Genomic DNA, 57,671 nt, shown 5'->3' with positions numbered 1-57,671 from the left:
TTTTCTTTAGAGAAACCCGAGATGCAACTAGGTAGAATAACACAAATGCAGGCAATACCATAAACGCTTGCATCATCTTCATATTAAAGGCGAGCCCAATTAGGGCAAATGCCATCAGCAGCCAAACCAGCTTGCCTTGTTTTACTGCCCTAAGCAGACAAGCTGAACCGAGCAATAAGGTAAAAACAAGCATGCTGTCGATATTGTTTGTCCGGCTGACAGCTACTGCGATAGGGGTCAGTGCCATGACAAGTGCGGCAATGCGGGCCGCTCCAATTCCAAAAGTCGGCTTAATCATTCTGTAGAGAAGGAATACAGACCCAACTCCGGCAAGAGCCTGGGGAATGATGACACTCCACGTGTGAACACCGAAAATCAGTGCGAAAATCGTTTGAATCCATAACACGACAGGAGGCTTATCTACTGTCACAAATCCAGAAGGGTCAAATGACGCATAAAAGAAATTATGGAAGCTTTGCGTCATGCTTTTTACAGCCGCCAAATAGTACTGGTTCGCTGTGTCCTCCTGCCAAATGTGATACGTATTCAAAAAAGCTGCTCCCAGCAAAATAAAAATAAGGGCTGCGTCGAATCGTTTGGTTTTCATCGTTTTTCACCTCTTTATGGTGTCTAATTGTAAAAAACAAATATGAAAAACTTATGAATAAACCATAAATATTCAAAGAAAAAAGCGGAGATATTTTCCCCGCTTTTATGCTGAATTTCTTTGTTTTTCTGACTGAAAAATGTATCGATCTCGTCCGGCTCCCTGTCCAGCTGCTCCCATTACGATCAGGGCAGCAATGAGAAGCACAATCGGCATCGTCCAAGAATGCGTCTGGTCAAAGAGATAGCCGACAAAGATTGGCCCGACTGCTGCCAGCAGGTAGCCGAATGACTGAGACATGCCTGACAGCGCAGCGGCCTGTTGGGCATTTTCACTGCGGAGACCAATCAAAGTAAGGGCCAGACTAATGCTGGAGCCTTGCCCGATACCGATAATGATCATCCAGATGGCAAGCAATGTATGGCTTCCGCCCGCTAATAATCCGCAGAGGCCGATCAGATAAACTGAGGCCAGCGCCGCAACGATACCGCGCTGCTGTTTCACACGGTCAGCTAAAACTGGCGTCAGAAAAGTGGAAGGCAGACTCGCAAATTGCATGAGTGATACCATCCATCCGGCTGTTGCCGTATCAATCCCGTGTGAACGGAGAATTTCAGGAAACCAAGCGATGCTGCTGTAAAATAAAAACGATTGCAGGCCCATAAAGATGGTGACATACCATGCCATTTTGGAAGCCCAAATGGAACTGGATTGCAGCTTCATTGTCTGGTTTGCCGTATCTCGATGGCGCAGCTGAGGTATCCAGATCAGCAATGCAAGCAAAGCCAGCCCGCCCCATAAGAGAAAGGCTTGTTTCCATCCGCCATTCATCTGGGTCGCTAAAGGAACGCTGACACCCGATGCTAAAGCTGCGAATATATTCATTGATGTCGTATACAGGCTGATCATGATCCCTGGCTTTTCAGGGTATTTATGTTTGATTAAGCTTGGCAAAAGTACGTTACCAATCGCAATCCCGACGCCGATAAGTGCCGTTCCGAAAAACAAAGCGGCAGTATAGCCGGTAGAACGAGTCAGAACACCGATCAGCAGTATCACGAGACCTAGCCATAAAGTTCGCTCATTACCGAGGCGCTGTCCAAGCTTAGGTGCAAGTGGAGAAAGAACTGCAAACGAAAGCAGCGGCAGTGCGGTCAAAAAACCGGCTGCCCCATTGGACATGTGCAGCTCTGCCCGGATAGAGCTAATGACCGGACCGACTGAAGTGATCGCGGGCCGTAAGTTAAAGGCGATAAAGATAATGCCGGTGATCAGCCAAAATGATTGGATTTTTTTATTATGTGGATGTGGCAAAGCAGTTACTCCTCTTTTCTAACATATACATGATATTATCCCGAAACAGGTAAGCAAGTATGTGAATGAAGGCTATGATTTGTCCTCTTTTTGCAGTTCAGCCATTTTGGCAAGCAGAATATGCTGAGGCATATGCATGATCTGTTCAAGCGGCAGATTCAAGGACTCTGCAAGCTTTTGTGCAGTTTCGGCAGAAATTTGCAAAGGTCTCATAAAAGATCCCTCCTCTCTTCTGTCCATTGTACAAGAATCAGATGTGAAATGTAAGAAGATGTCACAAAGGAATAGAGCAATCGGAAAATGACCGTTATAAAAGAGGTAAGGAGGGTTCTTATGCACGCACCGTTATCCTTATTAAAACAAATGCTGAAGGAACACCAAATAGACACTGAAAAAGCTGTCACTTTCGAAGAATATATAGCAATGAGGTTAAAGCTTCAGGAGCTGATGGGGAAATTTGCTTCGATCGGGGAGTGGGATCTGTATCAAAAAGCGGCAGATTTGATGATGCACATAGGCATCCAATGGATGAAATAAACCGATAACCGCTAAAAAACCCTCGCTGCAGCGAAGGCTTTCATTCATTAAAATGAGTGTTCTTCTTCCACATTTTTAAACTGGTCATAAATTACAAGCTTAGACGGACTGTTTTCCTTAGCCACCTGTTTGGCCTTTTCAATAGCGGCGTCTTTAGACGTATACAAAGCTGTCGGCGCTACATTCTCCACCTCAATAAACCAGCCGTCCGCATCAACATTAGGCGTAATCGCATATTTCTTTATCATCTTTCATTCCTCCCTCATGTTTTATTGCATTTTTCCCGCCTTGTTACTGTCCGAAACGATCCAATCTGCTAACTGAAAAAAACAGGAAACAGACAATTTTTCTATTTTTTTTCTGTAGAAATGGTAGAATGGAGGTTGGAGATTTTTTAATGAGAGGACGGTGCTTAGCATGACAGACCTTCTGAATGACCGGCTTCCTCCGCAAAATATAGAAGCCGAACAAGCCGTGTTAGGCGCTATTTTTTTACAGCCGTCTGCTTTAACACTGGCTTCAGAAGTATTGATTCCAGATGATTTCTATAGAATGTCCCACCAAAAAATCTATAATGCGATGCTGGTGCTCGGTGACCGAGGTGAACCGGTTGATCTGGTGACAGTAACATCAGAGCTTGCGAACACAGACCTGCTGGAAGAAGTAGGCGGCATTTCATATTTGACAGATATCGCAAACTCGGTGCCGACAGCGGCTAACATAGAATATTACGCGAAAATCGTTGAGGAAAAATCGATTCTTCGCCGATTAATCAGAACTGCGACAACGATTGCTCAAGACGGGTATACCCGTGAGGATGAGGTCGAGGATTTACTCAGTGAAGCGGAAAAAACGATTATGGAAGTGGCACAGCGCAAAAACACGAGTGCCTTCCAAAATATTAAGGACGTCCTTGTCCAGACCTATGATAATATCGAACAGCTTCACAATCGAAAAGGTGATATCACGGGAATTCCAACAGGGTTTACGGAGCTTGACCGGATGACTGCGGGTTTCCAGCGCAACGACTTGATCATTGTGGCTGCCCGTCCTTCAGTAGGGAAAACAGCCTTTGCCCTGAACATCGCACAAAACGTGGCGACAAAGACCGATGAGAGCGTAGCGATTTTCAGTCTTGAGATGGGTGCAGAGCAGCTCGTTATGCGTATGCTCTGTGCCGAGGGAAATATCAATGCCCAGAATCTCCGTACAGGTAACCTGACCGAAGAGGATTGGGGTAAGCTGACGATGGCAATGGGAAGCCTGTCGAACAGCGGGATTTACATCGACGATACACCGGGTATTCGAGTGAGTGAAATCCGTGCCAAGTGCCGCCGCTTGAAGCAGGAAAGCGGGCTGGGCATGATTTTGATCGATTACCTGCAATTGATTCAGGGAAGCGGTCGTTCAAAGGACAACCGTCAGCAGGAAGTATCTGAAATTTCCCGTGAACTGAAGTCGATTGCCAGGGAGCTGCAAGTCCCTGTTATCGCGCTTTCTCAGCTTTCCAGGGGTGTTGAGCAGCGTCAGGATAAACGTCCGATGATGTCTGATATCCGGGAATCAGGAAGTATCGAGCAGGACGCGGATATTGTCGCGTTCCTTTATCGTGATGACTACTATGACAAAGAAACCGAGAATAAAAATATTATCGAAATTATTATCGCCAAACAGCGTAACGGCCCGGTAGGAACCGTGTCTCTTGCGTTCGTAAAAGAATACAACAAATTCGTCAACCTGGAACGGCGTTTTGACGACGCAGGCGTTCCGCCCGGCGCATAAGCCCCAAGAGCTGCTCTTGGGGTTTTTTTCATTCGAAAGATGGAAGAAATACCGTTCGCTCAGCGGATGAAAAATTGAAAGCGTTTTAATAAAATGGTGCAAAAAGGAGATGGTAACAATATGGGAAAACGTTTTTCGTCTTTTCAAGCAGCACAAATCCGAATTGCGCGTCCTACGGGCCAGCTTGATGAGATTATTCGTTTTTACGAAGAGGGACTGTGTTTGAAACGAATAGGAGAATTTTCAAAGCATAACGGGTATGACGGTGTCATGTTCGGCCTTCCTCATGCCGATTATCATTTAGAATTCACCCAGTATGAAGGGGGAAGCGCTGCCCCCGTTCCCCATCCCGACAGCCTTCTTGTTTTTTATGTGCCGAATGCAGATGAACTGGCAGCGATCACTTCAAAGCTAAAACACATGGGCTATCAAGAGGTCGAATCAGAGAACCCGTACTGGAGCAATGGCGGCGTGACGATAGAGGACCCGGACGGCTGGCGGGTCGTTTTTAAGAATTCAAAAGGGATATCAGACAAATGATTCTTTCTTGTGCTAAAGGATGAAAGTTTCACAAGCTTTTTATGACAAAGCAGTGAGAAAACGCTTATAAAACGAATGGAAGCGAACGAATATAGATTTACAATAATTTAATGTTCGGATTTACAATTGACTTTCTGTTTCTTCACTGATAAACTTGATTTGTTTGAATAGAATCGTTTTGAAAGGTTAACGGAGGTGCACGGACATGTCTTCAGTAGTTGTAGTAGGTACGCAATGGGGCGATGAAGGAAAAGGTAAAATTACAGATTTCCTATCAGAAAATGCAGAAGTGATCGCCCGTTATCAAGGCGGAAATAACGCAGGGCATACAATCAAGTTTGACGGAATTACATATAAGCTTCACTTAATCCCGTCTGGAATTTTCTATAAGGATAAAACGTGTGTAATCGGAAACGGAATGGTTGTAGATCCGAAAGCATTAGTCACAGAGCTTGCGTATCTTCATGAGCGCAACGTGAGTACAGATAACCTGAGAATCAGCAACAGAGCTCACGTCATTCTGCCGTATCATTTGAAATTGGATGAAGTGGAAGAAGAGCGTAAAGGGGCTAACAAGATCGGCACAACGAAAAAAGGAATCGGTCCTGCTTACATGGATAAAGCAGCCCGCATCGGAATTCGCATCGCGGATCTGTTAGACCGTGACGCGTTTGCGGAAAAGCTTGAGCGCAATCTTGAAGAAAAAAACCGTCTTCTCGAGAAAATGTACGAGACAGAAGGGTTTAAACTTGAGGATATCTTAGACGAATATTATGAGTACGGCCAGCAGATTAAAAAATATGTTTGCGATACATCTGTTGTCTTGAACGATGCTCTTGATGAAGGGCGCCGTGTATTATTTGAAGGCGCACAAGGGGTTATGCTCGATATCGACCAAGGAACATACCCGTTTGTTACGTCATCTAACCCGGTTGCCGGCGGTGTCACGATCGGTTCTGGTGTCGGCCCGACCAAAATCAAGCACGTTGTCGGTGTATCAAAAGCATATACGACTCGTGTCGGCGACGGTCCTTTCCCGACTGAGCTGAAAGATGAAATCGGCGATCAAATCCGTGAAGTCGGACGCGAATATGGAACAACAACAGGCCGCCCGCGCCGTGTCGGCTGGTTTGACAGCGTTGTTGTCCGCCACGCCCGCCGTGTGAGCGGAATTACAGATCTTTCTCTGAACTCAATTGACGTCCTAACAGGAATTGAAACGTTGAAAATCTGTGTGGCATACCGCTACAAAGGCGAAATCATTGAAGAATTCCCAGCAAGTCTTAAGGCACTTGCTGAATGTGAGCCGGTATATGAAGAAATGCCAGGCTGGACTGAGGATATTACAGGTGCGAAGAGCTTGAGCGAGCTTCCGGAGAATGCGCGCCATTATCTTGAGCGTGTGTCTCAGCTGACAGGCATTCCGCTTTCTATTTTCTCTGTCGGTCCAGACCGCTCACAAACAAATGTCCTTCGCAGTGTGTACCGTGCGAACTAAATAGAATATGTCTGCAAGCCCCTATTTAAGGGGCTTGTTTTTTGTTTGAAAGCCGCATATAAGTTGGTCTGAGAAAAAAATATGAAAAAAAACCAAAAAAGTTATTGCCACTTCTATTTGTTCGTGATATTATAAATCTCGTTGTTACGGAAACTGCTTCAATAGAGTACAAGATGAGAACTAGATTTAAGTCGTTTGCTCTATAGAAATTCCGACATCTTTAAGAGCCATTAGCTCAGTTGGTAGAGCATCTGACTTTTAATCAGAGGGTCGAAGGTTCGAGTCCTTCATGGCTCACCATTTCGTGAAGGCCCGTTGGTCAAGCGGTTAAGACACCGCCCTTTCACGGCGGTAACACGGGTTCGAATCCCGTACGGGTCATTGATTTACTTTAGCGTTATTGCTAAATTCCTTATTTGTCTGTGAGAGCTGACACGACAGCTCTCCGGGCAATTACTGTAAGGTCCGGTAGTTCAGTTGGTTAGAATGCCTGCCTGTCACGCAGGAGGTCGCGGGTTCGAGTCCCGTCCGGACCGCCATTTTACTTTACTTAGTAGAGAAAAATAAAACATTTGGCTCGGTAGCTCAGTTGGTAGAGCAACGGACTGAAAATCCGTGTGTCGGCGGTTCGATTCCGTCCCGAGCCACTTACCAAACGCATCTGCAATCGTAGGTGCGTTTTTTCTTTTAGGAAAAAGGCAAACATGAGGAGTGTTATAATAGAAGAAAAAGGGAGAACCGGCCCTGCGGCCGGTTCAAAGAAGAAGACGTCATTGATAAAGACGCACTCCGGTGAGGGGAGGTTTCAATAAAGTTATCTTTTTTAAAAAAAGTTGACCAGCATGACAATAGATAAACAACTGGCGATAAAGGTGAAACATGTGTTTTTTTTCTAAACCTTTATTTTTTTTATCTTTTGACCTTAAACCGTTATAATAGACAAGGACCCATTCTTTACATGGGCCATAAGTGATGAAACGAATGTTATATAGATGAAATGAAGTCATTCGGCAGGAGGAAAATCAAAATGATGGATAAAAAGATCCTTGTAGTAGATGATGAAAAACCGATTGCAGATATATTGGAATTTAACTTAAGAAAAGAAGGCTATGAAGTGCACTGTGCCCACGACGGAAACGAAGCCGTTGAAATGGTAGAAGAGCTTCAGCCTGATTTAATTCTTTTAGATATTATGCTTCCGAATAAAGACGGCGTTGAAGTATGCCGTGAAGTCAGAAAGAAATACGATATGCCAATCATTATGCTGACGGCTAAGGATTCAGAAATTGACAAGGTTATCGGGCTTGAAATCGGTGCTGATGACTATGTCACAAAACCATTCAGCACACGCGAGCTCTTGGCACGTGTAAAAGCGAACCTGCGCCGCCAGCTGACAACAGCGCCTGCGGAGGAAGAGCCTTCCTCTAACGAGATTCATATCGGCTCTCTCGTCATCTTCCCTGACGCGTACGTTGTATCAAAACGAGACGAAACAATCGAATTGACTCATCGTGAGTTCGAATTGCTTCATTATTTAGCAAAACATATCGGACAAGTGATGACCCGTGAACATTTGCTTCAAACCGTTTGGGGCTATGATTACTTCGGCGATGTCAGAACGGTTGACGTAACAGTCCGCCGGCTTCGTGAAAAAATCGAGGACAACCCGAGCCATCCAAATTGGATCGTCACACGCCGTGGTGTAGGTTATTACTTGAGAAACCCAGAACAGGACTAATGCCCATATGAATAAGGTTGGTTTTTTTCGGTCGATCCAATTTAAGATTACCTTGATATATGTGCTTTTGATTATCATTGCCATGCAAATCATTGGTGTGTATTTTGTCAATCAGGTAGAGAAGTCGCTGATCAGCTCTTATGAACAATCGCTGAATCAGCGAATCGACAACCTTTCTTATTATATCGAACAAGAATATAAGAGCGATAACGACAGTACCGTCATAAAGGATGACGTCAGCCGTATTTTGAATGACTTCACGAAAAGTGATGAGGTTCGGGAAATTAGCTTTGTAGATAAAAGCTATGAAGTGGTCGGTTCTTCAAAGCCGTACGGTGAGGAAGTGGCTGGGAAACAAACGACCGATCTGATTTTCAAAAGAATTTTTTCTACCAAACAGTCGTATTTAAGAAAATATTATGACCCGAAAAGCAAAATCAGAGTTCTTATTTCCGCGAAGCCCGTCATGACTGAAAACCAAGAGGTTGTGGGCGCGATCTATGTTGTCGCGAGTATGGAAGATGTCTTTAATCAAATGAAGACGATCAACACGATACTGGCGTCCGGCACAGGTTTGGCACTTGTTTTGACGGCTCTTCTCGGTATTTTTCTGGCAAGAACCATTACCCACCCGCTTTCAGATATGCGAAAGCAGGCGATGGAGCTTGCGAAAGGGAATTTCTCGAGGAAGGTTAAAAAGTATGGACATGATGAAATTGGGCAGCTGGCCACAACGTTTAACCACTTAACGAGAGAGCTTGAAGATGCCCAGGCGATGACTGAAGGAGAACGCAGAAAGCTAGCCTCTGTCATTGCCTATATGACAGACGGCGTAATCGCCACAAACCGAAACGGAGCGATTATTCTCTTAAACAGCCCGGCGCTGGAGCTGTTGAACGTTTCACGTGAAACAGCCTTAGAAATGCCGATTACGAGTTTGCTGGGGCTTCAAGAGAATTATACTTTTGAAGATTTAGTGGAGCAGCAGGATTCTATGCTGCTTGAAATTGAGCGCGATGATGAATTAACGGTGCTTCGCGTGAATTTCTCTGTGATTCAAAGGGAACACGGCAAAATTGATGGTTTAATCGCTGTCATTTACGATGTAACCGAACAAGAGAAAATGGATCAGGAACGCAGAGAATTCGTTGCGAATGTATCACATGAGCTGCGGACGCCGCTTACGACAATGCGCAGCTATTTAGAAGCGTTAGCTGAAGGCGCGTGGGAAAATAAAGACATTGCTCCGCGCTTCTTAATGGTGACGCAAAATGAAACAGAGCGTATGATCCGGCTTGTCAATGATCTGCTTCAGCTGTCGAAATTTGACAGTAAAGATTATCAATTTAACCGGGAATGGATTCAGATTGTCCGGTTTATGTCACTTATTATTGACCGTTTTGAAATGACAAAAGAGCAGCATGTGGAGTTTATCCGCAATCTGCCGGACAGAGATCTGTATGTCGAGATTGACCAGGATAAAATAACGCAGGTGCTCGATAATATTATTTCTAACGCTTTAAAATATTCACCGGAAGGCGGACATGTCACGTTCTCGATTGATGTCAATGAAGAGGAAGAACTTCTCTATATCAGCGTGAAGGATGAAGGGATCGGCATTCCGAAAAAAGATGTCGAAAAAGTCTTTGACCGCTTCTACAGGGTGGATAAAGCGAGAACGAGAAAGCTTGGCGGCACCGGTCTGGGATTGGCGATTGCCAAGGAAATGGTACAGGCGCACGGTGGAGATATTTGGGCGGACAGCATAGAAGGAAAAGGCACGACGATTACATTTACTCTTCCATATAAAGAGGAACAAGAGGATGATTGGGATGAAGCGTGAAAATATAAAAACGATATTACTTACGGTACTCGTCGTCATCAGTCTTGTTTTTACATGGGGGATATGGACGTTCCAGCCAAACTTTTCTGAAGGCTCATCCTCAACAGAGTCTACTGTTCGTGTGAAACATAAAATCGAAAAAACCACCCAAAAGCTGTCTGAAACGGTAAGGCCAAGGGACATGTTTATCCATGATGACGGCGCTCATTACAAAGTGGATGACAATGCCCTCTATGAAGAAATTTGGTCTGACTTGCCGCATTGGGATGTGAAAGGAATTAAAGATATTTCGGATCAGTATGACAAGGCTGGATTCAAGAGCTGGTTTTATGGAATAGGCGGTTCTGAAGCCAAGCTTGACTTGCAATTCAGCGATACGATTCCGATTGATATTTTCCAAACGCTGTTTAAATGGTCTAATCAGTCGTTTGAATACAGTTCGTTTGACCATATTCTGATCCCGTTCAATGAAACAAAAGCAAACAAGAAAATCTATTTGGTGTCTTACAGCAAACAGCTCATTCTTGAAGTGACGGTTGAATCGGCAAACTACCGGAACATTATGAACGACTTGAAAAACAGGCAATCAAATATGCCGGCGTTCAGTTTGTTCTCCATTGGCTCAAAGAAAGAGTTCTTGCTGCCGAACAAACCGCTTACGATGGACAAAAAAGAATTTGTCACAGAATCGATTAAAACAAATACCTTTAAGCAGGCTTTGTTTAGTGATCCGAGCATTGTAAGAGAAGATTCGAATTACAACAACAGAAATGTGCTGACAGATGGGATCAGCCGTTTAGATGTGAATCTAAGCCAGCGACAGGTGCAATTCCAGCAGCGCAATTTGGTGCAGAGCACATCCTATCAAACAGGTGAGTTAATCAAAAAGAGCCAAAAATACCTTGAGGATACCGGAAGCTGGACGGATCACTATCAATTTTTCAGTATCAATGACAGCCAGCAGCTGAGCTTCTATATCTTTATGGATCAGATCCCGGTCATTAACAGCACCGCCAAACCTTTCGGAGCGACATCGGCGATTACGGTGCAATGGGCGAATGATGATATTCTCAGCTATAAGCGGCCGAATTACAGTCTCGGAACGAATCCGATTAAAACAAGTGAAACAGAGCTCATGAGCGGTAGCGAAGTGAAGATGCTGCTTTCGAAACAAACCGCTTATGATACGGACAAAATTGATCAGATCTTCCTTGCTTATCAATTGGTATCAACATCAACCAACGATGATCCTCTCGTTGAACTGGAACCGGTTTGGGCGATGAAAGTAAATGGAAAAATTGTGCCGATTACAAAGGACTTATTGAGGAAGGAGGGGGCTAACAGTGGAGTGGAATAAGACAAAATCAATCTTCATCGTTGCCTTCCTCATTTTAGATATTTTCTTAGGCTATCAGTTTTTTCAAAAATGGCAGGCTACCGGCAAAGAATATGAAGTCATTAAAAATGATGTCGAGCATGACATGAAGGCCGATCATATCACGTATGAAGGTTTGAATAAGGAAGCGACAGAAGGTTATCGGATCACGGCAAATCAAAAGTCTTTCTCCAAGGAGGAAATTGAGGCGCTGAAGGATCAAAAGCCTTTGATGGACATGCCTAGTGATGATCATAAAGTAACGAGCCTGAAAATGAAGTTTGCAAATCCCATCGCCCTATCTAAGAAGGATATCGAGGACGATGCCCAGGCACTTGTTTCTTCAAAGATTCAAGATGGCGAAAAATATAAGCTTTGGAAGGTTAATAAATCGAAGAAAGAAATTATTTTCTTCCAAACGTACGAAGGCCATTATATTTACCAAAAGACTGATAATCCCGCTAATATGATCGGGCAAGTGGTATTGCACTTAAACGGTAAAAACGAGGTTGTGTCATACGACCAGACTACGCTTGAGACCTTCAAGCAAATCCAGAAAGAAAGCTTAATTACTGAAATGGATGCGGTTGAGCTATTGTACTATCAAAATCAATTAAAAGAATACAGCACTGTGAAGAGCTGTAAATTCGGCTATGTAGCACAATATCCGCTGACAAGTACGCAGGTGCTGGCGCCGGTATGGAGAATTACGGTCGAGTACGAGAAAAAAGTGAACGGTGAGAAAAAGACAGTACAAGAGTATTTTACTGTGAATGCTTTGGAGAGTACGATTTTAGATACAGATCAATGAAAATAATGGAGTGAGACAAACATGAGCTTGCAATTTAGCGTACTTGCGAGCGGGAGTACGGGAAATGCGTTTTACCTCGAAACAGAGGATCACGCATTTTTAGTGGACGCCGGTTTGAGCGGAAAAGCCATGGATGGGCTGATGGCGCAGATCGGGCGTAAGCTGGATGATGTAGACGGCATTTTTGTGACGCATGAGCATAGTGACCATATTAAGGGCCTTGGTGTCGTCGCCAGAAAGTACAAGCTTCCGATCTATGCGAATGAGAAGACTTGGAAAGCGATGGAGAATCAAATCGGCAAAATTGACACCGATCAAAAGTTTGTATTTCCAATGGAGACGGTGAAGTCGTTCGGCGGACTTGATGTTGAATCGTTTGGCGTTTCCCACGATGCGGCGGAACCGATGTTTTATGTATTCCATTATAGCGGCCGAAAGCTCGCGTTAATGACAGATACGGGATATGTCAGCGACCGGATGAAAGGCATTATCCGTTCAGCGAATGTATTTGTGTTTGAAAGCAATCACGATGTCGGTATGCTGCAAATGGGAAGATACCCATGGAGCATTAAGCGGCGGATTTTAAGTGACGTCGGGCACGTGTCAAATGAAGATGCTGCCTTGGCGATGACGGATGTCATTGGCGATGAGACGTCTCGTATTTACCTGGCGCATTTGAGCCAGGACAACAACATGAAGGAGCTGGCAAGAATGTCTGTGCAGCAGACATTGGCTTCTAAAGGATTTGTGACGGGTGAGACATTTGACTTATACGACACCGATCCGAAGAAGGCCACTCCGCTTTGCGCTGTATAATTTTTCTATGTAAATCATGACTATTCTAGGAGTTTCTAACCCACAATATAACCATATTAACGTTCTTGGAAAGGATGGAATATGGTGGATTACGAACGTGAGGAAGAACATACTACTCCTGAACAGCCAAAGAGAAGCAAAAAAGGATATTTTCTTTCGAGTCTGATTGGCGTGATTGTCGGTGCCGTATTAATGGCGTTTATCATGCCGTACCTTTCAAATGAAGGGCTGGATACAGGCGCCTTAGATCAGCAGCAAAACAACAATGGCCGGGAATCAATCAGGACGGTGAATGTCAGTGTCAACAATGCCGTCACCAAGATTGTCAGCAATGTGTCGCCCGCCGTTGTCGGTGTTGTGAACATCCAAAAATCAGATATTTGGGGAGAGAGCGGCGAGGCTGGGAGCGGCTCTGGCGTCATCTATAAGAAAAATGACCATTCCGCTTATGTCGTGACCAACCATCATGTCATCGAAGGCGCTTCCCAAATTGAAATCAGCTTGAAAGACGGTTCACGCATATCAGCTGAACTTGTCGGCAGCGACCAGCTGATGGACCTTGCCGTTTTACGGGTGAAAAGCAATAAAATTAAAGCAGTCGCAGATTTCGGAAATTCAGATAAAGTGAAGTCTGGCGAGCCGGTTATTGCGATCGGGAATCCGTTAGGCCTTGAGTTTGCAGGCTCTGTCACACAAGGCGTCATCTCAGGTACGGAGAGGGCGATCCCAGTGGATTCAAACGGTGATGGACAGCCTGACTGGAACGCAGAAGTCCTGCAAACAGATGCGGCCATTAACCCTGGGAACAGCGGCGGTGCTTTGTTAAATATGGATGGGAAGGTCATTGGCATCAATTCAATGAAAATTGCCGAGTCGGCGGTTGAAGGGATTGGCCTGTCGATTCCATCTAAGCTCGTGATCCCTGTGATAGAGGATTTAGAGAGATACGGAAAGGTCAAACGCCCGTTCCTTGGCATTGAGATGAAATCGCTAAGTGACATCGCAAGCTATCATTGGGATGAAACATTAAAGCTTCCTAAGAACGTCACCAATGGAGCGGTTGTGATGGGTGTAGACGCCTTTTCACCTGCCGGAAAAGCGGGGCTGAAGGAACTGGATGTCATCACGGAATTTGACGGATACAAAGTAAATGATATTGTTGACCTGCGAAAACGGCTTTATCAGAAAAAAGTCGGTGACCGGGTGAAGGTGAAGTTTTACCGCGGCGGAAAAGAAAAATCTGTTGACATCAAGCTGTCGTCCGCAGACCAATTAGGCAGTTAATAAAAGCAGTCTGGCATCGTTGCCAGGCTGTTTTGATATGCAAAAAAAAAACTGAACAGGGGTCACGCCCGTTCAGTTGAAAAGGATATATCGAATATGAAGAAAAATACAAGATGGTTGTTACACGTGAAACAGCAAATAGCAAATACCTTCATTTTCAGCATTCTCCCGAAAATATGGAGGGTCGGGATTAGGCCTTGCCATAACGAAATCGATTATCGACAGCCACAATGGGTCGATTGACGTGAAAAGTAAAATAGGCAAAGGAACTGTTTTTCTGATCAGGCTTCCTGCCCCGGATTATTCGTTAGACGAGTGAGAAAATTTCTTCAGCCGATATTGGAGGCTTTGTCTGCTGATGCCAAGCTCCTGAGCAGCTTTCGAGATGTTATGGCCGTGTTTTCTTAACACGTTCTCTATCACATATTTTTCGAAGCTTTCCATTTTTTCTTTTAAGTCCGCGGCCGGCTGGTGTCTTGGTGTTTCAGGCTCTGGGATGTCAGCCGGCTTGATTTTCATGCGATATTGATAGGGCAGATGGGAAGCCGTAATCGTGTGCTCGTCCGTCATGAAATTCATTGCGCCTTCGATCATATGCTCAAGCTCGCGAATATTTCCCGGCCAGTCATAAGAAAGGAAAAATTGCTTCACGTCATCGCTGATGTGTTCAACATTCATTTGGAACAGATGGTTGTTTTTCTGGATGAACTCCGACGCGAGAAGCAAAATGTCTTCTTTTCGTTCCCGAAGCGGCGGGATGATCAGTGTGACGACACTCAGCCTGTAATACAAGTCCTTCCGCATTCGTTCGCCTGCAATTGCATCAATTGGGTCTTCATTCATCGTGGCAATAATACGTACGTCTATCGGTGTATCCTTTGTCGAACCGATGCGCCTGATTTTCCGTTCTTGAAGGGCGCGCAGCAGCTTCGCCTGAAGGCTGAGATTCAGCGAGTTGATTTCATCTAACAGCAGTGTGCCGCCATGGGCTTGTTCAAACAGGCCGGGCTGGTCGACAGCGCCGGTAAACGCGCCTTTTTTCGTCCCAAACAAAATGCTTTCCACAAGGCTGTCTGGCAGTGCCGCACAGTTTTGCGAAATAAACGGGCCGCCAGAACGATCGCTTCCATTATGGATACTTTGCGCGAACAGTTCTTTTCCTGTGCCGGTTTCGCCTGCGAGAAGGACAGATGATGACGTACGGGTTGCCCGCTTGGCGTTTTCGATGACGTCTTGAATGGCCGGACTGGTGCCGAGAATACTGTCAAACGTATAGGTTGTGCTGCCTTTTTTGTTCATATTCTCCCTGATCAGCCGTTCCAGCTTTGTCACATCCTTGGCAATTTCAACGGCGCCCCTGATTTTGCCGTCTTGGACAATGGGATATGTATGATTGATCGTCGTAATTTCCTGGCCTTTATTATTGAAATAGCTCTGTTTGACGTTTTTAATCGTCTTGCCTTCCTGAAGAGCCTGTACCAGTGTGCTGTCCTGCTGCTTTGAAAACATAAACACATCCATCAGGTTTTTATTCAAGACGTCATGCTTCTCCATATCTTCAATCTGCATCATTTTATTGTTATAAACGATTGTGTTTCCATGCTCGTCTACCACGTGCAGGCCAACATCGATTTCATCTAAAATACTCTGAAAAACCAATGTGAGGAATTCGCTGTCTTTGACCACTGTATGAACCTCCCTCAATTATTTTCTTAATATTGCTTCTATTTTATAAAAAAATGGAGAGGATATGCAAAAGAATTTTGCACTTGCTGGAATTTTTGCTCGAAATATCAGAATGTTTTTGCACCTTGTCCTCGAAAATTGTAGAAAACACACGAATTCTTGATTTGGCACAGAACTTGCATTTATATAAAGGGAAAGCAGGATAACATGTTGAAACAGAAAACAAGGGGGAATTCAAATATGACAGCTTTATCTAAATCCAAAGAAATTATTGATCAGACGTCTCATTACGGAGCCAACAATTATCACCCGCTCCCGATTGTTATTTCTGAAGCGCTGGGTGCTTGGGTAAAGGACCCGGAAGGCAATGAATATATGGATATGCTGAGTGCTTACTCTGCGGTAAACCAGGGGCACAGACACCCGAAAATCATTCAGGCATTGAAGGATCAGGCTGATAAAATCACCCTCACGTCACGCGCGTTTCATAACGATCAGCTTGGGCCGTTTTACGAAAAAACAGCTAAACTGACAGGCAAAGAGATGATTCTGCCGATGAATACAGGAGCCGAAGCGGTTGAATCTGCGGTGAAAGCGGCGAGACGCTGGGCGTATGAAGTGAAGGGCGTAGCTGACAATCAAGCGGAAATTATCGCATGTGTCGGAAACTTCCACGGCCGCACGATGCTGGCGGTATCTCTTTCTTCTGAAGAGGAATATAAACGAGGATTCGGCCCGATGCTTCCGGGAATCAAACTCATTCCTTACGGCGATGTGGAAGCGCTTCGACAGGCCATTACGCCGAATACAGCGGCATTCTTGTTTGAACCAATTCAAGGCGAAGCGGGCATTGTGATTCCGCCTGAAGGATTTTTACAGGAAGCGGCGGCGATTTGTAAGGAAGAGAATGTCTTGTTTATTGCGGATGAAATTCAGACGGGTCTCGGACGTACAGGCAAGACGTTTGCCTGTGACTGGGACGGCATTGTTCCGGATATGTATATCTTGGGCAAAGCGCTTGGCGGCGGTGTGTTCCCGATCTCATGCATTGCGGCGGACCGCGAGATCCTAGGCGTGTTTAACCCTGGCTCACACGGCTCAACATTTGGCGGAAACCCGCTTGCATGTGCAGTGTCTATCGCTTCATTAGAAGTGCTGGAGGATGAAAAGCTGGCGGATCGTTCTCTTGAGCTTGGTGAATACTTTAAAAGCGAGCTTGAGAGCATTGACAGCCCTGTCATTAAAGAAGTCCGCGGCAGAGGGCTGTTTATCGGTGTGGAATTGACTGAAGCGGCACGTCCGTATTGTGAGCGTTTGAAGGAAGAAGGGCTTTTATGCAAGGAAACGCATGATACGGTTATTCGTTTTGCGCCGCCATTAATCATTTCCAAAAAGGATTTGGATTGGGCGATAGAGAAAATCAAGAATGTACTGCAAAACGCATAAACCCGCACCATGAAGGGATATTCACTTCGTTTGTATAAATTTACAACAGAAAAATCAGCACTCCCTATTTGCTCAGCTACAGTATTTTAGTATAATGTATCTTTATGAGAAGAAGTGAATTTTATATTAAATAGATAGAGACTCTTTGGACAGCAAACTGGGATAGCACCATGCAGATGTTCCAGCTTAGATCCAATACAAGTTGCTGAAGGGGTGCAGAATGTGAATACAAACCAAGATAACGGAAATCAGCTCCAGCGGACAATGAAATCACGCCACTTGTTCATGATTTCATTGGGCGGAGTGATCGGAACCGGTTTCTTCCTTGGAACCGGGTTTACCATTAACCAAGCGGGACCGCTCGGCGCGGTTCTGTCCTATTTAGTGGGCGGCTTTATCATGTTTTTGACGATGCTCTGCTTAGGAGAGCTGGCAGTCGCCTTTCCTGTGTCGGGGTCCTTCCAGACCTATGCGACAAAATTTATCAGCCCGGCTTTCGGGTTTGCGTTCGGCTGGCTGTACTGGCTCGGCTGGGCGGTTACATGCGCCATTGAATTTTTATCAGCGGGGCAGCTGATGCAACGCTGGTTTCCGCATATAGACGTGTGGATCTGGTGTCTGGTCTTTGCGGCACTGATGTTTATTTTAAATGCGATCACCACAAAAGCCTTTGCGGAATCTGAATTCTGGTTCTCGGGCATTAAAATTTTGATTATCCTTTTATTTATTATTCTCGGCGGAGCTGCCATGTTTGGCCTGATTGATCTGAAGGGCGGAGAGCAGGCGCCGTTTTTGACACATTTTTATGAAGACGGGTTATTTCCGAACGGCATAAAGGCAATGCTGATTACGATGATTACCGTGAACTTTGCGTTTCAGGGGACTGAGCTGATCGGGGTTGCAGCCGGAGAAAGTGAAGACCCTGAAAAAACGATTCCACGGTCAATCAAACAGACAGTATGGAGAACGCTTGTCTTCTTTGTGCTTTCCATCATTGTCATTGCCGGCATGATTCCGTGGAAACAGGCGGGTGTCGTGGAAAGTCCATTTGTTGCCGTATTTGAGCAAATCGGAATCCCATATGCAGCTGATATCATGAACTTTGTTATTTTAATCGCGCTGTTATCTGTTGCGAATTCAGGTTTATACGCATCGACACGTATTCTGTATGCGATGGCGAATGAAGGACAAGCCTTCAAAGCGCTCGGCAAAACAAATCAGCGCGGTGTGCCGATGTACTCGTTAATCGTAACGATGGCTGTGGCCTGCCTATCCCTTCTGACAAAGTTTGCGCAGGCTGAAACTGTATATATGGTACTGTTATCTTTGGCGGGCATGAGCGCGCAGGTCGGCTGGATTACAATTTCGCTTTCCCAAATCATGTTCAGACGCAAATATATCCGTGAGGGCGGGAAGATAGAAGATTTGAAATTTAAAACACCGCTGTACCCGGTGCTTCCGCTGATCGGCCTAACGTTAAATACGGTCGTGCTCATCAGTCTTGCATTTGATCCGGAGCAGCGTATCGCGCTGTATTGCGGCGTACCGTTTATGATCATTTGCTACATCATTTATCATGTCGTCATTAAAAAACGCCAGCAGGCGAATCGTCAGCTAGAGCTTTAAAACGTTGTCCGCAAGTCATCTTTGTTATAACCCGCATAGGACATTATCTTAAATGTTGAGGTGGAATCACAGATGGATAAAACGATTTCGGTTATTGGAATGCCAATGGATTTAGGACAAGCACGACGCGGAGTGGATATGGGCCCGAGTGCCATCCGGTACGCTCATCTGATCGAGAGGCTGTCAGACATGGGGTATACGGTTGAAGATCTCGGTGACATTCCGATCAATCGCGAAAAAATCAAAAATGACGAGGAACTGAAAAACCTGAATTCCGTTTTGGCGGGAAATGAAAAACTCGCGCAAAAGGTCAACAAAGTCATTGAAGAGAAAAAATTCCCGCTTGTCCTGGGCGGTGACCACAGTATTGCGATCGGCACGCTTGCAGGCACAGCGAAGCATTACGATAATCTCGGCGTCATCTGGTATGACGCGCACGGCGATTTGAATACACTTGAAACTTCACCATCGGGCAATATTCACGGCATGCCGCTCGCGGTCAGCCTCGGCATTGGCCACGAGTCACTGGTTAACCTTGAAGGCTACGCGCCTAAAATCAAACCGGAAAACGTCGTCATCATTGGCGCCCGGTCACTTGATGAAGGGGAGCGCAAGTACATTAAGGAAAGCGGCATGAAGGTGTACACAATGCACGAAATCGACCGTCTTGGCATGACAAAGGTCATTGAAGAAACCCTTGATTATTTATCAGCATGTGATGGCGTCCATCTGAGCCTTGACCTGGACGGGCTTGATCCGAACGACGCACCGGGTGTCGGAACCCCTGTCGTCGGCGGCATCAGTTACCGGGAGAGCCATCTGGCTATGGAAATGCTGTATGACGCAGGCATCATTACCTCAGCAGAATTCGTTGAGGTTAACCCGATCCTTGATCACAAAAACAAAACGGGCAAAACAGCAGTAGAGCTGGTAGAATCCCTGTTAGGGAAGAAGCTGCTGTAATAAGAAAACCCCCGCACCCGCGGGGGTTTCAGCGTGTCGACAAACCCTCGCATTCGTTGTCAGGCCTGCGCTTCGGTGCTCACGAATTCCAAACATTCGCTGCGCTCCAATGCTCGTTCTTCCTAGACTTCAAGGGTTTTCAATCACGCTGAAAAGATGAAAGAATCCTAAAACTACAAACCGTTTTAGGATTCTTTCGTTAAATTGAACCCCCGCACCGCGGGGGTTTTTCATTTATCCAATCATTTTCTCAGCGACTTTCATTTCCTGTGAATGGGTTTGATGGTCCGCAATAAACCAACCTGATAAAATCACCGCTGCGACGCCTGCGCCAATCAGAAATCTTTTCATTTATATAACCTCCGTTCGTTTAATCAGTTCTTCAATCTGTAATGCTTCATAAAAAAAGTGGGCAGCTTCTTTGTAAAGCTCAAGTTCCCTATACCGTTCGCCAGCCAAAATGGAAAGTTCTCTTACACTGTCATACTCTTTCTCGGACAACAAGTCATCCATATGTTGTTTGCATAAGTGAAACGTTTCCGCATGACCCCCTTCTGCATAAATGGCATATAAAATGTCTATTTTTGCCTCACATATTCTATTCGGCTCAGCAGTCAATTTTTCCTTCACGTCTTGGTAATAAGATAAGGCCTGTTCTTTCTTTTTGATCTTAAACAGTTCTCGTATCAGCAAGTAGGCAGAATGATAATAATAGGCGGAGCGGGCATACTCATCGTTCCGTAGAGCCTCCTCTAATTTCGAAACCGCTTCTTCTGATTTGCCGCTTTGCGCATGAAGAAGGCCGAAGTTATGCAAAAGCTGGGCTTCAAAAAAATGATCCTCTAATTCACTCGTGATCCGAATTGCTTCGTCCAAATAAGCCTCAGCTTCTTCAAACTGGCTCATCTCTGTAAAATTGCCTGACATGGTAATCAGGGCTGAAGCCAGCTTCTTTTTATAATCAGTTTCTTCCCTGAACGTTTTGACCGCTTGCCGTGTATGATTGAGGGACACAATATTTTGTCCCAGCTTATAATAGAGCTTTCCGACCTTCAGGTGAAATTCAGCTTTCTCAATCGGATCGGGAATGTTGTCGAGATACTGCTCTGCATCTTTATACAGCCCAATGGCAATGTCATAATTATTTTTATAGGCCTCATACATGCCTTCAAACAGAAAAAAGTAATATTTCAGCATGTCAGACGTAGCATTCATATGAGAAGGCTCCTCATGCTGAAAGCCCTGTCCTCTCGCCTCGTGAAGCAAAACCTTGTGGCGCAGTTCCAATAAGGAGAAGTAGGCAAGCACCTCCTGATCCTCTTCCATGTCATCCAATAAAGGCTTCACTTCTTCAAATAAACGGGAGGATTCTTCAACTTCATGTTTCTTGATGGCAAGGTACCAATCGTTGAGCATGCTAGCGATTTCTGCGGGTGCGATCTTATTCATGTGAAACTCCTTTCTCTAGTGACTTATCAATCTCAGTTGCTTATTCTGATAGTAACACCTCTTTCTATTTTATGTAAAATCCTCTAGTCAATATATGAAGGAGAGATGATATGACAATTATGCTGAGCCCTATGCAGACAGAAGAATTTCGGTCTTATCTCACATACACAACAAAGCATTACGCGGAAGAAAAGATAAAAGCGGGAACATGGCTGCCTGAAGATGCACAGCTTTTGTCTAAGCAGGCGTTTACTGATCTGCTTCCGAGAGGGCTGGAAACACCCCATCACCATTTGTGGAGCCTCAAGCTGAATGAAAAGGATACCGTTGGCTGGCTCTGGATACATGCTGAACCGGAGCATCCGCAGCAGGAAGCGTTTATTTATGATTTCGGGTTATATGAACCGTATCGGGGAAAGGGCTACGCAAAGCAAGCATTGGCGGCATTAGATCAAACGGCACGCAGCATGGGAATCCGCAAGCTGTCCCTTCATGTCTTTGCCCATAATCAGACGGCGCGAAAGCTATATGAGCAAACCGGATTTCAAGAAACAGACGTAGTGATGAGCAAGAAGCTTTAACGAAAAGGGCCTGATAAAGGCCTTTTTCTGTAAATGATTTCTAAAAATTCTGTAAATAACCTAGTTACTTTCCTTATTTTCCTAATATAATGTGGGTGAGGAAATTACCTTTCCTACACTCACAAGAAAAGAGGAGATGTAATGAAGTTGAAGAAACGAGTGTCGATGTTTTTGGTAGCGCTTACAATGTGTGGCGGCCTGTTTGTTTCTCCCGCCAAAGCCGTAAAGACCACAAATTATGCTGAAGAAATCGCCGCACTGCAGCCAGGCACGACACCGGAAGAAATCATGAAATCTGCCAGCCAGATTGCCAAACAGCAGCACGTAAAGCAGGACGTTATCCTAAAACAGTTCTATAAGGAAATCACGGCTGATAAAGCAGAAGGAGACCGGCTCGCCAAGGAAAGCGGCATGTCTATCATGGGCGGGTCGTCCGGCACGAAAAAACTCCCGACAAGCGCGAAAGGCAATATCTATTACACGAACTCCTACACAGCCTACTACAATCATGGCCACGTCGGCATGTACTCCGCTGCTGACAAAATTGTTGAATCTGTCCCGGGCGACGGCGTCAGGCAGATCGCTTATAATGCCAGAGACGTGGAAGACAACTCCATTGTGCAAACCGTCAGCGTATCCTCATCTCAAAAAACAGCTGCTGCCGACTGGGCGGTATCAAAAGTGGGCGACCCATACTCATTTAACTTCGTCAATAACAGAAATACCGGCCATGACGGCGCCAAAAACTGTTCAAAGCTCCTATGGTCTGCCTTTTTGCTGAAAGCAGGCATTGATATAGACAGCAACGGAGGCTTAGGCGTGTATCCGCGCGACATCACTAGTTCTTCTTATACGACAACCATTATGACCATTTACTAAGGAGAAGGATATGAAAAAGTGGATGATTACCATCGCCATGCTGATTCTCGCAGGAATCGCACTATTTGTCTTCATTTCTCCTCTCAAAAGCCATAAAACCGTGAGTCAGCAGGATCTCAGAAACCCCGATTTCCTGGATGACAAAGAAGTCCTGCTGTATTTCTCATCCTCTGCAGATCAAGATGCATTTGGCGGCGGGAAAAGCTACGCCCTGTTTATCAGCCAGGATGGGTCGCTGTCTTCATTTCAGATGAAGGGCCTTGAGCTGGGATCAGCCAAGGTTCACGGCGACAGCGTGATGCTGGAGGACAAAAACACGATTTATACGATTAAAGACGGCCTGAGATCTCATAAAAGAACCTATCAGCACACAGGGGACAGCGCAGGCTTTCTGCAAAACACGGACGGCTTTTACACCTTATACAACTCCGGCTACGACAAAAAGAAAGAAGGATACCGCTCAGAGCTGTACCGCCAAATGGACGGAGAGTGGAAAAAAGACGTCATCCCCTACTACATCCGAGCCTCCGGTTTTCATGATGGCGCCATTTACGCACTCGTCCCGACAGCTGACGGAAAAGGCTATCAGCTCCTTCAGATTCAAGCAGATCAAAAGAAGCTCACTTATCACAAATTAACGGAATGGCAGTACCGGGAAGGAGCCTCAGTCGAATCCCAGCTTGCTGTGGACGACCAAGCTGTTTATGTTATGGTTCGCGGCCAAAAAGCCCACAATCTCTATCAAATGGTCAAGATCAACAAAAAAAGCGGCAAAGTAGAGCTGCACGATATCGCCGAATACAAAAACGACGAACAAACGATATACAGCTCCATGCCCTTCAGCTTTAAAAACAGCTTTTTCCCTTATGACGGGAACCTGTATTTCATTGACGGCTTCGGAAAGGTACACAAAATCGATGCCAAGACAGGAAAAACAAGCATCGCCTTCACCCTTTCCCCGGACAAAATGAAAGCCGATTTCAAAGAAATCACCCAAAAAGGCAGCAGCCTCTATTTCTTCACATACACGTATCACAAGCCTGCCTACATTGAACAGTACAATCTGAAAACCGGAAAGAAAATGAAAGAAAAAGAGATTGGGAAGGTAAAGGATGTCGTGACGCCGAAGAGTCATTTGAAGCTGTATGATGTTGAGGTGATGAAGAGGTTTTAAGGCAAGGAGGTTAGTATGGGAGCCATCGCCGTTTTATTTATCGTTTTTGGTTTTCCGATCATCGCAGGTGTATTTGGTATAGCGGGTCATTTTTTATTTAAGAGGTTTTGGGTGGCACCGCTCATCGTCCTTATCGCGAGCTTGATATTGTTATTTACGTTAGCTTCGGGCAATAGCTCATTCATGTTTTGGGTTGTTATGTATACGGCGATTGCGTTGGTAACCAGTATTGTCACATTATTTCTCAGGAAATTTTTTGAGTGATCTCAAATTATGAAGAGACTGGTATGAAGTCTCTTTTTTTGTTGAACCGAAGTTTGCAGAGATTTTGGGTATGTTTTAGAAACGAATCCAAAGGAGGAATTACATGCGCACCAAACGGGTTATTCTTCTGGCAGTAATGATCAGCCTGGTTTCGGCCATTACTGTGTTCCTGTTAAATGGGTGTAAAGTCGACTTTTTAGACATAGCCGGAACCATTATTGGCTGCTTTCTTGGCATATTTGTTGTTGTAAGAATACAGAAAAAACAGTCGTGAGAAAGGGAAAGGGTCATGCCAAACCGAAGTCATGTGCAAGGACGAAGAGTCCAAACACATGAATGGGAGGAATGGCGTTGACAGGAAACAAAGCGGTTGTGTACAAAGGCAAAGGGACTGTAGCGGTGGAGGATATCGGTTATCCGGAGTTAATCTTGAGGGACGGGCCCGGCGTCCCGAAGGCGAATGTGAATCGAAAATGTGAGCATGGGGTTATTCTCAAAGTCATTACAACCAACATTTGCGGAAGCGACCAGCATATGGTCAGAGGCCGCACAACGGCGCCTGAAGGCTTGGTGCTCGGGCATGAAATTACTGGTGAGGTCATTGAAACGGGGCGTGATGTTGAATTTATCAAAAAGGGCGACATTGTGTCTGTGCCTTTCAATATTAACCGACGTGGCTTATCACCGAGTTTATTGGGTATGGATTCACAGAGAAAATCCTACAATTTTCAACCTTCAGTAAAAACTATTTTAGATTCTCCCATGATACAGATCTTTTTGAACAGCTCTTCTACCGCATCTTGAAAGAAGAGATGACTAAAGAATTACTGGATCATCCTTTGCGTTCATTGATTCTACCCATGTAAAAGCGAACACGAATAAGAAGAAATTTGAAAAGAAAATAGCCCGAGTAGAAACCCGAACGTATAAGGCTCAGTTAGTCGAAAACATCAGACCGTGAGGACCACGAAAAAAAGCCCTTTCCCACAGAACAAAGAAAAATCAATAGACATAAAGGTAAGTACGACAGATCCTGAAAGTGGGTATTATTAATAAATGAACGTGAAAAGATGTAAGCGTATTCTTTTCATACGGCAAGTGATTCCCGTGGAATTGTTCACGATAATCCGATGTTGGACATGCTCTTCCGTATTGCACAACGACAAGGGACGGATACAAACAGCACGATTCAAATCCTTTGGAATGTAAAGACTGTCCTCTATTAGAACGTTGTATACAAAGTAGGAATCATACTTAAAATGATTCATCGTCATGTATGGTAGGATTACATAGAGGAAGTTGAACATTTGAGGCATACAGAACTAAATAAAACACTAAAGCGAAACGCAAAGAAACGATTGAACGAGTCTTTGCGGACGCAAAAAAAGCATGGCATGCGTTGGGCGACCTTAGCATCCGATGCTAACGTTCGCTGCTATGAATCTTAAGGAAATTGGAAAACTGGACATGGCGAGGACCATGTCCGGCCTAAAAATGCAGAATATACTATAGGAAAAATTGGCTTTTGGGAGCTGTATACAATCTGAAACATTATTAAATAATGTTTTTATACACTTATAAATGTTACACAATCACTTATAATCCCCATTGCATTGTATTAAGGTTTAGTATGACCCATTCACATTTCAACAACTTTTCAGTTAAAGGAGCAGAGTTGTCTGCACTTGTCTTTAATCCAACTAATATATTTAGTATTAAAAATTAATTTAAGTAACTTTGCATAATATTTTTCATGTTACAATATTGTTCTTTTACATTAAAATTTGTTTCATCCTTATTGAAAAGTGGATTTAATTGAAAATGCCTAACATAGTTATTCTCATCATTTGTGTCCCTATGCGTTGGTAAAATTAAAATATTGTACGTCATAATAAGTTCACCATCATTTTTATTATTCTCATGATGTTTAAGTAAAAAATAATACGCAATTTGCTTATAATTTAACTCTGTTACTTCATTATAGTACTTACCATCAAAAATGTACCTCGCATTTTCTTCCAACAAATAATAATCTGGTTCAATACTTCTGCCTTTACTCTTTTCTATATCTGGATAGAATGTTCTTTTTTTAAATGGTTTAATCTCACCATTTTTGTCGTTTGAAAATTGAATATAGCCATTTTCATTTATTCTTTCAAAATAATGTTGAAGGTAAAACTCAATCATTTCTTCCCAAATCAAATCAAAATTACGGGTTTTAATGAAAACGGAATGGCTACCCTTTTTTTCATTTTCAAAAAACTTAATGAGACTATCTACTAGTTTCTTTTGTTTGTCTTTAAATATTGTTTGCCTAATTTGTCTTAAGTATCGAATAATAATATTATTACTATTCCAATTGATATCCCTAAATTCTAAATTGGTACGTTTAATATTAATAAGCAACGAAAGAAAATCTGCTGTAGAATCAATGACATAGGCCATGCACTTACTAATAAAAGCATGTTCATTTATTTTTCTCTTCATAATCATAGGCATATAAAGTAAATTATTATTACTAACGATTAATGGTGATTTTAACATTGTGTTTTTCCAATCGATTTTCCCTGAATATCCAGCTATTTTTACTTCACGTTCGTTTGTATATAAACCATAATTTAAAAAATAATGGTAAACCTCAAAAAAATGGTAAAGAGGATAACTCGAATTTATATCATTATGTATCCCTATGCTTCTAGCAGACTTTTTGACAGCAGTTTTTTTAATGACACGAAATAAAAGCTTTATATCGTTATTCAAAGAAAGTTTATCATCATCATCTACAGGTTGATACTTCTGCAAAATAGATGGAGAAAAGTAATGCTTAGGGAAACTAATCAGACACTTATCTTTCTTTAAAATAAAACCAACAAACTTTGAAATATAAACATTATTTTTTTTTAAGCCTATGTCTCCTATTTCAAAGTCATCTTTAAAAAGCTTATATGTTCCTTCAGGTAAAATATTCCCCTCTTGAATGATAAACCACTCGCTCTTTAACAATTAGTTTCACCCCTTCGGTAAAAAGGATTATTCCAATGAGATTAAAAATTGTTTTGAGAAAAAGTTCTCTCGATTTTTAGCTAAACTGTATAATTTACTATAACTAGTAACTTCTTCACTAAACAAATGATGTGAGGAATAAGATGCTTCTTTCACATCATGCCAAAGATACTGTAAAAGTTTCCCTTTTATTTGATTATAATTATATTCTTCTATTTGTTTTTTTACTTTTTCATCTGTTTCATCAGGTTTTGCTTTTTTAAATTTAATGAAAAATTGCCCTAATTGTTTGTCTTCATTTAATCCTAATCCACCTTGTTCTTCACTCTTAATGATAAAGGCATTTAATTTTGGGACTAAACTTAGCCAAGTGAATTCTTGAGATTCACCATTTACATTTAATGTAAATGTATAATCATTTAAATGAGCTACGATCTCATCAGTAGGGATATATTCAAATTCAAACCGTCGTTTAAATGCTGTATCCATGACATACACATTTTGGTCATTAGTATTAACCGTTCCTAAAATAAATATATTTTCTGGTAAATATATTTTATCATCCATTCGCTCTTTCCCAAAAATTGATTCAGCAATAAGGGAGTTATCAATTTTATATTCGCTAACCCCATATTCATCTCGATCTAGTAATTGGAATAAATCACCAAAAACAGATGATACGTTGGCACGGCTCATTTCTTCTAAAATTAAAAATACAGGTTCCTCGTCAGTTCTAACCTTAAAAGCTCTTTCTAACGCTTTAGTAAAAATTTGTGGAGTAAATTTATATTCAATAACAGATGAACCACTTTCTTCATCTTTCTTTACAGCTGGCATAACTTGCCCCACAAAATCATGATAACCATATTCTGGATGTAAAGTAGTTCGAAATACATTCGGATGGGAAGACCTCTCATCATAATCCTCGATTCCGTTTTCTTGTATAAATTCCTTAATTCCATAAGATTTCCCTGTACCTGGAGCCCCGAAGTAAATTCGATTAACCCCCGATTGATTTAAGGTGTGAGCGACATGATAATCCTCATTAGGATCTCTTATTTGTTCAACACTTTCATTTCCTGTAACACTTTGTAATTCTGTTAAATAAATATCATGCATCCAAGTTGAATGTTGTAAATAGAAGAAAATAAACTCTTTTCTAAATGCACATACATATTCATTTTTTGTTCTTGATTGTGCAAATCCATTTGTTATAGCTTCGGAGATTGTTTCAGCTCTAATTTGTTTAGATAGCGGGGAATCTTTTTTTGTACCTGACGACTGTAGTTTCCAAGCACAAAAAATTGGTTCAGTTAAATCCTCTGTTTTATATATACCAATTAGTACCCCTTTTATATTTTCTGTCCTAGCAATCTCTAACGTTCTATCCCATCGAGAAGGTTTTTGTTGAATACGAAATTCTTTTGGGTATTTATCTGCTCTCCCACCAGGTGTGACACCTTTCATGCAAAACAACGTTTTCATAGAAACACTATTCACATTAGAAGTCTCCACCAAAAATATATTTTCCTCTAATTTTTCAACTCTACTATTATTATGTATCTGATTCATCGCATTTGTTAATAGGGACAATAAATTATCATCATCTAATTGATAATAGCTTTGTGAAACCGATGCTGCTCGTAACTCTCCATTTTCTAATATCCATTCATATTCTGCCAAAGTAATCCCTCCAACAATTCATCTTATATTAACTATTTTACATCTAAACTGTTGTACATTACCACTACTAGCAAAAGCAGTCTCCTACTCCTGATTATATTAACCCAATTATGCCATGTCCTACTCAATTCTACTTTTATCGTAACTTTTTGTAATCATCTCCTGTCCTTTTTCGCCATTTGGACAGTCATACAACTTAACTTCTTAGTCATATGTTTTTCGTACTTCTGACACTTCCCAAAATTCTTGTTCAATTATTAGAAGTAAACGTTCTATTAGTATTATAAAAAGCAACCCTGCTATTAAACTGGGTTGCTTTCTAGAACACTATCTAAAGTCAATTGTTCATCTTGACCTTTTCTGTAACCATTTTTACCAGCTGAAAAATATTGGTTCTTAATTTCTTCTGCTATTACCTTAACTAAAAGTGGTGGAACCGCGTTACCAATTTGTCTCCATTGCGTCTTCATGTCCCCAGAAAACTCGTAGTCATCATCAAAGGTTTGTATTCTTTTAATTTCAGAAATCCTTAGAAATCTATTCTTCCAATGAAAAGGTCCCATGTTATTTGAAAAACTAGCCTGTATTGTCCAAGAAGGTCTATCTGGTGACAGTTTTAAGAGGAACGACCAATATCTTGATCTCCATTTAAATATAGGGTTGGGATATCCTCTCTCCTCAGTAAAGTATAAATAATTATCTCCTGGTGGTACCTCTTTTAGTAAATCTTTATGTTTGGAACCTGCTTGCATTTTTTCATCTTCAGGTAAATCGTAGTCTAAGTCACTAAGAACATCACCGCACGTTACCCATGGTTTCTTATTTTTATCTTTTATTGGGTCAAACTTTTCTGGGATATAATGAGTTTTTTCTGGAAAAACAAATTTTAATCCCTCCTCTTTTTTAACCCCGATACATATAAACCTTTCTCTAGTTTGAGGCACCCCATATTCTGCAGTGTTTATCACTTTCCAAGATATGGTGTAACCAAGTTCTTCAGATTTTTCAACCAAATAATTAAAAGCTGCTTGGTGTGGTTTATATATAAAGCCATGTACATTTTCAAAAAAGAATACCTTAGGACTTAATTCTTCAATACCTCTAAAATATTCAAATAGAGTAAATGAATTTTCATCTTCAAGTGCTCTCTTTTTTTCTGTTCGGTAAAACCTTGATTTTGAATATGCAGGACATGGTGGACCACCTACAAATAAATCAACTTTATCAATGTTTAACCTTGAAAATAATCCTTTAAAATCAACTTCTCTTATATCTTTGCATTCAACAATCTCCCCTATTTTATTATGTTCAAGAGTTTCACAAGCTTCTTTAAAAAAATCAGTAGAGTATAATATATCGAATCCAGCTTTTTTAAAGCCTAGATCAATTCCGCCGCCACCAGAGAACACGCTTATAACATTTACCATTTATATCAAACTCTCCTTAAGAAAACTAATCATGGCTTTTGCCATAAGTGGTGGTACAGCATTGCCTATTTGTTTTTGAATCGATCTTCTACTTCCATAAAAAACATAATTTTTAGGGAAAGTTTGTATGGCAGCAATCTCAGGAACCCTTAACCTTCTAGAATTCCAGTGAAAAGGTCCAACCCACGGTCCTGGTTGGGCAGTAATAGTCCAAGAAGGTTGTTCTGGGTGCAACTTTAATAAGAAATTCCAAAATCGTTTATCTGCTACAAATTTTGGGTTAGGATGTCCGGCCCATGCAGTTAAAGCTTTATAGTTCATTCCTGGAGGAACTTCTTTTAATTCTTCATGATAAGTTCCGCCATCTGTTAATTCCTGCTCCTCAAAAAACTCATCCGTATCATATTCGTTCATAACCTCACCAACATTGACATAAGGTTTGAGATTTTCTTTACTTGCTATTTCAGGTGGAAAATGTGTTTTGATAGGTTCTTCTGTTTTGAACGTCCCTTTAGTTCCAATTATAAATAATCGTTTTCTTTTCTGAGGAACCCCGTAGTCTAGTGCATTTGCTCTTATAATTTTAGTTTTAAATCCTTCTGATTCAGCAATTTCTATAAATGAATCAACAATAACTTTATTTGTTGGATGTAATAAACTCTCTACATTTTCAAATACAAACCCATCTGGTTTTATATCTACTAACACCCTAAGATACTCGTTTACAAGTTGAGCTCTAGGATCATCAATTCCTTTTCTTACTTTATTAGTAACCCAATAGCCATTTTTAGAAAAAGGCTGACACGGGGCACCTCCAATTAAGATAAATGTATCCTTATAATCCTTACCTAGCGTCTCTTTGATTTCATCGCTACTAATTTGAAATAAATCACCATGAACTTTCTTAGTGTCTATAAATATATCATTAAGTTTTAGTGTTTCAACACAATCTTTTTCAATATCAACGCTAAAAACAACAGGTATATTAGCCATATGGCTTCCAATATCAAATCCACCAGCACCCGAAAATAAACTGATAGCTTTTATTTCTTGTGTCATTTTCTAAAACTCCTTTTACCCCTAATAAACTATTACCATAATACCAAACATTAGCTCCCATTGAAAGTAAAGTGTTTGTTAAGCACTAGTGGTTGTCTTAATTCGATTTTAAATGTCATTATTTAATTGTACTCATATTAGGCTATACTTTCAATAACATGAATTGCAAACCACTTTTTAATCCTCGCCTTTTTCGAGAAACACTTCGATTTTAATTTTTGTATTTGTAGATGAGAACTCTCAATGCTCGATTAACACTGCAATAGCGGGTGCTTTTTCATTAATCATTGGATCCTCAATTATGGGGGAGTTGCAACATTTACATATATCCAAGTAAAGTTAGTCCAGGAATTTTTAATTTTATAATATAATGCTAGATTATATATAATGATCCATAATATTTGTTAACGGTATTTTGGTATTAATCGAAATGGAAAAATAAAAAATCTTTATAAATGAGAGCAAAGGAAATAACAAGTAGTCAATTAAGATGAGGGTGACCCACCTATCACCCTTATCTATTTTTTTGATAGGAGAGAATAATATATGGCAAGTATCGTAGAATGAACTGATTTCTTAAAAATGGGAAATGAGTAAAGATCATTTAAGTATACTGTTAGTTATACAGTAAATGGGAAAACAAAGATATAGAAAAAGGGAGATTACATAATAGAAAAGAAGAATTTACAGCTGCTGAATTAGAAATAAAACTAGCAAAGGGTACGAGTCCTGTGTTGAAAAATACTCATTTTGTTGACTAATCTGATAATAGTGTAGAACTTTATAAAGTTCTACGTATCAGTTCACTACTTTAAAACATATGAATACTCATTTAAATGAGTCAGAGGCTTTTTTGATCTACCAATCCAAAATATTAGAAGCGGGATTATTATTCAAAATTTCTAATTTGTTTAGAATCATTCATTTTCTGTTTTTCGTTTTCCCTTTTTGCCTTAAGGCATTTTCTTCCCTTCTTCATAGCTTTTTACCCACTGATAAACCTGATGACAGGAGATTTGATAAATGTCCATCGTTCTGGGTAATCCTTTCCGTGAGCCAGACAATCCTTAGAAATCTCAATCCGGTCTTCTAATGAACCGTTCTTTCGTTTGTTCTAATACAATTCCTTCCTCTTCTTTTAACGCTTTATGACCATTATAAGGTTCAACCCATCCAACCAGCACGGATTTAATGAAAACTCATTTTTTCTTGTGATTTCTCTCTGTGAGTATCGTCCGGATAAGAAGTCATTCACGGCAGCATGTTTCAGTTTCGCAGAGTAGAACTTATGGTGTTATCACGATCCAGGCTCTCCACGCTGGCTATGTCGTACGATGTTCTCCATTCATGAATTGTTTCGGCGTGAACACCATTTTTTCGCAACCTCTTTCACCAAATGACTTGCGGTATCATATTATTTAAATTTTCTTTTTTTGAAAACATTTTTCAGCCAAGAAAAAACTCCCTCAAAGCAAACAGATTGGTTTTTATTTCATCTGTCTATCTTTTCGGGAGCATCCCACCCAGAATGCCGGCTTTTTTGGTGATAATTTGTTTCTTCAGAGCGATTTTCCTTTTCATCCTGTACGATTAACGCCCCTTCAATAGTCCAATCAAAATATAAGGATTGTTCTCATTTGCCTTTGAGGCAGATTTTCGTTTTCATAGTTACAGGTGAGTATTTGACGTCTGATACTTCAAGCTTCTTATCTTTCTCGCTGCTTCCAAAGAGATACCACGACCATTTTTGCCTAACACCCAATAAGACGGCTGACACCCAGCAAGCAACAATATGATCACAAAAAGCCAAACCCATCTAAAGCGCAAATGCAGACCTCCCCATACATCGGTTACATCCAAACTAACACACGAGCGAAGTAGAGTCATCAACAGCTTGTTTGTCGAATTGTGGATAAAACTCAGCCCGAAGCACTACTAACATGTGAATAAATAGGTTATATTGAGAAGAGAACATTTGTAAAAATGGAAGAAAACATCGGAGGATTTGAACATGAAACAAGCGTATTATTCCTGTGAAGAACACATCGAAACGGTGCTGGATATGTACATAGACGATCACGAGCTGCCGCCCGAAATCAGAAAAATCGAACATACTAACAGTTTATCCACAGCCTGTGAATTATGTGGAGACCCCGCAGTATATATAGTGGGGAACGAATGATCTTACACAAAATACAGAAAAGATATCCACAATTGTGGATAACCTATATGAATAACTTGTTTTTAAAGTGGGGATGACCTGTGAATATCAATATTGTGACAATCGGAAAACTAAAAGAAAAATACCTCAAGCAAGGCATTGAAGAATACACGAAACGACTTTCGGCCTACGCAAAAATCGACATCATCGAACTCCCGGACGAAAAAGCGCCGGAAAACCTAAGCGACCAGGACATGAAAATCATAAAAGACAAAGAAGGCGACCGCATCCTATCAAAAATCAGCCCCGACGCCCACGTCATCGCCCTCGCCATCGAAGGAAAAATGAAAACATCCGAAGAACTAGCCGATACAATAGATAAGCTGGCTACATATGGAAAAAGCAAAATCACCTTCGTCATCGGCGGATCACTCGGATTGAGTGACGCGGTGATGAAGCGAGCGGACGAAAAGCTGTCGTTCTCGAAGATGACGTTTCCCCATCAGTTGATGCGTCTTATTCTGGTGGAGCAAATTTATCGGGCTTTTCGGATTAATCGTGGGGAGCCTTATCATAAGTAGAGACAAAAAAGTTATAACTGAAAGTGGTTTAGTTTATGTCTGAAGCGGATAGCTGTGAATATATCATCGTTATCCGTTTCACGATATAGCTTGTGTATAAGTGAAAAGGTCTTGGATATATTGATCTTGTAAAATTAAAATTGAATTCAATTGGTATATTTAACGTACTTGTGAAAGGCAAATAACCAGGCCTTGTTAGCAATTTGCTATACAAAAGAGAAATCATCGAGAAAAAGAGCCCAGAGAAAGTCATCCCTGAACCCCACATCCCTCACTTCATATACCGATACTCCCGCAAACTCTCCAAAATCGCAACTTCCTGCAGCAATTCCTCACCGACATTGGTTTCCTTCACTTTCTTCCGCTCAAGCTCTTTGTCCACTAAGCGTTTCACGGTTAAGACATCGGTTCCGGTGCTTAGGACTTCTGCCTTGGAGTTGAAGTGTTTATGGGCGACGAGCTGCATGCCGTAGGAGTTGTATAGCAGCGTGTAGCCTGCGATGCCTGTTGTGGATTGGTAGGCTTTGGAGAAGCCGCCGTCGATGACGATCATTTTTCCGTTTGCTTTGATTGGGTCTTCTCCTTCGATTTCTTTTACCGGCGTATGGCCGTTGATGATATGGCCGTGATCTGGATTGAGGCCGAATTCTGCCAGGATGTTTCGGCAGGTTTCCTCGTCTTCACGTAAATAGTAATACGGGTTTTTCTTCTCTTTATGCGTTTCCTTCTCTTTGATGAAATACCGCTCAAATGTGGTCATGGCGCGTTTTCCGAATAGGGAGGAGTACTCGCCTGTCCATAAATACCAGGCCATATCTGTCGCTAGGTCATCGGTTTCTTCCGGATGGGCAAAGGCTTCTCGTAAGAATCGTTCAAATACATCGAGCAGCTCACGGCCCGCATACGGTTTATCCTCAATCATCATCGTTTCCATATTGCCGTTTTCATCGACAGGAATACAGCCGTGAATTAACAGGTTACCGTTATATTTTAAATAAAGGCTGCCTTTTTTCATCATAAAATTCATATGGCGGCCCAGCTTTTCGGAATGCTGGACAGAGAATAGCAGCTTGTCTATGACTTCTTCTTCTTCTTCTAATAGCTGATCTGGCTGTTCGGGATTAATTGTCGCAAAGCAGGCGTTTTCCAGCTGATATGTTTTTCCATTCAGCGTGATTTCATTTTTGTCATAATCTATTTTCTCTAATAACAGCCTCTCTTCCATATTAAAGTTCGGCCGTCTCTTGATAATCGGGCTCTCAAGCTTGAATTGGATCATGGCAATCGCTTGATGGATTTTTGTGATTTGCTTAATCTCATCCTCTGGCCTGTTTTCGTCTGCTTTTGGACGGAACGCTGGATTATCATCATAATATTTTTCGGCCAGGTTCAGCAGCGGTCTTAGATTGATGCCATATACGTCTTCAATAATATCCAGGTTGTCATATCGGGCACAAATGCGGATAATATTGGCCAGGCACACTTTGGAACCGGAATAGGCGCCGATCCAAAGGACATCGTGATTTCCCCACTGAATATCGACAGAATGATAGTTGATCAGTTCTTCCATAATTCTATCCGGCTGCGGTCCGCGGTCGTAAATATCGCCGACCACATGCAGATGGTCGACCACCAATCGCTGAACGCTGTAAGCAAGGCCGGTGATCAGCTTATCGGCTTGGCCAAGCTCAATGATCTGATCAATGATTTCGGAGTAATATTGCTCCTTGTTGCCAGCTTGTTCTGTTTTGTATAGCAGCTCCTCCGTAATATAAGCAAATTGGGCAGGCAGTGCTTTGCGTAATTTGGAGCGGGTATACTTGGAGGAGCAATATGAAACGAGCTTAATCATTCGATGAATCGTTTCTTTATACCACTCGTTTAACGCTTCTTTCGCATCAAAGTCATGTTTGATTAACTTCAGTTTGTCTTCCGGATAGTAGACCAATGCTGCTAATTCATCAATTTCTCTATCGTAAATGACACCGCTGAAGATGTCGCGTATCTTCTCTTTGACTCGTCCTGAACCATTACGCAGCACGTGCTGAAATGCTTGATACTCCCCGTGCAAATCACTGACAAAATGCTCAGTGCCCTTTGGCAGGTTCAATATCGCTTTCAAATTGATGATTTCTGTTACCACTTTTTCTTCACAATCGTATTTTTGTGCGAGTAGATCTAGGTACTTGCTTTCCAAAATCGTCCATCCCCTTTTTAGAATAAACCCCTATATATGATCATGTGCATGATAAGGTGAAATTAAAAGTATGACATTATTTTTAAACATTGGACCTTTATATGATAGTACCGCATAACTGCTTTTAGAGACAATTAAAACGAGTGAAAGATTAAGGCAGCTAGAGCTGAAAAACCTTTCAGCAGAATCTACGGAGGAGGTTATTTAGTCAAGGACTTAGGCTAAAAGGTTCAGTATCCTCCTTATTGTTGTTATCAATATGCATTGATATGGTATTGACGATCCATTTATTTAGCTTGTTTGTCAGTTATCTTGTAAGGAATTGCCTTGAGGAAACTGCCGTTGTTGTAAATTGAGTGTTATATATTATAAACTAGAGTAAAAGATATCCAGATTAATCATCGAAAAACATTTCTTACAGTTCCAAACCGGAAACGAAAGAGGTGCCTCGAAAATACAAATATTTCCTAGGAGTATGTATATGAATATAGCGAATTACACTTTAAAAGTGAAAGGCAAAACGTTACTTCAGGACACCGACTTGCATTTTTCGAGCGGGAAAATTAATCACGTTGTCGGAAAAAATGGAGTCGGTAAATCACAGCTTGCTAAAGACTTTTTGTTGAATAATAGTAAAAGAATCGGCAGAGTTATTCGTCAAAATGTTTCTTTAATATCCAGCTCTTCGAATATACCTAATGATGTTTCTAAGGACTTTTTATTACACTTTTTGAGTAAAAAATTTGATGCAGAAATGATAGATAAAATCGCACATTTACTTAATCTGGATAATATTGATGGAAAAGTTCTGATCAAAAATTTGAGTGATGGACAAAAGCAAAAATTAAAATTGCTCAGTTTCTTATTAGAGGATAAAAATATTATTGTTTTAGATGAAATAACGAATTCATTAGACAAAAAAACGGTTATAGAGATTCATGGCTTCTTAAACAAGTATATTCAGGAGAATCCCGAGAAGATTATCATCAACATTACACATGATTTGTCTGATTTAAAGGCGATAGAAGGGGATTATTATATATTTAATCACCAAGAAATTCAACAATATCATTCAGTGGATAAATTAATTGAAGTGTATATAAATGAGTAATAAAACAGTGGGGGCTTGAGATGAAATTAGAGTTTAAAAAGAGTATTAGCAACAAAGTTATCATTATTTTAGGAGCAATGTTTGTATTTTTATTCTTGCTGGGTTATTTTTTACTTGTTGGAATTGATAAAGTCAGCAATGTTACACCTGAAATGTTTTTCTTTAGCTCCTATACTGTTGCGACCCAGTTTGGTTTGATGTTATTTTCATTTGTTATAGCTTTCTTTATTAATAGAGAGTATTCAAACAAAAATATTCTCTTTTACAAATTAATTGGAGAGAACATCTATACTTTCTTTTATAAAAAGATAGCTGTTTTATTTTTAGAATGTTTTGCATTTATAGCGCTAGGCCTGCTAATCATATCGTTGATGTACCATGATTTTTCGCATTTTGCATTATTACTTTTTTTATTTTCTGCAGTTATACTGCAGTATATTCTAATTATCGGAACTATAAGCATGTTATGTCCTAATATATTAATTAGTATAGGTGTCAGTATCGTTTATTGGATGACTTCTGTTATCTTAGTAGCTATAAGCAATAAAACGTTTGGTTTCATTGCTCCTTTTGAGGCAGGTAACACTATGTATCCCCGAATAGAAAGAGTGCTGCAATCTGATAACATGACACTTGGGAGTAATGATGTTTTATTTATTATTTTGTATTTAGTTTCAATTATTATCATAAATGCGATTATCCTTCGCTTTTCTAAAACTAGATGGATCAAAATGGGCATTTAATAAAGGAAGCTACTTCACAATGAAGTAGCTTTTTATGTGCACCTATATATCATTAACATCAAGATTAATGCATGTGACTGGCTGAGTTTGTTAAGGGAAGGATGTTTTTCTGTTTGCATCGCCCAAACTATTATTGTTTTTCTTTCACCATCTTTATAAAAAGGAAAAAGATAATGAATACGATAAAGTAGTTCATTGGATTCTTAACGATGCTCATCTCTAGTGAAATCTGTAAGAGTATCCAGAGCGAAAAGATGGCTAGTATGGCAGGAATGATGATTTTGTACATGTCGACCACCTTCCGTAGTGAAGAGCCCTATAATAAAAAACTATTAGCCTGCACCACAAACTGCGACTGCTTATAATTATACGAAATCTTCGAGTAATCAAACGGCTGCCCATTCGTCAGGTGAAAAATACTTTCTATATACAGCTTCGGCAGTCCAGCCTCTAATCCTAAATATTCCGCTTCCTCCTCATTAAGCTGGTCCACGTGCAGAAACAAATCAGAAAAACCAATTTTCAGCCCCAGTCCTTCCCGGATGTAATGGAAGATGGAGTGGGAGACGATTTCGTTGTTTAAATACGTCACGATCAATTTGTTGTAATAGGATTCTTCGTAGCAAAGGGTCTGGCCGTTGATGTAGCGGACCCTTTTGACATAGTAGATGTCCTCGTTTATTCCGATGTTCAGGTTTTCCGCCGCTTCCGGAGTTGGCTTTCTCACGTCTAGTTCGATAACTTTTGAGGTGACGTTGAAATCCTCGAGGTCTTTTTTAAATCCCTGATTCGACAGAAGGCTGATATAACCTTTTCGTTTATGTTTTCTGACGAAAATGCCGCTTCCTCTGACCTGAAAGATCGCGCCTTTTTGCTCTAATAGCTCGAGGGACTTTGTGATTGTGCTTTTGCTGACTTCAAACTGGGCCATGAGGGTTTCTAGGACTGGCAGTTTGTCTCCCTGCTGAAGCTGGTGTTCTTCTATATATGTTTCAATTTCCGCTGCGATTTGCTGGTATTTTAACATACGCATTCCTCATTTATTCGTTTAGTTCACTTGTCAAAATTATAGCATAAACCGCTTGCAATTATAGTAAGTGCGTAAATATTTTGTTTCGGCATTGATAAATTATACCGGTACAATTATAATGAAAGCGTAACCAAAACGAAGGGGTGGGTGAAAATGTCGGGGAAAGTGAGAGATTATACGAGACTAGCAAAAGACATTTTAGAGGCCGTAGGCGGGGGAGAGAATGTGATTGGGGCTTCTCGCTGCGCTACCAGACTTCGATTGGTGCTGAAGCGGTCTACCCCTAAAGCGAAGGATATCGTGAAATTGATGCCACCATCCCGGCGTCATTACGGTTGTCATGGTGGCGCCTACAAAGCTGCGTTCAGCGTCCGGCGTCGAATTGCTTGCGCACATCGGGCTGGATACGGTGACATTAGACGGCAGGCCTTTTTCCTTGAAGGTAAAAGAAGGCGAAGTGCTTGTTGAGTTTGATAAAGCTTTCATTGAAGAGATTGAGGAAAGTGCATTACATCAAAAAATATTTACAGTCGTAAGCTGAGGAGGAATTAAACATGGGAAACATGCCAAAGGATTTTTTATGGGGCGGTGCTTTAGCTGCCCACCAATTTGAAGGCGGATGGAATCAAGGCGGTAAAGGGCCGAGTGTCGTCGATGTGATGACAGCGGGTGCGCACGGCGTGCCGAGAAAAATCACGGATACGATTGAAGAAAACGAATTTTATCCAAACCATGAAGCCATTGATTTCTATCACAGATACAAGGAAGATATCGCTTTGTTTGCGGAAATGGGATTAAAATGTCTGCGGACGTCCATCGGCTGGAGCCGGATTTTTCCGAAAGGCGATGAGGCTGAACCGAACGAAGTGGGTTTGCAGTTTTATGATGATGTGTTTGATGAATTGCTGAAGCATGGGATCGAGCCGGTCATTACGCTGTCTCACTTTGAAATGCCGCTGCACCTGGCAAGAGAATATGGCGGCTTCAGAAACCGGAAAGTCGTGGACTTCTTCGTCAACTTTGCAGATGCTTGCTTTACCCGTTACAAAGAGAAAGTGAAGTACTGGATGACATTTAACGAGATCAACAACCAAATGGATGTGAACAATCCGTTGTTCCTATGGACGAATTCAGGTGTTGTGGTTGGCGAAAACGAAAACGCCAAGGAAGTCATGTATCAAACGGCGCACCACGAATTAGTGGCGAGCGCATTAGCAGTGGCAAAAGGAAAAGACATCAATCCAGAGTTCCAGATCGGGGCCATGGTATCACACGTGCCGATTTATCCTTTCTCCTCCAATCCTAAAGATGTGATGCTGGCTGAAGAAGAAATGAGGCAGCGCTATTTCTTCCCTGATGTGCAGGTTCGCGGTTATTATCCAAGCTACGCGTTGAAGGAATTTGAACGCGAAGGCTACAACATCACATTCGAAGACGGCGATGATGAGATTTTAAGAAACGGAACCGTCGATTACTTAGGCTTCAGCTATTACATGTCAACAACTGTGAAAAGCGATGTGAAAAATGATAACACTGGCGATATTGTAAATGGCGGCTTGCCGAATGGTGTCGAAAATCCGTACATCACTTCGAGTGACTGGGGATGGGCGATTGATCCAACCGGGCTGAGATATACGTTAAATCGTTTTTATGACCGATACCAAATCCCGTTATTCATCGTTGAAAATGGCTTTGGCGCAGTGGATACGCTGGAGGAGGACGGCAAGGTTCATGATCCGGAACGCATTCAATATTTAAAATCGCATATTGAAGCATTGAAAAAAGCGGTCACGTACGATGGTGTTGATTTAATTGGCTACACGCCGTGGGGCATTATTGATATTGTCTCCTTCACAACTGGCGAAATGAAAAAACGCTACGGCATGATCTATGTTGATCGTGACAATGAAGGAAACGGATCCATGAAGCGGTATAAGAAAGATTCCTTTGAGTGGTACAAAAACGTCATTCAAACGAACGGCGAGGAACTATGAGAAGCTGGCCCGAATCGAGCACTTTTACCGTAGTGCCTGGTTCGGGTTTTTTCTGTAGAAAAAGAAAAAGCCGCTATCCTGCCAATCTGGCAATATTGCGGCTTTCTTATATTAGTTACGGATTAGGTAATCAAACGCGCCGAGAGCGGCAGTTGCACCTGATCCCATAGAAATAATAATTTGGTTGTACGCACTGTCTGTGCAGTCGCCGGCAGCAAATAAGCCTGGTACGCTTGTTGCGCCGTGTTTGTCGACAATAATTTCGCCCATGCGGTTGCGTTCAACCGTTCCTTCTAACCATTCTGTGTTTGGCACGAGACCGATTTGGACGAATACACCTTGAAGTTCAACGTGTTTTTCTTCGCCTGTTTCGCGGTCTACATATGTGATGCCGTTAACGCTCTGATCACCTGTGATTTCTTTTGTTTGTGCGTTTTTCACGACAGTGACGTTAGGCAGGCTGTAGAGACGTTTTTGCAGGACTTCGTCTGCTTTCAGTTCCGGCGCGAATTCTAGCACAGTAACGTGATTGACAATACCTGCAAGATCAATCGCTGCTTCGATACCAGAGTTTCCGCCGCCGATTACCGCAACGTCTTTGCCTTCAAACAATGGCCCATCACAGTGCGGGCAGTATGCGACACCTTTGTTTTTGAACTCTTGTTCACCAGGTACGTTGACATTTCGCCAGCGTGCACCTGTTGAAAGGATCACTGTTTTACTTTTCAGGACAGCGCCGTTTTCGAGTTCAAGTTCGAACAGATCTTTCTTCTCAAGGCGTTTCGCACGCTGAAGGTTCATGACATCAATATCATATTCCTTCACATGCTCTTCAAGACTTGCCGCTAACTTCGGTCCTTCCGTCGCTTTGACGCTGATGAAGTTTTCGATGCTCATGGTGTCGAGAACCTGTCCGCCGAAGCGCTCAGCGACAACACCAGTGCGGATGCCTTTACGTGCAGTGTAGATCGCTGCACTTGCACCAGCAGGTCCGCCTCCGACCACAAGAACGTCAAACGGCTCTTTGTCAGCAAACTCAGATGCATCTGTGCCGCTGCCCATTTTCGCAAGAATTTCTTCAAGCGTCATACGGCCGCTTCCGAAGGATTCGCCATTCAGGTAAACGGTCGGCACTGCCATGATGTTTTTGCTTTCAACTTCTGCTTTGTATGCTGCACCGTCAATCATCGTGTGCGTAATGTTCGGGTTCAGCACGCTCATCATGTTTAAAGCTTGTACAACATCAGGACAGTTGTGGCATGTCAGGCTGATATAAGATTCGAAGTGGTATTCACCGCTGATCTTCTTCACCTGATCAATGACTTTTTGGTCTACCTTAGGCGGTCTGCCGCTCACTTGGAGCAACGCCAACACTAATGATGTGAACTCGTGGCCCAGAGGGATACCAGCGAAAGTTACGCCAGTGTCTTCTCCGACACGATTGACACTGAAGCTTGGCGTTCTGTTTAATTCAGCTTTTTCAACTGAAATTTTCGATGACATGGAAGCCAGCTCATCAACGAGAGCCAGCATGTCCTTAGAAGTGTCATCTTCGCCTGCGCTAACTTTGAGAACAATGTCATTCTCAATTAGCTGCATATATTGATTTAATTGTGCTTTGATGTTTGCATCAAGTACCAATTGAATGCACTCCTTAGATTTTACCTACTAGATCAAGGCTAGGTGTAAGAGTTTCGCCGCCTTCTTCCCATTTAGCCGGGCAAACTTCACCTGGGTTTTGACGAACGTATTGAGCTGCTTTTACTTTGTTTACAAGGTTGCTTGCGTCACGGCCGATACCGCCTGCATTGATTTCAACAGTTTGGATAACGCCGTCTGGATCGATGATGAATGTTCCGCGGTCAGCAAGGCCAGTTTCTTCGTCAAGAACATCGAAGTTGCGAGAGATCGTTTGAGATGGGTCACCGATCATTGCGTAAGTGATTTTGCTGATTTTTTCAGAGCTGTCATGCCAGCCTTTGTGTACGAAGTGAGTATCTGTAGAAACAGAGTATACTTCAACACCTAATTCTTTAAGAGCAGCATATTGTTCTTGAAGATCTTCAAGCTCAGTTGGGCATACGAAAGAGAAATCTGCTGGGTAGAAGCAGAATACGCTCCATTGGCCTTTCAAATCTTCGTTTGTTACATCGATGAATTCACCGTTTTTGAATGCTTTTGCTTCGAATGGAAGTACTTCTTTACCGATTAAAGACATAATGTATATTCCTCCTAAAAATGTATTAGAAAGCATATTCGCTTTCAATAATAATTCTAATTATATATGAATTATTAATTAATATATATTTTTTGTCAAGCCATAACCTACTTTTTTTCATCTTACTAAAGGTGTGACAGGTAGGATTTATGCATTTCTTTTATAACAAATGAGAGGCTGATTCTCAATTAGACAAGGTTTTCAGGGACTTTTGTAAATCAGAATGACAGGCCGTTTTGGCATTTGAACATTTTATGACACCATGGTCAAGGGCAAAGGACAATGGCCAAAAGCAGAATAGAACGGAACAGCAAGCTGCTGTCACATGATGATCTTGGGGATTGTTTCTAGCTATTATTGTATCACTGTTTATGATATTTAAAACATAACTTATGTCTTCTGTTGTTTGGGATAGAAGAAAAAAACACGGTTCAGTTGAAAACTGACCGTGTTTTTGATGACAGGTTATTCAGACCAATTCGTATGGAAGACGCCGTCCATATCAGTCCGTTCGTACGTATGAGCGCCAAAGTAATCGCGCTGCGCCTGTAAGAGGTTCGCATTGGAACGCCCTGTGCGGTAGCCGTCGTAATAAGAGAGCGCGGTAGTTAAGCATGGGAAGGAGATTCCAGTGCTGATTCCCTCGCAAACGACTTTTCGCAGGCCTGTTTGATAGGCATGGAGCTTATCTGTGAAATAAGGCGCGATCAGCAGGTTTGCCAGATTTGGCTGCTCACTGAATGCTTCGCTGATCACGTTAAGGAAATCAGCGCGGATGATGCAGCCGCCTCGGAAAATCAAGGCAATGTCTTTGAGCGGCAGATTCCAGCCGTAAAGCTCAGATGACATCTTATATTGGGCAAAGCCTTGTGCATAGGCGCATACTTTCCCCATGTAAAGAGCCTGTCTGACGTATTCAATCCAGGTGTCTTTATCCAAGTGTTTTTCTTCGGCTTCCGGGCCTGCTAATACGTCTTGAGCTGCCATCCGTTCTTCTTTTAAGGATGACAAGTAGCGGGCGAACAAGGACTCTGTGATGATCGTGGACGGGATACCGTTATCAATCGCCTGCATGCTCGTCCATTTCCCAGTGCCTTTTTGTCCGGTTTTATCAAGAATGACATCGATCAGAGGCTGCCCTGTTTTTTCGTCTTTTTTGCGTAAAATCTCAGCTGTAATCTCTATTAAATAGCTTTTCAGCTCACCTTGATTCCATGTTTCAAAAATAGATGCAATTTCATCGAGCGGCAGACGAAGCGTTTCTCTTAGAAACGTATACGCTTCTGCAATCAGCTGCATGTCGGCATATTCAATGCCGTTGTGCACCATTTTTGTAAAGTGCCCTGCCCCTTTTGGTCCGATATAGACACAGCAAGGGTCATCTCCAACTTGGGCTGCGATTTTTGTCAGGATAGGAGCGGCTTTCTCATAGACGTCGCGATCTCCGCCCGGCATGATGGAAGGTCCTGTTAATGCGCCGACTTCACCGCCGGAAATGCCGACTCCCAGGTAGCCGATCCCTTTTTCCTTCAGCTCGTCATATCTTCTTTCAGTGTCTTCATAGTGGGAGTTTCCTCCGTCCATGATGACGTCGCCTTCTTCAAGCAAAGGCTTTAATGATTGGATGACGGAATCTACGGGTTTTCCCGCTGTGACCATCAAAAAGATTTTTCTTGGTTTTTCTATTGATTGAACAAAGTCCTCAAGCTCGTAATACGGGCTGAGAGATTGTCCATCCAGCTTTTGGACAAGCTGGTCCGTTAAATCTCTGGTGTAATTATAGACAGCGACGTTTTCACCTTTATTTGCCATGTTTAAGGCGATGTTGCTTCCCATTACGCCTAAGCCTATGACACCAATCGTATTGAACATGTGTTACAGCTCCTTCTTAATTTCATACAACTAAACTTAACAATAAAATGAATCCCAGTCCAGCAACGGAAATAATGGTTTCCAGCAATGTCCATGTGGCGAATGTTTCTTTCATGCTTAATCCGAAGTATTCCTTGAACATCCAGAAGCCGGCGTCATTGACGTGTGAAGCGATGACACTTCCGGCGCCTGTTGCGAGCACGACTAACGCCAGGTTAACATCAGAATGGCCCAATAACGGGATGACCAGACCTGTTGTGCTTAGTGCGGCAACAGTCGCTGATCCTAGAGAAATGCGCAGGATCGCCGCGATGAGCCATGCCAGAATGATTGGCGATAATGCCGTTCCTTTGAATAAGTCTGCTACGTAATCGCCGACACCGCCGTTGATCAGCACTTGTTTGAAGGCGCCGCCTCCTCCGATGATCAAAAGCATCATGCCGATTTGTGAAATGGCAGTTGAACAAGAATCCATCACGGTTTTGACTGGAATGTTGCGCTTGATGCCCATTGTATAGACTGCGACCAATAACGAAATAATCATAGCAGTCGATGCGTTTCCAATCAATCTGATAAAAGCTAAAACTCCGTTATCTGCAAACCCGATTGTTTCTTGAAGCAGGTCGATAATGGTCGCGACCGACATGATGATAATCGGGAGCATTGCAGTAAAGACACTGATTCCAAAGCCGGGTGTTTCTTCAAGGTTAAACGTTTTTTGTGTGCCGAGTGATGCAATATTGCCGTTTTTCGCAAATGATGCAGGAACGATTTTTTTCGCGAACTTTGTAAATAACGGCCCTGCGATGAGCACTGTCGGAACAGCAACGATAAAGCCGTACAGCAGCACTTCTCCAATGTTTGCGCCATACTCACCGGCGATCGCCGTAGGTCCCGGGTGCGGCGGCAGGAAACCGTGTGTGACGGATAGTGCCGCGACCATCGGGATTCCGAGAAATAAAATAGAAATCTTCAATTCTCTTGAAATCGCAAAGACAATCGGAATTAATAGAACCAGTCCTACTTCAAAAAATAACGCAATCCCAATAATAAATGAGGCAATGACAACGGCCCATTGAATATTTTTCTCGCCGAATTTGTTGACGAGCGTCATCGCAATGCGCTGTGCGCCTCCTGAATCCGCGATCAGCTTGCCCAGCATCGCACCGAGTCCGAAGATGAGCGCGATGTGGCCAAGAGTCCCCCCTATCCCTGCTTCGATGGAGCTGACAACCTTATCGAACGGCATCCCGAGTGCCAGTGCCACGCCGAACGATACGACCAGCAGGGAAATAAATGTGTTTAATTTTAAGCCCATAATCAGAAATAGTAATGCTAAGATCCCAAGTGCAACGATGATTAACGGCATGGTAATGCCCTCCCCTTCATGTCATGTACTATTTGTGTGTGATTAAGCCCCTCTGATAATCTGCAATTTGTGTATATTGATTTTCTAATAATCTTGATAGATTGATGAAAATCGGCATTAATGTTCTGTATTCCTTGGCTGAGTCTTCGATCGGCGTATGTCTGTATGTGCTGCCGATCATGTCGGACACGGCGTCGAAAGAGTCAATTTTTCCTGTTGCATACAGGCCTAAAATGCAGGCGCCGAGACATGAGCTTTCGTAGCTTTCCGGAACGACAACCTCTGATTCGAAGATATCCGACATCATTTGGCGCCAAACCTCCGACCTTGCAAAACCCCCTGTCGCTTGGATGCGGGTTACCGGGCCATCCATGCATTCAGTTAACGCCAAGAACACCGTGTACAGGTTGTAAATGACGCCTTCCAATGCCGCGCGTATCATATGCTCTTTCTTATGCGACATGGTCAGGCCAAAAAATGAGCCGCGTACATCCGGATTCCACAACGGAGCGCGTTCTCCGGCGAGATATGGGTGGAACAGCAGACCGTCAGAACCGGGTCTGACGCGTTGGGCAATTTTCGTCAGCACGTCATATGGATCAATGCCCAGCCGTGTCGCTGTTTCGATTTCGGAGGAGGCAAACTCGTCTCTGATCCAGCGAAGGACGATGCCCCCATTGTTCACAGGTCCCCCAATAACCCAATGCTTGTCCGTCAAGGCATAGCAGAAAATTCTCCCTTTTTCATCGGTTTGCGGTTTGTCTATAATCGTCCGGATGGCACCACTTGTTCCGATGGTGACTGCGATTTCGCCCTTTTTAATGGCGTTGACGCCGAGGTTGGACAGCACGCCGTCGCTGGCGCCGATGACAAAAGGCGTTTCCGGATCGATTCCCATTTGGATCGCTATTTCCGGGCTGCAGTGCTGAAAGATCTGGGTTGTCGGCACGAGTTTGGATAAGTGATCCGGCGTGATGCCTGCGATGCGCAGTGCCTCTTCGTCCCAATCCAAGCCTTTCAGGTTCATCATGCCTGTCGCTGATGCCAAGGAGTAATCGATGACATACTCATTGAACAGCTGTTTAAAAATGTATTCTTTGATGCCGATATATTTTTTTGCCTTGGAAGCGATTTCTTTTCTTTCATTCGTGATCCAGGCAATTTTACTTAACGGTGCCATCGGATGAATCGGTGTTCCCGTCCGTTTGTACACCTCATGTCCGTTCAATTCCTCTTTGATCTTATGCGCCCAGCCTTCACTTCTGTTGTCGGCCCATGTAATGCATGGCGTCAGCGGCTTGTCATTTTCGTCGATTGCAATGACGCTGTGCATGGCGCTGCTGAATGAAATGAAAGAGATCTGTTTTTCGGGATGCTGTTTTGTAATTTTCGCTGTTGTATGGATGACTGCCTGAAAAATCTCTTCCGGGTTTTGTTCTGCTGTTGAGATGTCCGGTGTATAGAGCGGGTAGCCGATGCTTTCTTTCTGTACCACATCCCCGTTTTCACTGAACAGCACAGCTTTTGTGCTTGTCGTGCCGATATCGATTCCTAACATATAACTAGTCATTGCTGTATTCAGCTCCTTTTGCCAGCATTTGTTGTGAGAGCCATAGGTCTTCTACCTTATCCTGCACATCATCAAAGTTTTGGTGAAGAGACTGAATCATCAGCGCCCTATCCTTTGTTTTGATGGCTTGAATATAAAGCTCGTGGTTATCTAAAATCCTTGTGAAGTCTTCATACTTTTCCTTTAACCGTACCCGCATCGATAAAAGAATAAAGCTTTCCATGACGGGTTTTAGATTGTTCCAGATCATCTGAATGTATGAATGATCAATCGCTCGGATAATCGTTTCATGGAACAGCACATCTTGAAATGAAAATTCGTCAGCATCCTCATATTTGATTGAGACTTTCATCATTTCAAGAATTTTGCTGAGATCCTTAACTAAAGGCTCAATGTCTATTTTGACAAGCCGTTCAAAGACAAATGTTTCTAATAGTAACCGCACATCATAAATTTCCGCGATTTTCTTCTCAGTTAAACCAATTACGACCGCTCCCATTCGTTCTAAGCGGATGATTTTTTCGGATGCGAGTATTTTTAGCGCTTCGCGAACCGGCGAACGGCTTACTGAAAACTCGGCGGCGATTGTATTTTCTGATAAAATGGTACCGCTTTCAATCAGACCTGAAACGATCCGCATTCTCAGCTCGTATGCGACACGAACTCCGGTTGACGCTTTTGAGAGCCATTTTGCGGGATACAACAGGTCTTTGGAGTCTAGCATACACTCACCTTCCTCACTCAAGAAGTATACTTGTATACAAGTATGATAACGTGAATATTTCTTTTATGCAAACACTTTCATTTCTAATTTTTAATAAAATTTTTCCCAATCATTATGGTATTTATTTCTAAATGGAATATGGTACATTGGAGATAACTAGCATAAGTGAATCATGTTTTGAAAGAGGCGATTTGGATGAAAATCATCATTGCACCTGATTCTTTTAAGGAAAGCTTATCAGCTCTGGAGGCAGCCGAAGCGATAGAAAGAGGTTTCAAATCGGTCTTTCCGGGTGCTGATTACAGAAAATTGCCGGTGGCGGACGGCGGCGAGGGAACCGTTCAATCTCTGGTCGATGCGACCAACGGAAGGATCATAGAGCAAGTTGTCACAGGGCCGCTGGGGGAACCGGTGAAAGCTTTCTTTGGCATGATGGGAGATGGGAGAACAGCTGTGATTGAAATGGCTGCTGCTTCAGGGCTGCATCTGGTGCCTGTTTATAAGCGAAATCCGCTCATCACTACAACAAGGGGAACGGGAGAATTAATCGGAGCAGCTCTTGATGCGGGAGCGGAGCGATTGATCATCGGAATCGGCGGAAGCGCCACGAACGACGGAGGAGCCGGGATGATTCAGGCATTGGGCGTAAGGCTTCTTGATAACTCAGGCCGCGAGATTGGCCCAGGGGGCGGCGCGTTATCTCAGCTTGCATCAATAGATGTTAGCGGGCTTGATTCCAGATTGCGGAATGTCAAACTGGAAGTTGCCTGTGACGTGGACAATCCGTTAACAGGACCAAAGGGTGCTACGGCTGTTTTCGGGCCGCAAAAAGGCGCGACGGCCGAAATGATAGATGTACTAGACCAGAACGTAAGCCATTTCGCTGATATGGCAGAAAAAGAGCTCGGATCAACCTTCCGAGATACAGAGGGCGCCGGTGCAGCGGGCGGTCTTGGATGGAGCCTGCTGACTTATCTTCAGGCTGACCTGAAAAAAGGCATTGATATTATCCTTGAAGCGGTTGATTTTGAAAATATCGTTCAGGATGCAGATCTTGTGATTACCGGCGAGGGACGGATCGACAGCCAAACGGTTCATGGAAAAACGCCGATCGGCGTAGCCAAGGCGGCTAAATCATATGATGTGCCCGTCATCGGTATTGCGGGATCAGTATCACGAGACAGTGATGCCGTCTATCAACACGGAATCGATGCGCTTTTCAGCATCGTCCCCGGAGCCGTGCCACTAGAAGACGCGTTTGAACATGCCGCGGAATATATGGAAAGAACGGCGCGGGACATTGCAGCGTCTATCAAATTGGCGAAAACGATGTTTCTGATATAGCCGATGCACATGCCAATGCATAGCCATCCTTCTTTTTGGGTAGAGACAGTTAACACACAATGAGGAATTCATCCCAGAAGGAGGACGCAGATATGACTGTACAAGAAATCAAAGGCAAAAAACTAGTAAAAGGCATTGCGCCAAATGTGGAGCCGGAAGCTCTGTTAAATGATAAACGAAAAGTATTTTTGTTTGGTTCCCCTAGCTACACAAACATTGGCGACCAAGCGATTGCGTATGCGGAAGAGAAATTTATCAAAAATCATTTTCCGTATTATGAATACATTGAGATTATGGATTATGCGACGGATGAGGGCATTGAACTGGTGAAGGAGATCATTCGTGAAGACGATATTGTCTGCTTTACAGGCGGAGGGAATTTAGGAAACCTTTATCTTGATATTGAGGAAGACAGAAGAAAGGTCTTTTCGGCGTTTAAAGACTACAAATCAATTTCTCTGCCACAATCCGTTTATTTTGAGGATACAGAGGAAGGACAGAAGGAAAAGAAAAAAACACAGGATGCGTACCATCAAAATACAAACTTAACGATTGCTGCGCGTGAGACGCAAACACTGGATGTTGTGAAAGAGACCTTCAACTCCAATGTGATCTTTACACCAGACATGGTGCTTTCCTTGGATATTGTGCCGCGAGAGCTCGAGCGGGACGGCGTTCTCTTTATTTTAAGAGCGGATAAGGAGAAAGTGACTGACGAAGATTTTATTTCACAGATGAAGCAATGGGCAGAAAAAACAACTTACACAGAGCGTACCGATACGGTGCTGGATACGGTAGACACCATCGATTACGCTGATCGTGAAAAGCATTTTATGGAGATGCTGGACCGCATCGGCTCCAGTAAATTGGTGATTACCGACCGCCTTCACGCGATGATTTTCTCGATTATCACCAAAACACCTTGCCTTGTCTTTGGAAACAGCTATGGCAAAGCCAAACATTCATATCGGGATTGGCTTGAAAGCTTAAACTTCATTGAATATACGGATAAGAATGATGTTGAGGAGCTGGAGCGTATGATTGACCGCCTGCTTCAAGCAGAACCGAATGACGTTGATTTATCTAAGGACTTTCAGCCGCTGATTGATTTTTTTGCTTCTTAAACGAAAAAGACTGCCCTCCCCCGGGGCAGTCTTTCTTTGTTAAATATGAAACAGCCAGACGACGAGCGGGCCGAAGAATGAGCCGAGCACCGCACAAAGCGTCATGGAGACGGAACTCATGGATACGGCCAATTCCCCATATTCCAACGCTTTGGAGGTACCCAGTGCATGGGAGGCGCTGCCTAATGCAATGCCTTGTCCAAGGGAACTGCGTATGCGAAGCCATTTTAGGAAAAGAGGCCCGAGGATGACGCCTGAAAAGCCCGCAATCATGACAAATACGACTGTCATGGAAGGGACGCCGCCAAGACCGGCGGCGATCTGAATAGCGACAGGGGTTGTGATCGACTTTGGCAGAATGGATAATAAGAGATCATGATCAATCCCGAATGCTTCTGCGAAGATCAGCCCGCTGATCATTCCCATGCATAATCCGACCAGGACGCCGCCTAAAATGGGAACACAATGTTTGACAATGATATGCCATTGTTTATAAAGCGGATAGGCCAGTGCCACGACAGCCGGCCCAAGCAAAGAATTGATCCATTTCCCCCCGATCATATAGCCTTCATAGGAAACATGGAACATCATCAAAACCGCTACAATCAAAATGGTCGTTGTCAGAACAGGGATCAGAAATGGAAGCGGGAATCGCTTATAGAGTTTGACCATCGCTAAATAAGCGGCAACTGTTAAAAGAATTATAATGATCGCGATACATGCTTGCTGCATTTCTCTTTCTCCTCCCGTTTTTTAGCTTTTTTCTCTAATAGCTGGCTGGCGAATCCAGCCGCAATGATCGTGACGATGGTGCTCAGAACGACTGTAATCAGCAGCATCAGGCCATTGAATGAAATGAGAGACGGATAGTTTATCACTCCTGTCATTGCCGGGATGAACAACAATGGAAGGAAGGATAATAAAAACCCTGCTCCGTCTTCAATGATGGAGACGGGAACAATACGGAGGCCCAAGCAGATCAGAAGCAATACCAATCCAACGATGCTTCCTGACACGGGTAAATGAAACAGATGCTGAATGGCTTCCCCGATCATAAAAAATACATATAATATCAACACTTGCAAGATAATTCGTATGACTTTCACATCAAGTGCTGCTCTCCAATCAGAACAGCTTCCTCCTTTCTGGTGCTTGCTTCTAGGATGGTTCTGAGGAATCGCTTTACTTTCTTTTTATATGATTGTACTATACAAGTATAATGATTGATTTATTCATATAACGACTTGTATTTATTCAGTTAATGTACATTTGTATTATACAAGTATATATGATGTTGTCAATGCCGGAGATTGGAATAGGGAGCGAGAGCGATTGCAAAATCAAAATCCAGTTGAATTAATTGAATATGAGCTGACGACTTTTATCAGGAGAGCTGTTTATCTGGATCAATCGGAGAAAAGAACAGGGAATTTGGAGAGATCTTCGTACTTATTACTGAGACAATTGGATGAGTTTGGGCCTGCTCGTGTTAAGAAATTGGCTGAATCGTTTAAGCTTGATATTTCTACTCTTTCAAGACAAGCAGCTGCATTAGAGGCAAAGGAGCTCATCTATCGTTTCTCAGACCCGTCTGATGGGAGAGTCAGCCTGTTTACCATTACAAAACTCGGCAAACAACTATTAAAAGCCGATCAGCAAAAGCGCCTTGAACGTTATGAACAGATGCTGAAAGAATGGTCAACACAGGAAAAAGAGATGTTTGGCGAGCTGCTGCAGCGTATGAACAAGGCTTTTATCGATTAACTGCTGAAAAACCCATGGTTCGCTGGAACAGCATGGGTTTTTCTTATGGTCAGAGATTATCTGCATCGTTTGGCGGCAGCCCAAGCCACTAGTCCGGCAACAACAGCCGCCGATACAATGGGGCGCTTCGTCGCTTTTGTGTAGTAGCTTCTTGACCTCATCCATCCTTTATTTGTGCCTCTGTCATGCATACCGCAGCCCGCATCATAAAGAGCGCTTTCTTCTCGCGGTTTGGACGGTCTTTCGGCATGCTGGCTGTGATACATGATTTTTTCCATCAGTCTGTCGGTCAGACGAGGGAAAAGCGCGCCCAGCATGGCGATGGCTTTGGCCTGTGAGCCGATGTACATGTCGCGCTTAGGGTGTTCGGCGGCAAACAGGATAGCTTCGGCGACTGCTTCCGGTGGATAGATCATGGAGCGGTAATGAGCCGGCTGTTTGTCGAGGTAGCTGTGCGCATGCTCGTTATAAGGTGTGTCAATTCTGCCCGGGTGGATGAGCGTTACCGAGACGGGCGCCTGTTCCTTTTCGAGCTCCATTCGGATGCTTTCCGTCCAGCCGTGAAGCGCAAATTTGGCAGACGCATATGTGGATTGAATGACCGTTCCCCTGTCTCCGAACAGGCTTCCTACATTAATGAGTGCGCCCGGCACACCTCTGCCGGTGTAGTGTTTGACAGCCGCTCTTGTTCCGTAAACAGGTCCCCAGAAATTTGTGTCGAACATGCGCTTCATGTCTTCGACGGTGACGTCCATGGCATGTCCGAAAGTCGAGACGGCCGCATTGTTGACCCATGTGTCAAAGTGGCCGAATGTGCTGATCGCGGTTTCTGCGATGCGGTTGACGTCCTCTTCTTTTCCGACATCCGCCTTTACCCATATGGCGTCGTGCCCTTTTTCCTTAAGTTCATCAGTGAGCTCCTTCAGCGCCTCTTCATTTCGCGCTGCTGCCACGACCTTTGCGCCTTTTTCAGCTGCCATTCTCGCCGTGACAAGTCCGATACCGCTTGAAGCGCCGGTAATGACGATCACCTGATCCTTAAGCTTTTTCAGTTTGAGCTTTGTTTTTATGGCGGGGTTTTGTCGTTCAAGCTGTTCTGTATTCGTGACTGAATGATCGATTGTCATTGAGAGATCCCTCCTAGACGCTGTTTTTGTACATTACCCCATCCGGAAGGGTCTTACCCCTTTTGACAATCACAGGGTTCTTTTTTATATTATATAAGTCGCTCTACCATACCTAGGAGGGAATGTTTTAATGACTAGCAGAGGAGATTCACGTGAAAAAATCCTTCACACGGCGTCACGTCTGTTCCAGCTGCAAGGATATCACGCGACAGGTTTGAACCAGATTGTAAAAGAAAGCGGTGCTCCTAAGGGATCGCTTTATCACTTTTTTCCGAAGGGCAAAGAAGAACTAGCAATTGAAGCGGTTACATATACAGGTAAGATCGTTGAACATCTGATACAGAAAAGCATGGATGAATCCTCTGATCCTGTTGAAGCGATTCAGCTTTTTATCAAAAAAACAGCCAGCCAATTTGATAACACAGAAAGCATTAAAGGTATTCCAGTCGGTTTGCTGGCGAGTGAGACAGCGTTAATCAGTGAACCGCTGCGGACGGTTTGCATGAAGGTGTTTAAAAGCTGGGAAGCGGTTTTTGCCAGAAAATTAATGGAAAACGGATTTGCAGAAGAAGAAGCAAATCAGCTTGGAACGCTGATTAATTCGATGATTGAGGGCGGCATCATGCTTTCGTTAACGAATAAAGACAAAACGCCTCTTCTTCTCATTGCCGAACAAATACCAGTGCTGGTGAGAAAAAAAGGGTAGCATTTTGTTATCCTTTCTCCTACAATTATATAGAACGGTCTAGACAAATAAATGATAATATATAGACTGGTCTAAATTGGAGGAAGCGATAATATGAAAACATTATGTACACATTCATTGCCTAAAGAAAAAATGCCTTATTTGCTCCGGAGCGGAGAAGGCGAGCGCTATCTGTTCGGCAGACAGGTTGCCACGGTGATGGCGAATGGGAGGAGCACAGGTGATTTGTTTGAGATCGTGCTTCTTTCCGGGGGAAAAGGAGATGCCTTTCCGCTTCACGTCCACAAGGACACACATGAAGGAATTCTCGTTTTGGACGGGAAACTGGAACTGACACTTGATGGTGAACGCTATTTATTAATATCAGGTGATTATGCCAACATTCCGGCGGGAACACCGCACAGCTACCGGATGCAGAGCCACAGAACAAGACTGGTGTCTTACACGATGAAAGGAAACGTAGCGCACTTGTATTCCGTTATTGGGAATCCGTATGATCACGCTGAACATCCGCCGTACGCAAGCGAAGAAGTCTCAAACGAGCGGTTTGCAGAAGCAGCCGCTGTAGCGGACATTGTATTTCTAGATGAAGAAAAGCCTGCATGTTCGGCCAAATTAGCGGAACTTACAGAGCTCCCAGATGGAGCCGTTCCATACGTTCTTGAATCTGGAGAAGGAGATCGCCTGTTGACGGGAGATCAGCTTCACCGCATTGTGGCTGCACAAAAAAATACAGATGGCCAGTTTATCGTCGTATCCTCTGAAGGCCCTAAAGGTGACCGAATCGTTGATCACTACCATGAACATCATACAGAAACATTTTATTGCCTTGAAGGCCAGATGACGATGTGGGCAGATGGCCAGGAAATTCAGCTGAATCCGGGAGATTTCCTGCATGTCCCTGCAAATACCGTTCACTCCTATCGCCTTGATTCTCACTATACTAAGATGGTGGGCGTATTGGTTCCTGGTTTATTTGAACCGTTTTTCCGGACGTTGGGCGACCCGTATGAAGGCCACATCTTCCCATGTGAGCCTCAGGCTTTGCGTTTTGATCGCGTTTTGCAGAATATCGAAGCATTAGATTTAAAGGTGATGAAACCATAAAGATGACAAGATTGTAAGGTTTTCATGCCGGCCTGACACCTAAATCGATGTTTCCGCGCTTCATTTTTTCATACCCTTAAGGTACAGAAAAAAGGAGCGTGATGGCTATGTCTTCATTACAGCCGACTTTAACAAATGAGCGGATCGGTGTGCTTGATGTGCTGAGAGGAATGGCGATTTTCGGCATCTTATTTGTCAATCTGGCACATTTCAGTTATCCGGATATGTATTTGTCTATGCTTGGAAAAGAGAATTTTTTCATGGATAAGTGGTCTGAAGCTGATTTTGCCGCCGCAGATATACTGAAATTCTTCATTCAAACAAAATGTATTTTATTGTTTTCCTTTTTATTTGGATTTGGCATGGTTGTCATGATGGAGAGAGCAGAAAACAAAGGGAAACGGTTTGTTCCGTTATATGTGAGAAGGTTAATGGCGCTTCTCTTGTTTGGAACGATTCATGCCTTTTTGATATGGGACGGGGATATTTTAACAGAATATGCCCTGCTCGGATTTGTCCTGCTCTTGTTTCGAAAAGCAAAGCCGAAAACATTGCTGATATGGGCGGTCTCTTTGTATCTTCTGTTTTCCATTCCGTTCATGTTGACAAGTTTTGATCAATCAAACGGACAGGAATGGGTACAAGCGGTAACACAGCAGGCAAAACAAGCGATTCATGTTTATGGAAGCGGCAGCCTGAAGGACATTGCAGAACAGCGGATCCATGACCGTCTTGTTTATATGTCTTCGAATGGCATGCTTACGTATAATCCGCTCAACTTCTTCTTTGCATCCATTCCTTATTTCAGTATGTTTTTGCTGGGAGCTGCTGCGGCGAAATCTCGGTACTTGCAAGAGCCGGAAAAGCATCGCAAAGGATTAAAACGATTATGGATGGCTGGGCTTGTCATCGGCATCGGCGCCCAGGTGCTGTACAATGTAACGGATAAAGAAATATGTTTGCTGATTGGCGCGCCTTTCCTCATGTTTTTCTATGTTACAACGGTTGTCTATCTTTATCATAAAACAAGAGTGAGAACAGTGCTGCAATCATTCTCCGCTGTTGGGAGGATGGCATTTACCAATTATCTGATGCAGTCTATTGTATGTACTTGGATTTTTTATCATTACGGCTTGGGCCTGTATGGAAAAGTGTACCCTGCTGCCGGTGTGCTCATTACAATTACGGTTTGTGCCGTTCAAATGGTCTTCAGCCACCTTTGGCTTCGTGTATTTCGGATGGGGCCGTTTGAGTGGCTGTGGAGAAGCGCTACGTATCTGTCGTGGCAGCCTATTGTAAAGAAAACAAAAGTCTAGACGCCTATTGGCGTCTAGACTTTTTTCTATTATTTATACACGACACGTGTTTTGCAAATGATGTCATGCAGGCCTTTTTTCTCTCCAAAGGCGATCATGATAAACCCGATATAAAAGATGATTCCAGATAAGATATAGGCAAAGTAACGGCCAATTGCCTGTCCGACAGAAACCCGTTCGCCTTGTTCATTGACCACTTTCAGGCCAAGAATTTTTTTGCCAAGTGTG

54 protein-coding genes, 4 tRNA genes and 6 pseudogenes (2 of these 64 running past the window's edge) are annotated in these 57,671 nt (G+C 42.9%); 39 read left to right on the top strand and 25 right to left on the bottom strand.

Annotation, left to right across the window (positions count from 1 at the left end; all coding sequences use genetic code 11):
- From NYE22_RS22790 to NYE22_RS22780, 3 genes are all read right to left on the bottom strand, one after another.
- Nucleotides 1–607: the beginning of a glycosyltransferase family 39 protein gene (locus NYE22_RS22790; protein ID WP_342412212.1), read on the bottom strand. The gene continues 1,445 nt to the left of window position 1, outside the view; the window shows 607 of its 2,052 coding nt (coding positions 1–607); its start codon is at nucleotides 605–607; its stop codon lies beyond the left edge, outside the window.
- Nucleotides 608–712: 105 nt separating this feature from the next.
- Nucleotides 713–1,921, bottom strand: a complete 1,209-nt coding sequence (locus tag NYE22_RS22785) for a CynX/NimT family MFS transporter (RefSeq protein WP_003226917.1) — start codon at nucleotides 1,919–1,921, stop codon at nucleotides 713–715.
- Nucleotides 1,922–1,993: 72 nt separating this feature from the next.
- Complete coding sequence (locus NYE22_RS22780) at nucleotides 1,994–2,134, bottom strand: YycC family protein (protein WP_003242786.1); 141 nt, start codon at nucleotides 2,132–2,134, stop codon at nucleotides 1,994–1,996.
- A 120-nt stretch (nucleotides 2,135–2,254) separates the two neighbouring features.
- On the opposite strand from NYE22_RS22780, the gene NYE22_RS22775 reads away from it, so the two are divergent.
- Nucleotides 2,255–2,458, top strand: a complete 204-nt coding sequence (locus NYE22_RS22775; protein WP_003244312.1) for a hypothetical protein — start codon at nucleotides 2,255–2,257, stop codon at nucleotides 2,456–2,458.
- 47 nt (nucleotides 2,459–2,505) lie between these two features.
- On the opposite strand, the gene NYE22_RS22770 is transcribed toward NYE22_RS22775, so the two are convergent.
- Nucleotides 2,506–2,706: a DUF2188 domain-containing protein gene (locus tag NYE22_RS22770; protein ID WP_003226922.1), complete on the bottom strand. Its 201-nt coding sequence runs from the start codon at nucleotides 2,704–2,706 to the stop codon at nucleotides 2,506–2,508.
- Between the two features lie 169 nt (nucleotides 2,707–2,875).
- Between NYE22_RS22770 and dnaB the strand changes: the two genes are divergently transcribed.
- The 15 genes and pseudogenes from dnaB to NYE22_RS22695 form a co-directional block, all read left to right on the top strand.
- On the top strand, nucleotides 2,876–4,240 hold the full coding sequence (dnaB, locus tag NYE22_RS22765; protein WP_003226923.1) for a replicative DNA helicase: 1,365 nt from the start codon (nucleotides 2,876–2,878) through the stop codon (nucleotides 4,238–4,240).
- Between the two features lie 120 nt (nucleotides 4,241–4,360).
- Nucleotides 4,361–4,780, top strand: coding sequence for a VOC family protein (locus NYE22_RS22760; RefSeq protein ID WP_342412211.1), 420 nt, complete (start codon nucleotides 4,361–4,363; stop codon nucleotides 4,778–4,780).
- Nucleotides 4,781–4,985: 205 nt separating this feature from the next.
- Nucleotides 4,986–6,278 carry an adenylosuccinate synthase gene (gene purA / locus NYE22_RS22755; RefSeq protein ID WP_003226929.1) on the top strand — a complete coding sequence of 431 codons (1,293 nt, stop codon included), beginning with the start codon at nucleotides 4,986–4,988 and terminating at the stop codon, nucleotides 6,276–6,278.
- 224 nt (nucleotides 6,279–6,502) lie between these two features.
- Nucleotides 6,503–6,578, top strand: a tRNA-Lys gene (locus NYE22_RS22750).
- Nucleotides 6,579–6,587: 9 nt separating this feature from the next.
- Nucleotides 6,588–6,659, top strand: a tRNA-Glu gene (locus NYE22_RS22745).
- Between the two features lie 81 nt (nucleotides 6,660–6,740).
- A tRNA-Asp gene (locus tag NYE22_RS22740) sits at nucleotides 6,741–6,817 on the top strand.
- 35 nt (nucleotides 6,818–6,852) lie between these two features.
- A tRNA-Phe gene (locus tag NYE22_RS22735) sits at nucleotides 6,853–6,925 on the top strand.
- A gap of 383 nt (nucleotides 6,926–7,308) precedes the next feature.
- Complete coding sequence (gene walR / locus NYE22_RS22730) at nucleotides 7,309–8,016, top strand: cell wall metabolism DNA-binding response regulator WalR (RefSeq protein ID WP_003244363.1); 708 nt, start codon at nucleotides 7,309–7,311, stop codon at nucleotides 8,014–8,016.
- A 7-nt stretch (nucleotides 8,017–8,023) separates the two neighbouring features.
- On the top strand, nucleotides 8,024–9,859 hold the full coding sequence (gene walK, locus NYE22_RS22725) for a cell wall metabolism sensor histidine kinase WalK (RefSeq protein ID WP_009968432.1): 1,836 nt from the start codon (nucleotides 8,024–8,026) through the stop codon (nucleotides 9,857–9,859).
- Entirely contained in the window at nucleotides 9,849–11,216 is a 1,368-nt protein-coding gene (gene walH, locus NYE22_RS22720; protein WP_046664054.1) for a WalRK two-component regulatory system regulator WalH, read from the top strand. Before walK ends, walH begins: the two co-directional genes overlap by 11 nt.
- A complete protein-coding gene (gene walI / locus NYE22_RS22715) occupies nucleotides 11,203–12,045 on the top strand; it encodes a WalRK two-component regulatory system regulator WalI (protein ID WP_064671690.1) in 843 nt (280 codons plus the stop codon). The genes walH and walI overlap by 14 nt, the downstream gene beginning before the upstream one ends.
- Before the next feature lie 21 nt (nucleotides 12,046–12,066).
- The gene (locus NYE22_RS22710; RefSeq protein ID WP_003242676.1) at nucleotides 12,067–12,861 is read left to right on the top strand and encodes an MBL fold metallo-hydrolase; all 795 of its coding nucleotides are present in this window, start codon (nucleotides 12,067–12,069) and stop codon (nucleotides 12,859–12,861) included.
- A gap of 81 nt (nucleotides 12,862–12,942) precedes the next feature.
- Nucleotides 12,943–14,145: a serine protease HtrC gene (gene htrC, locus NYE22_RS22705; protein WP_106610979.1), complete on the top strand. Its 1,203-nt coding sequence runs from the start codon at nucleotides 12,943–12,945 to the stop codon at nucleotides 14,143–14,145.
- 19 nt (nucleotides 14,146–14,164) lie between these two features.
- A pseudogene (locus NYE22_RS22700) lies at nucleotides 14,165–14,285 on the top strand (hypothetical protein); the annotation flags it as partial.
- A gap of 11 nt (nucleotides 14,286–14,296) precedes the next feature.
- Nucleotides 14,297–14,464 (top strand): annotated as a pseudogene (locus NYE22_RS22695) (ATP-binding protein); the annotation flags it as partial.
- On the opposite strand, the gene rocR reads toward NYE22_RS22695, so the two are convergent.
- Nucleotides 14,446–15,831, bottom strand: a complete 1,386-nt coding sequence (gene rocR, locus NYE22_RS22690) for an arginine utilization regulatory protein RocR (RefSeq protein ID WP_232567408.1) — start codon at nucleotides 15,829–15,831, stop codon at nucleotides 14,446–14,448. The pseudogene NYE22_RS22695 and the gene rocR overlap by 19 nt on opposite strands.
- A gap of 240 nt (nucleotides 15,832–16,071) precedes the next feature.
- Here rocR and rocD point away from each other — a divergent pair, with 240 nt between their 5' ends.
- The 3 genes from rocD to rocF all read left to right on the top strand — a co-directional run bounded on the left by rocD (nucleotide 16,072) and on the right by rocF (nucleotide 19,866).
- Nucleotides 16,072–17,277, top strand: a complete 1,206-nt coding sequence (gene rocD / locus NYE22_RS22685; RefSeq protein ID WP_038828028.1) for an ornithine aminotransferase — start codon at nucleotides 16,072–16,074, stop codon at nucleotides 17,275–17,277.
- Between the two features lie 222 nt (nucleotides 17,278–17,499).
- Entirely contained in the window at nucleotides 17,500–18,903 is a 1,404-nt protein-coding gene (locus NYE22_RS22680) for an amino acid permease (RefSeq protein ID WP_003242721.1), read from the top strand.
- 72 nt (nucleotides 18,904–18,975) lie between these two features.
- Nucleotides 18,976–19,866 carry an arginase gene (gene rocF / locus NYE22_RS22675; RefSeq protein WP_003226959.1) on the top strand — a complete coding sequence of 297 codons (891 nt, stop codon included), beginning with the start codon at nucleotides 18,976–18,978 and terminating at the stop codon, nucleotides 19,864–19,866.
- A 234-nt stretch (nucleotides 19,867–20,100) separates the two neighbouring features.
- Here rocF and NYE22_RS22670 read toward each other — a convergent pair whose 3' ends face one another.
- Nucleotides 20,101–20,217, bottom strand: coding sequence for a Phr family secreted Rap phosphatase inhibitor (locus tag NYE22_RS22670; RefSeq protein ID WP_003226961.1), 117 nt, complete (start codon nucleotides 20,215–20,217; stop codon nucleotides 20,101–20,103).
- Nucleotides 20,218–21,315: a response regulator aspartate phosphatase RapG gene (gene rapG, locus NYE22_RS22665; RefSeq protein WP_017695778.1), complete on the bottom strand. Its 1,098-nt coding sequence runs from the start codon at nucleotides 21,313–21,315 to the stop codon at nucleotides 20,218–20,220.
- A 110-nt stretch (nucleotides 21,316–21,425) separates the two neighbouring features.
- On the opposite strand from rapG, the gene NYE22_RS22660 reads away from it, so the two are divergent.
- From NYE22_RS22660 to NYE22_RS22630, 7 genes and pseudogenes are all read left to right on the top strand, one after another.
- Complete coding sequence (locus NYE22_RS22660; RefSeq protein ID WP_342412210.1) at nucleotides 21,426–21,896, top strand: GNAT family N-acetyltransferase; 471 nt, start codon at nucleotides 21,426–21,428, stop codon at nucleotides 21,894–21,896.
- Nucleotides 21,897–22,037: 141 nt separating this feature from the next.
- Entirely contained in the window at nucleotides 22,038–22,775 is a 738-nt protein-coding gene (locus NYE22_RS22655) for a YiiX/YebB-like N1pC/P60 family cysteine hydrolase (RefSeq protein ID WP_015715046.1), read from the top strand.
- Nucleotides 22,776–22,785: 10 nt separating this feature from the next.
- A complete protein-coding gene (locus NYE22_RS22650; protein WP_342412209.1) occupies nucleotides 22,786–23,949 on the top strand; it encodes a hypothetical protein in 1,164 nt (387 codons plus the stop codon).
- A gap of 15 nt (nucleotides 23,950–23,964) precedes the next feature.
- Nucleotides 23,965–24,213, top strand: a complete 249-nt coding sequence (locus NYE22_RS22645; RefSeq protein WP_041850288.1) for a DUF2651 family protein — start codon at nucleotides 23,965–23,967, stop codon at nucleotides 24,211–24,213.
- A 103-nt stretch (nucleotides 24,214–24,316) separates the two neighbouring features.
- Entirely contained in the window at nucleotides 24,317–24,487 is a 171-nt protein-coding gene (locus tag NYE22_RS22640) for a hypothetical protein (RefSeq protein ID WP_064671697.1), read from the top strand.
- Between the two features lie 62 nt (nucleotides 24,488–24,549).
- Nucleotides 24,550–24,879: pseudogene (locus NYE22_RS22635) on the top strand (alcohol dehydrogenase catalytic domain-containing protein); the annotation flags it as partial.
- A pseudogene (locus tag NYE22_RS22630) lies at nucleotides 24,875–25,705 on the top strand (transposase); the annotation flags it as partial. The pseudogenes NYE22_RS22635 and NYE22_RS22630, both read left to right, overlap by 5 nt.
- A gap of 230 nt (nucleotides 25,706–25,935) precedes the next feature.
- Here NYE22_RS22630 and NYE22_RS22625 read toward each other — a convergent pair.
- From NYE22_RS22625 to NYE22_RS22605, 5 genes and pseudogenes are all read right to left on the bottom strand, one after another.
- Nucleotides 25,936–27,216 (bottom strand): LlaJI family restriction endonuclease, encoded by a 1,281-nt coding sequence (locus NYE22_RS22625; RefSeq protein WP_129134120.1) that lies wholly within the window; start codon nucleotides 27,214–27,216, stop codon nucleotides 25,936–25,938.
- A gap of 27 nt (nucleotides 27,217–27,243) precedes the next feature.
- Complete coding sequence (locus NYE22_RS22620) at nucleotides 27,244–28,899, bottom strand: AAA family ATPase (RefSeq protein WP_129134119.1); 1,656 nt, start codon at nucleotides 28,897–28,899, stop codon at nucleotides 27,244–27,246.
- A gap of 302 nt (nucleotides 28,900–29,201) precedes the next feature.
- Nucleotides 29,202–30,326 carry a DNA cytosine methyltransferase gene (locus tag NYE22_RS22615; protein WP_129134118.1) on the bottom strand — a complete coding sequence of 375 codons (1,125 nt, stop codon included), beginning with the start codon at nucleotides 30,324–30,326 and terminating at the stop codon, nucleotides 29,202–29,204.
- The gene (locus NYE22_RS22610; RefSeq protein WP_129134117.1) at nucleotides 30,327–31,385 is read right to left on the bottom strand and encodes a DNA cytosine methyltransferase; all 1,059 of its coding nucleotides are present in this window, start codon (nucleotides 31,383–31,385) and stop codon (nucleotides 30,327–30,329) included.
- Nucleotides 31,386–32,877: 1,492 nt separating this feature from the next.
- Nucleotides 32,878–33,212, bottom strand: a pseudogene (locus tag NYE22_RS22605) (hypothetical protein).
- 184 nt (nucleotides 33,213–33,396) lie between these two features.
- Between NYE22_RS22605 and NYE22_RS22600 the strand changes: the two are divergent.
- The gene (locus NYE22_RS22600) at nucleotides 33,397–33,567 is read left to right on the top strand and encodes a CxxH/CxxC protein (RefSeq protein ID WP_003219122.1); all 171 of its coding nucleotides are present in this window, start codon (nucleotides 33,397–33,399) and stop codon (nucleotides 33,565–33,567) included.
- Nucleotides 33,568–33,647: 80 nt separating this feature from the next.
- Nucleotides 33,648–34,127, top strand: a complete 480-nt coding sequence (rlmH, locus tag NYE22_RS22595) for a 23S rRNA (pseudouridine(1915)-N(3))-methyltransferase RlmH (protein ID WP_085185321.1) — start codon at nucleotides 33,648–33,650, stop codon at nucleotides 34,125–34,127.
- Nucleotides 34,128–34,398: 271 nt separating this feature from the next.
- Here rlmH and fbp read toward each other — a convergent pair whose 3' ends face one another.
- Nucleotides 34,399–36,324 carry a fructose-1,6-bisphosphatase gene (gene fbp, locus NYE22_RS22590; protein ID WP_077670840.1) on the bottom strand — a complete coding sequence of 642 codons (1,926 nt, stop codon included), beginning with the start codon at nucleotides 36,322–36,324 and terminating at the stop codon, nucleotides 34,399–34,401.
- A 481-nt stretch (nucleotides 36,325–36,805) separates the two neighbouring features.
- On the opposite strand from fbp, the gene NYE22_RS22585 reads away from it, so the two are divergent.
- Nucleotides 36,806–37,435 carry an ATP-binding cassette domain-containing protein gene (locus tag NYE22_RS22585; RefSeq protein WP_342412208.1) on the top strand — a complete coding sequence of 210 codons (630 nt, stop codon included), beginning with the start codon at nucleotides 36,806–36,808 and terminating at the stop codon, nucleotides 37,433–37,435.
- Nucleotides 37,436–37,455: 20 nt separating this feature from the next.
- Nucleotides 37,456–38,178 (top strand): peptide ABC transporter permease, encoded by a 723-nt coding sequence (locus NYE22_RS22580; protein ID WP_003226987.1) that lies wholly within the window; start codon nucleotides 37,456–37,458, stop codon nucleotides 38,176–38,178.
- A gap of 130 nt (nucleotides 38,179–38,308) precedes the next feature.
- Here NYE22_RS22580 and NYE22_RS22575 read toward each other — a convergent pair whose 3' ends face one another.
- On the bottom strand, nucleotides 38,309–38,467 hold the full coding sequence (locus NYE22_RS22575; protein WP_342412207.1) for a hypothetical protein: 159 nt from the start codon (nucleotides 38,465–38,467) through the stop codon (nucleotides 38,309–38,311).
- 27 nt (nucleotides 38,468–38,494) lie between these two features.
- Entirely contained in the window at nucleotides 38,495–39,205 is a 711-nt protein-coding gene (locus NYE22_RS22570) for a GntR family transcriptional regulator (protein ID WP_049140840.1), read from the bottom strand.
- Between the two features lie 156 nt (nucleotides 39,206–39,361).
- Here NYE22_RS22570 and NYE22_RS22565 point away from each other — a divergent pair.
- From NYE22_RS22565 to bglA, 3 genes and pseudogenes are all read left to right on the top strand, one after another.
- A pseudogene (locus tag NYE22_RS22565) lies at nucleotides 39,362–39,548 on the top strand (PTS transporter subunit EIIB); the annotation flags it as partial.
- On the top strand, nucleotides 39,549–39,749 hold the full coding sequence (locus NYE22_RS22560; protein ID WP_120028572.1) for a PTS glucose transporter subunit IIA: 201 nt from the start codon (nucleotides 39,549–39,551) through the stop codon (nucleotides 39,747–39,749).
- Between the two features lie 13 nt (nucleotides 39,750–39,762).
- The gene (bglA, locus tag NYE22_RS22555; RefSeq protein ID WP_342412206.1) at nucleotides 39,763–41,202 is read left to right on the top strand and encodes a 6-phospho-beta-glucosidase BglA; all 1,440 of its coding nucleotides are present in this window, start codon (nucleotides 39,763–39,765) and stop codon (nucleotides 41,200–41,202) included.
- Between the two features lie 111 nt (nucleotides 41,203–41,313).
- On the opposite strand, the gene ahpF is transcribed toward bglA, so the two are convergent.
- From ahpF to gntR, 6 genes are all read right to left on the bottom strand, one after another.
- The gene (ahpF, locus tag NYE22_RS22550) at nucleotides 41,314–42,843 is read right to left on the bottom strand and encodes an alkyl hydroperoxide reductase subunit F (protein ID WP_003243077.1); all 1,530 of its coding nucleotides are present in this window, start codon (nucleotides 42,841–42,843) and stop codon (nucleotides 41,314–41,316) included.
- A gap of 13 nt (nucleotides 42,844–42,856) precedes the next feature.
- Nucleotides 42,857–43,420, bottom strand: coding sequence for an alkyl hydroperoxide reductase subunit C (ahpC, locus tag NYE22_RS22545; RefSeq protein WP_003243686.1), 564 nt, complete (start codon nucleotides 43,418–43,420; stop codon nucleotides 42,857–42,859).
- 465 nt (nucleotides 43,421–43,885) lie between these two features.
- The gene (gene gnd, locus NYE22_RS22540; RefSeq protein ID WP_342412205.1) at nucleotides 43,886–45,292 is read right to left on the bottom strand and encodes a decarboxylating NADP(+)-dependent phosphogluconate dehydrogenase; all 1,407 of its coding nucleotides are present in this window, start codon (nucleotides 45,290–45,292) and stop codon (nucleotides 43,886–43,888) included.
- A 22-nt stretch (nucleotides 45,293–45,314) separates the two neighbouring features.
- Nucleotides 45,315–46,661 (bottom strand): gluconate permease GntP, encoded by a 1,347-nt coding sequence (gene gntP / locus NYE22_RS22535; RefSeq protein ID WP_003243139.1) that lies wholly within the window; start codon nucleotides 46,659–46,661, stop codon nucleotides 45,315–45,317.
- A gap of 28 nt (nucleotides 46,662–46,689) precedes the next feature.
- Nucleotides 46,690–48,231: a gluconokinase gene (gntK, locus tag NYE22_RS22530; RefSeq protein ID WP_101172319.1), complete on the bottom strand. Its 1,542-nt coding sequence runs from the start codon at nucleotides 48,229–48,231 to the stop codon at nucleotides 46,690–46,692.
- Nucleotides 48,224–48,955 carry a gluconate operon transcriptional repressor GntR gene (gene gntR, locus NYE22_RS22525; RefSeq protein ID WP_014478509.1) on the bottom strand — a complete coding sequence of 244 codons (732 nt, stop codon included), beginning with the start codon at nucleotides 48,953–48,955 and terminating at the stop codon, nucleotides 48,224–48,226. The genes gntK and gntR overlap by 8 nt, the downstream gene beginning before the upstream one ends.
- Before the next feature lie 195 nt (nucleotides 48,956–49,150).
- Here gntR and NYE22_RS22520 point away from each other — a divergent pair, with 195 nt between their 5' ends.
- Complete coding sequence (locus NYE22_RS22520; RefSeq protein WP_342412204.1) at nucleotides 49,151–50,299, top strand: glycerate kinase; 1,149 nt, start codon at nucleotides 49,151–49,153, stop codon at nucleotides 50,297–50,299.
- Nucleotides 50,300–50,391: 92 nt separating this feature from the next.
- Nucleotides 50,392–51,423: a polysaccharide pyruvyl transferase family protein gene (locus NYE22_RS22515; RefSeq protein ID WP_003242482.1), complete on the top strand. Its 1,032-nt coding sequence runs from the start codon at nucleotides 50,392–50,394 to the stop codon at nucleotides 51,421–51,423.
- 39 nt (nucleotides 51,424–51,462) lie between these two features.
- Here the strand turns inward: NYE22_RS22515 and NYE22_RS22510 are convergent, their stop codons facing one another.
- Both NYE22_RS22510 and NYE22_RS22505 read right to left on the bottom strand, forming a co-directional pair.
- Nucleotides 51,463–52,155 carry an LrgB family protein gene (locus NYE22_RS22510; protein ID WP_014478506.1) on the bottom strand — a complete coding sequence of 231 codons (693 nt, stop codon included), beginning with the start codon at nucleotides 52,153–52,155 and terminating at the stop codon, nucleotides 51,463–51,465.
- Nucleotides 52,125–52,529 carry a CidA/LrgA family holin-like protein gene (locus NYE22_RS22505; protein ID WP_009968420.1) on the bottom strand — a complete coding sequence of 135 codons (405 nt, stop codon included), beginning with the start codon at nucleotides 52,527–52,529 and terminating at the stop codon, nucleotides 52,125–52,127. Before NYE22_RS22505 ends, NYE22_RS22510 begins: the two co-directional genes overlap by 31 nt.
- Before the next feature lie 226 nt (nucleotides 52,530–52,755).
- Here NYE22_RS22505 and NYE22_RS22500 point away from each other — a divergent pair, with 226 nt between their 5' ends.
- Nucleotides 52,756–53,187 (top strand): MarR family transcriptional regulator, encoded by a 432-nt coding sequence (locus NYE22_RS22500; RefSeq protein WP_141949332.1) that lies wholly within the window; start codon nucleotides 52,756–52,758, stop codon nucleotides 53,185–53,187.
- A gap of 56 nt (nucleotides 53,188–53,243) precedes the next feature.
- Here NYE22_RS22500 and NYE22_RS22495 read toward each other — a convergent pair whose 3' ends face one another.
- Entirely contained in the window at nucleotides 53,244–54,314 is a 1,071-nt protein-coding gene (locus NYE22_RS22495; protein WP_049140847.1) for an SDR family oxidoreductase, read from the bottom strand.
- Nucleotides 54,315–54,444: 130 nt separating this feature from the next.
- Here NYE22_RS22495 and yxaF point away from each other — a divergent pair, with 130 nt between their 5' ends.
- The 3 genes from yxaF (at nucleotide 54,445) to NYE22_RS22480 (ending at nucleotide 57,443) form a co-directional block, all read left to right on the top strand.
- Nucleotides 54,445–55,020 carry a transcriptional regulator YxaF gene (gene yxaF, locus NYE22_RS22490; RefSeq protein ID WP_032725021.1) on the top strand — a complete coding sequence of 192 codons (576 nt, stop codon included), beginning with the start codon at nucleotides 54,445–54,447 and terminating at the stop codon, nucleotides 55,018–55,020.
- A gap of 93 nt (nucleotides 55,021–55,113) precedes the next feature.
- Nucleotides 55,114–56,127 (top strand): quercetin 2,3-dioxygenase, encoded by a 1,014-nt coding sequence (qdoI, locus tag NYE22_RS22485; protein WP_003227025.1) that lies wholly within the window; start codon nucleotides 55,114–55,116, stop codon nucleotides 56,125–56,127.
- A gap of 107 nt (nucleotides 56,128–56,234) precedes the next feature.
- Nucleotides 56,235–57,443 carry a DUF418 domain-containing protein gene (locus NYE22_RS22480; RefSeq protein WP_029318570.1) on the top strand — a complete coding sequence of 403 codons (1,209 nt, stop codon included), beginning with the start codon at nucleotides 56,235–56,237 and terminating at the stop codon, nucleotides 57,441–57,443.
- A 29-nt stretch (nucleotides 57,444–57,472) separates the two neighbouring features.
- On the opposite strand, the gene NYE22_RS22475 is transcribed toward NYE22_RS22480, so the two are convergent.
- Nucleotides 57,473–57,671: the end of an RDD family protein gene (locus NYE22_RS22475; protein WP_019712603.1), read on the bottom strand. The gene runs 257 nt beyond the window's last position; 199 of the gene's 456 nt are visible here — the last part of the coding sequence; the start codon falls outside the window, past its right edge; the stop codon is at nucleotides 57,473–57,475.

The organism is Bacillus sp. FSL K6-1560, assembly GCF_038592935.1.
In the GTDB taxonomy this organism is placed as follows: Bacteria; Bacillota; Bacilli; order Bacillales; family Bacillaceae; genus Bacillus; species Bacillus subtilis.
This window is presented reverse-complemented; position numbering and strand designations above follow the sequence as displayed.

What these genes read in the sequence shown, in the direction of transcription:
- yxaF (WP_032725021.1), top strand. Translation starts at nt 54,445, where the DNA reads ATGACTAGCAGAGGAGATTCACGTGAAAAAATCCTTCACACGGCGTCA.
- NYE22_RS22580 (WP_003226987.1), top strand. Translation starts at nt 37,456, where the DNA reads ATGAAATTAGAGTTTAAAAAGAGTATTAGCAACAAAGTTATCATTATT.
- NYE22_RS22600 (WP_003219122.1), top strand. Translation starts at nt 33,397, where the DNA reads ATGAAACAAGCGTATTATTCCTGTGAAGAACACATCGAAACGGTGCTG.
- NYE22_RS22640 (WP_064671697.1), top strand. Translation starts at nt 24,317, where the DNA reads ATGCGCACCAAACGGGTTATTCTTCTGGCAGTAATGATCAGCCTGGTT.
- NYE22_RS22610 (WP_129134117.1), bottom strand. Translation starts at nt 31,385, where the DNA reads ATGACACAAGAAATAAAAGCTATCAGTTTATTTTCGGGTGCTGGTGGA.
- purA (WP_003226929.1), top strand. Translation starts at nt 4,986, where the DNA reads ATGTCTTCAGTAGTTGTAGTAGGTACGCAATGGGGCGATGAAGGAAAA.
- gnd (WP_342412205.1), bottom strand. Translation starts at nt 45,292, where the DNA reads ATGTTCAATACGATTGGTGTCATAGGCTTAGGCGTAATGGGAAGCAAC.
- NYE22_RS22775 (WP_003244312.1), top strand. Translation starts at nt 2,255, where the DNA reads ATGCACGCACCGTTATCCTTATTAAAACAAATGCTGAAGGAACACCAA.
- ahpC (WP_003243686.1), bottom strand. Translation starts at nt 43,420, where the DNA reads ATGTCTTTAATCGGTAAAGAAGTACTTCCATTCGAAGCAAAAGCATTC.
- NYE22_RS22780 (WP_003242786.1), bottom strand. Translation starts at nt 2,134, where the DNA reads ATGAGACCTTTGCAAATTTCTGCCGAAACTGCACAAAAGCTTGCAGAG.
- NYE22_RS22585 (WP_342412208.1), top strand. Translation starts at nt 36,806, where the DNA reads ATGAATATAGCGAATTACACTTTAAAAGTGAAAGGCAAAACGTTACTT.
- walR (WP_003244363.1), top strand. Translation starts at nt 7,309, where the DNA reads ATGGATAAAAAGATCCTTGTAGTAGATGATGAAAAACCGATTGCAGAT.
- NYE22_RS22670 (WP_003226961.1), bottom strand. Translation starts at nt 20,217, where the DNA reads ATGAAAAGATTTCTGATTGGCGCAGGCGTCGCAGCGGTGATTTTATCA.
- NYE22_RS22660 (WP_342412210.1), top strand. Translation starts at nt 21,426, where the DNA reads ATGACAATTATGCTGAGCCCTATGCAGACAGAAGAATTTCGGTCTTAT.
- rocD (WP_038828028.1), top strand. Translation starts at nt 16,072, where the DNA reads ATGACAGCTTTATCTAAATCCAAAGAAATTATTGATCAGACGTCTCAT.
- NYE22_RS22495 (WP_049140847.1), bottom strand. Translation starts at nt 54,314, where the DNA reads ATGACAATCGATCATTCAGTCACGAATACAGAACAGCTTGAACGACAA.
- gntP (WP_003243139.1), bottom strand. Translation starts at nt 46,661, where the DNA reads ATGCCGTTAATCATCGTTGCACTTGGGATCTTAGCATTACTATTTCTG.
- NYE22_RS22575 (WP_342412207.1), bottom strand. Translation starts at nt 38,467, where the DNA reads ATGTACAAAATCATCATTCCTGCCATACTAGCCATCTTTTCGCTCTGG.
- NYE22_RS22560 (WP_120028572.1), top strand. Translation starts at nt 39,549, where the DNA reads ATGGTGGCGCCTACAAAGCTGCGTTCAGCGTCCGGCGTCGAATTGCTT.
- rapG (WP_017695778.1), bottom strand. Translation starts at nt 21,315, where the DNA reads ATGAATAAGATCGCACCCGCAGAAATCGCTAGCATGCTCAACGATTGG.
- NYE22_RS22570 (WP_049140840.1), bottom strand. Translation starts at nt 39,205, where the DNA reads ATGTTAAAATACCAGCAAATCGCAGCGGAAATTGAAACATATATAGAA.
- NYE22_RS22510 (WP_014478506.1), bottom strand. Translation starts at nt 52,155, where the DNA reads ATGCAGCAAGCATGTATCGCGATCATTATAATTCTTTTAACAGTTGCC.
- NYE22_RS22710 (WP_003242676.1), top strand. Translation starts at nt 12,067, where the DNA reads ATGAGCTTGCAATTTAGCGTACTTGCGAGCGGGAGTACGGGAAATGCG.
- NYE22_RS22520 (WP_342412204.1), top strand. Translation starts at nt 49,151, where the DNA reads ATGAAAATCATCATTGCACCTGATTCTTTTAAGGAAAGCTTATCAGCT.
- NYE22_RS22615 (WP_129134118.1), bottom strand. Translation starts at nt 30,326, where the DNA reads ATGGTAAATGTTATAAGCGTGTTCTCTGGTGGCGGCGGAATTGATCTA.
- walK (WP_009968432.1), top strand. Translation starts at nt 8,024, where the DNA reads ATGAATAAGGTTGGTTTTTTTCGGTCGATCCAATTTAAGATTACCTTG.
- gntR (WP_014478509.1), bottom strand. Translation starts at nt 48,955, where the DNA reads ATGCTAGACTCCAAAGACCTGTTGTATCCCGCAAAATGGCTCTCAAAA.
- rocF (WP_003226959.1), top strand. Translation starts at nt 18,976, where the DNA reads ATGGATAAAACGATTTCGGTTATTGGAATGCCAATGGATTTAGGACAA.
- bglA (WP_342412206.1), top strand. Translation starts at nt 39,763, where the DNA reads ATGGGAAACATGCCAAAGGATTTTTTATGGGGCGGTGCTTTAGCTGCC.
- qdoI (WP_003227025.1), top strand. Translation starts at nt 55,114, where the DNA reads ATGAAAACATTATGTACACATTCATTGCCTAAAGAAAAAATGCCTTAT.
- NYE22_RS22480 (WP_029318570.1), top strand. Translation starts at nt 56,235, where the DNA reads ATGTCTTCATTACAGCCGACTTTAACAAATGAGCGGATCGGTGTGCTT.
- gntK (WP_101172319.1), bottom strand. Translation starts at nt 48,231, where the DNA reads ATGACTAGTTATATGTTAGGAATCGATATCGGCACGACAAGCACAAAA.
- dnaB (WP_003226923.1), top strand. Translation starts at nt 2,876, where the DNA reads ATGACAGACCTTCTGAATGACCGGCTTCCTCCGCAAAATATAGAAGCC.
- walH (WP_046664054.1), top strand. Translation starts at nt 9,849, where the DNA reads ATGAAGCGTGAAAATATAAAAACGATATTACTTACGGTACTCGTCGTC.
- NYE22_RS22770 (WP_003226922.1), bottom strand. Translation starts at nt 2,706, where the DNA reads ATGATAAAGAAATATGCGATTACGCCTAATGTTGATGCGGACGGCTGG.
- NYE22_RS22515 (WP_003242482.1), top strand. Translation starts at nt 50,392, where the DNA reads ATGACTGTACAAGAAATCAAAGGCAAAAAACTAGTAAAAGGCATTGCG.
- NYE22_RS22645 (WP_041850288.1), top strand. Translation starts at nt 23,965, where the DNA reads ATGGGAGCCATCGCCGTTTTATTTATCGTTTTTGGTTTTCCGATCATC.
- NYE22_RS22655 (WP_015715046.1), top strand. Translation starts at nt 22,038, where the DNA reads ATGAAGTTGAAGAAACGAGTGTCGATGTTTTTGGTAGCGCTTACAATG.
- NYE22_RS22760 (WP_342412211.1), top strand. Translation starts at nt 4,361, where the DNA reads ATGGGAAAACGTTTTTCGTCTTTTCAAGCAGCACAAATCCGAATTGCG.
- htrC (WP_106610979.1), top strand. Translation starts at nt 12,943, where the DNA reads ATGGTGGATTACGAACGTGAGGAAGAACATACTACTCCTGAACAGCCA.
- NYE22_RS22650 (WP_342412209.1), top strand. Translation starts at nt 22,786, where the DNA reads ATGAAAAAGTGGATGATTACCATCGCCATGCTGATTCTCGCAGGAATC.